The following is a 53,887-nucleotide window of genomic DNA, read 5'->3' as shown; positions in this document are numbered from 1 at the left end:
ATTTTGAACTGCTAACTTTTGTGGGGATGGAAAATATTAACGATGTGGAACAATTTAAGGGTGCGGCAATTAAAGTCGACAGCACACAGCATCAAGAACTGGAAGAAGGAACATATTACTATGACCAAATCATTGGTTTAGTAGTAGAAACACTTGCCGGCGAAGAATTAGGAAAAATCAAAGAAATTATCCCTACTAACGGAGCAAATGATGTATGGGTAGTGCAACGTATAGGCCAAAAAGATCTACTATTACCAGTTATTGATGATGTTGTGAAAGAGGTTGATTTGGTAGCGCAAAAGGTTACGGTTGATTTATTGGAAGGACTGGATGATTAATGCAGATAGATATTTTAAGTCTTTTTCCAGAAATGTTTTCAGGACCACTAACGGAGTCGATTATTGGTAAAGCAATTGAAAAAGACTTGTTGGATGTCGAAGTGACCGATTTTAGAGATTACACAACTAACAAACAGCACCATGTTGATGATGAACCATACGGTGGTGGAGCTGGAATGTTGCTACAGGCTCAACCAATTTTTGATGCCTTAGATGCGATTGAAGCCAAAAAAGGTGGTTTGGGACGAGTTATCCTATTAGATCCAGCGGGAAGACAGTTCACACAGGAAGTAGCAGAAGAACTATCCCAGGAAGATCATTTAACCTTTATTTGCGGACATTATGAAGGTTATGATGAACGCATCCGGACACGAGTAACAGATGAAATCTCCCTAGGTGATTTCGTGTTAACAGGGGGCGAGCTTGGAGCGATGGTTGTCTTAGATGCGACGGTGCGCTTATTGCCAAACGTTTTGGGTAACGCCGCTTCAGCTGCAGGAGATTCTTTTTCTAATGGTTTATTAGAATATCCACAGTATACTCGTCCGGCTGATTTTCGGGGTCTTAAAGTACCAGCAGTATTGACCAGTGGTAATCACCAAAAGATTGCTGAATGGCGACGAAAAGAATCATTGCGGCGGACATTTTTACGGCGTCCAGATTTATTGAAAAATGTCACATTGGATGATCAGGATCGTAAATGGCTGCGCGAATTTGCAACTATGACTAATAAAGATGAAAATTAAATGCTTGATTTGCTTTACAAGTCTGAGCAGTTATTGTAAAGTATTATTTGGCTATTGCCACAAAAACGATATTCCGCTGCGACTGGACAAGAATGTCGGAGAAAGGAAGAAATAGATTTATGTCAGTTAATCCATTAATCGAAAAGATTACCCAATCACAATTACGTGATGATATTCCAGATTTCCGTCCTGGTGATACAGTACGGGTTCACGCTTTAATCGTTGAAGGTAAGCGTGAACGTGTTCAGATCTTCGAAGGCGTTGTTATCAAGCGTCGGGGCGAAGGTGTAAGTGAAACTTATACAGTTCGTAAGATGAGTAGTGGCGTTGGTGTTGAACGTACTTTCCCTGTTCACACACCACGTGTTGAAAAGATTGAAGTCGTACGCCATGGTCGTGTACGCCGTGCTAAGCTCTACTACTTACGTGAACGTAATGGTAAGGCTGCTCGTATTGCTGAAAAGCGTCGTGACAAGTAATAATGTCATATTAAAGTCTGTGTTTTAAAGCACAGGCTTTTTTATTTTTCTAAAATTTAAAAGTATGCTGCAATATACATAACTAATACATATCGTACTCAGCAGTTTTAGAGTAGGAGGTGCGAAATTAAGAATGAATTAGAAACACTTAGGCTCCAAGAGAATATTGCTGGTTTCACATCAGTTGCTCTGATGTGGATGCTGAAACATCTGGGGGATGAGGATGGGGCAGTTCGTGATGAGTTAGTCACAGCTTTATTTGCCCGTGGCTTTGAAGAGCATATTCTGACAGACAAACAAAAAAAGCAAATCATTCAGTATCTGATTGATAATAATTGTCTTTTTCAAGCAATTAATGAAAAATCAGACAAAGTATATTTGCGCAGTTTTACAGCCCTTTTGATCAGTATAATTTTGGAAGACGATGTAAGGACACGTTTTTTAAATAACGAACAAGTAGCTTATTTCTTCAAACTGGCCAATACATATATTTTTGCAGAAAAAGATTTTCGCGGTTATGATTCGACCAATGGTTGGGGACATGCTCTTGCTCATGCAAGTGATCTTTTGGTGAGTGCCATGCGCCATCCAGATTATGAGTTACAGGTTACAGAATTTTTTGGCAATCTGGAGGAGCTAATTCTTCATATTAAACAGCCATTATTTGATAATGAAGCGAAGCGCTTAGGGCGCGTGCTCAACCAAGCATTTAAAATGCCCAATCTTACGGGGAACGATTTTATTTATTACTGTGACCGCATTGATCGTGTTTGTTGGCAGAAACATCAACAAGTAAGGGATCCTCAACCAGACTATTGCCTTGATTTTTGGATAGAAACATTGAATGCAGTATTCTTCATTAGTGATGTGCATGATTTGAAAGAATATTGTGACATGAAAGTACAGAATTACTATACAAACTTGGGTTACCAGGGTTAATTGAAAGTTGGACAGCAAAATAATTTTTGCTATTTTAGCTGTTGGTCTACCAAGGTCTGGGGAATTTATGGTACTATAAAACCAAATGGTTAAGAATAAGATACTGTAATATCTTAGCAACTTAGGAGGAAGATTATGGTAGCGGATAATATCAAATACAAACGTGTCCTGCTTAAACTAAGTGGGGAAGCATTGGCAGGAGAAAATGAAAAGGGAATTAACCCCCTAGAAATCAAAAAAGTTGCTGAAGAAATTAAAGAAGTTCATGATTTAGGTGTTCAGATTGCAATCGTTGTTGGCGGTGGCAACATGTGGCGGGGTGTCACTGGTGCTAAGATCGGTATGGAAAGAGCCCAAGCTGACTACATTGGGATGTTAGGGACAGTTATGAACGCTTTAGCCCTCCAAGATAGTCTTGAAGCAATTGGAGCTCCAACACGGGTACAGACAGCGATTGAAATGCGCCAAATCGCTGAACCATATATTAGAAGAAAGGCAATGCGCCACTTAGAAAAGGGTCGGATTGTCATTTTTGCGGCTGGAACTGGGTCACCATATTTCTCAACTGATACCACAGCAGCATTACGGGCTTCAGAAATTAATGCTGATGTAATTTTGATGGCTAAAAATGGTGTGGATGGAATTTATTCAGCTGATCCAAAGAAAGATGCTTCAGCGGTTAAATTTGATAAATTAACCCATATGGATATTATTAATAAGGGTCTGTCAGTGATGGACACAACTGCTTCATCATTATCAATGGATAATGATATTCCGTTGGTTGTCTTTAATATGAATCAACATGGCAACATTAAAGAAGTAGTTGAAGGTAAGAATATCGGAACAACAGTGGAAGGAAAATAATTATGCAAGTAAATGATCCAATGATTAAAGAAAACCAAGAACGCATGGCCAAGACCGAAGACGCTTTACGGCGTGAATTAGGTAAAATCCGTGCTGGACGGGCTAATACCAGTCTGTTAAATCAAGTAATGGTTAACTATTATGGAGCTCCAACTCCATTAAATCAGATGGCACAGATCACGGTTCCTGAAGCACGGGTGCTATTGGTTAACCCATACGACAAGTCATCATTGAAAGATGTGGAACATGCTTTGTTAGCTGCTAACTTAGGTATTTCCCCAGCGAATGATGGTGATGTTATTCGTCTAGTTATTCCACAATTAACAGAAGAACGGCGGAAAGAAATTGCTAAGGAAGTTAAAGCCAAGGCCGAAGAAGCTAAGGTTGCAATTCGGAATATCCGGCGTGATATCATGGATGCTTTGAAGAAGAGTGAAAAAGACGGTGAATTAACTGAGGATGATTTGCACGATTTAGAAGATGTAGCACAAAAGGTTACTGATCAATCAATTAAGAATATCGATGCCATCCGTGCCGAAAAGGAAAAAGAAATTCTGGAAGGCTAATTTAGTAAGCAAAGAGGACATAAAAAGGCAATCCCAGGTAGCTTGACTGCTGTTTTGCCTTTTTTTATTTTATGAAATTGCAAGGATAGATATAATGGTAGACAATAATCAAGAAATTATTATGGACCGGGTGCCAGCTCATGTGGCTATTATTATGGATGGCAACGGTAGATGGGCCAAAAAAAGATTTCTGCCACGAATTGCTGGTCATAAAGAAGGGATGGAAACTGTACGTAAGATTACGCGGGCAGCAAACGACTTAGGTGTAAAAGTTTTAACTCTTTATGCATTTTCAACTGAAAACTGGAAAAGACCATCAAAGGAAGTCAACTATTTGATGAGTTTGCCCGTGACCTTCTTTAATAAATTTGTACCTGAATTAATCGCTCAAAATGTGCGTGTGAATGTTATGGGGTATATTGATCAATTACCTGTAAAAACACAACAAGCTGTTAAGGATGCGATTGCTAAAACATCAAATAATACAGGAATGGTACTTAATTTTGCTCTTAATTATGGGGGAAGGGCAGAAATTGTTTCAGCTGTTCAAAATATTGCCCAAAAAGTTGCTGCCAAGACTATGGATGTTGCTGATATTGACGAACAAGTGGTCAGTCAGGCATTGATGACCGGAAGTTTGGGCCAATATGCTGATCCTGATCTTTTGATTCGTACGAGTGGTGAAGAACGAATTTCTAACTTTTTGCTCTGGCAATTAGCATACAGTGAGATGGTATTCACTGATGTTTTATGGCCAGACTATTCTGCTGAAGATCTTAAATACGCTATAATTAAATACCAGCAACGTGATCGCCGCTTTGGTGGTGTGCAAGAAAAGGAGAGCGAATAAATGAAACAAAGAGTTATTACTGCAGTAATTGCATTAATTATTTTTATTCCATTACTGTATGTAGGCGGGATGCCATTTGCAATTTTAGCAACTCTTTTAGGGTTGATTGGAATTTCAGAAATTTTAGTTATGAAAAAGAAGTTATTGGTTTCGCCAGAAGCGATTTTGGCTTTCTTAATGACCTTTACACTGATAGAGCCTGTACCAATGTTGGGACATATTGATCGTACCGCTGTATTATCGATCTGTTCTTTATGCATGCTATTGTTAACCGTTACCTCTAAGAATCGTTTCAGTTTTGATGATGCGGGGGTATTGATTTTAGGTTCCTTATATGTCGGAATGGGTTTCCATTATATGATTATGGCGCGTGATGTAGGTCTTTTGACAATTTTGTACGCCTTTTTGATTGTTTGGTTAACCGATTCAGGTGCTTATTTAATTGGAAGAAAAATTGGTAAACATAAATTAGCCCCACATGTTAGCCCCAATAAAACGTGGGAAGGTTCAATTGGTGGAACAGTACTAGCAGTGCTTGTGTTAGCTGTTTACTTGTATTTCTTCCCACAACGGTACTCATATTCAATAATGTTGTTGTTGACATTGATTTTCTCAGTTGGTGGACAGTTAGGCGATCTAGTAGAATCTGCTTTGAAACGCCATTATGGAGTTAAAGATTCAGGAAAGATTCTTCCTGGCCACGGGGGGATTTTAGATCGTTTTGACTCGATCATGTTTATTTTACCGATTATGTTTTTGCTAAATGTAATTTAGTATGTAAATGAAAGGGGCCAGAGTTTGGTTAAAACAGTTATTGCATTTATCATTATTTTTGGCGTTCTGGTCTTTGTCCATGAATTTGGGCATTATTTCTTTGCGCGGCGAGCTGGTATTTTGGTACGTGAATTCTCCATCGGAGTGGGACCGAAGTTATTTGCTTTTCGCCGTGGTTCAACGACATTTACCATTCGGATTTTGCCCCTAGGGGGATATGTGCGTTTAGCGGGACTGGAAGATGATCAGGATTACCTTCAAAAAGGAATGCCGATTGTAGTGGCACTGGACGATAATAACCACGTTGTGCGAATTGATGCTTCAAAGAAGCACCACTTGATGACTGGGATGCCACTTGAAGTGACTGCTTGGGATTTAGAAAAAGAATTATGGCTTGAAGGGTACGCTGATAGTGAAGAAAATGATTTGCGCCGGTTATCAGTTGATCATGACGCTACGATTATTGAAGCTGATGGAACCGAGTTACAGATTGCACCATTAGATGTGCAGTTTCAATCCGCAAGCGTCATGAAGCGGATAATCACCAATGCAGCCGGTGCGTTTAATAACTTCTTACTTGCGATTATTGCTTTCTTTTTAATCGCGGTCCTTCAAGGAGGCGTAGCTAGTAGCACCAATCAAGTCGCTAAGGTGATGCCTCATTCGGTTGCTGCCGATGCAGGGATTAAGGCCAATGATCAAATTATAAGAATTAATGGTGATAGGACAGCAACTTGGGACCAAGTGGCCACAGCTATTGGCAACCATCCTGGTAAAAAAATTACAATCACTGTTCAGCGCAAGCATGATACACATGAAATCGCCATGACCCCGCAAGTTAAAATAGAAAACGGACGCAAAACAGGGGTCATTGGAATCACTGCTAAACTGGAATATGATCGGTCACCGGGAGCAATTATAGGTTATGGTTTTAAGGAAACTGCTACGATGGTTGCAACAATCTTTAGTGCATTGGGGCGGATGTTCACCCATGGAGTAAGTCTAAACGACTTTGGGGGACCAGTCGCAATGTATTCCTATACTTCGGAAGCAGCCCAATATGGGGTGTTGAGTGTAGTTGGTTTGTTGGCTGTTTTGTCAGTTAATTTAGGAGTAGTCAATCTTTTGCCCATTCCAGCACTAGATGGTGGTAAGATATTGTTGAATATTATTGAAGGTGTCCGGGGAAAACCACTTGATCCGGAAAAAGAAGGCCTAATCACTATGATTGGTTTTGGGTTCTTGTTGCTATTGATGATTTTAGTTACATGGAATGATTTCCAACGGTTTTTCCTGCATTAAAAAATAATTGATAATTTGAAAGGGGATTTGTTCAGATAATGAAGCAATCCAAAGTACTGATACCAACGTTGAAAGAGGTGCCAAGTGACGCAGAAACTATCAGCCATCAGTTGATGTTGCGTGCCGGCTATATTAAACAAGTTTCTGCAGGTGTATATGCATATCTGCCATTAGGGTATAAAGTTTTACAGAATATTGAAAAGATTATCCGTGAAGAAATGGAAAAGATTGATGCCATTGAAATGCTAATGCCAGATGTGATTCCAGCGGAACTTTGGCAAGAATCAGGACGATATGATACATACGGGCCTGAATTATATAAGTTTAAAGACCGCCATGACCGGGACTTTATTTTGGGACCAACTCACGAAGAAACATTCACAACGTTAATTCGGGATACAATTAAATCTTATAAGAAGTTGCCATTAGTTCTCTATCAAATTCAGATGAAATATCGGGATGAAAAGCGGCCTCGGAACGGTCTTTTGCGAGGACGTGAATTTCTGATGCAAGATGCTTATTCATTTAGTACAGATGATGAGAGTTTAGATCAAATCTTCATGCAAATGGATAAAGCTTATCAAACAATATTTGACCGGTGTGGTCTAGATTATCGGGGAATCATTGGTGATGCCGGCGCTATGGGTGGTAGCCATTCCAAAGAATTCCAAGCAATTGCTGATATTGGTGAAGATATTATTGTTTATTCTGACCAGAGTGATTATGCTGCTAATATTGAAATGGCTAAGAACTTGCGGACATTACAGCAATCACACGAGCAACCAAGTGAGCTAAAGAAGGTGCCAACACCAGGAGCTAAGACTATTGATGAAGTGGCTCAGTTCTTAGACCTAGATACGGGAAACATGATCAAGACGTTATTGTTTGTAGCTGATGACGAACCGGTACTGGTTTTGATGCGGGGTAATGATCAGGTAAATGAAGTCAAATTAAAGAATACCCTGCACGCAAATAATTTACGGCCTGCAACTGATGAAGAAGCAGTTACTTATTTAGGAGCTGACTTTGGTTCCTTAGGCCCAGTAGGTGTGTCAGGAGTTAAGACCTTGGCGGACTTGGACATTGAAAAAATGGTTAATATTGCCGTTGGTGCTAACGAAAATGGATTCCATTACTTGAATGCCAACCTTGACCGTGACTTCACAGTTGATGAATTTGCTGATTTGCGGACAGTTCAAGAGGGAGAATTATCTCCTGATGGTGAAGGTAAACTGCAATTCACTCGTGGAATTGAAATTGGACACATTTTTGAACTGGGGACCAGGTACTCTGACTCAATGAAGGCATTGGTATTGGATGAAAACGGCCGTCAGTTGCCAGTTAAGATGGGATCATATGGGATTGGGGTTTCACGGCTCCTATCTGCAATTGTTGAGCAATACAGTGATGAAAACGGGATCACATGGCCACGATCAATTGCACCATATGATATTCATGTGATTCCAGTCAACGTTAAGAAAGCTGAACAGAGAGAATTAGCGGAACAAATCACTGCTGACTTGGAAGCACAAGGTTACCGAGTATTGGAAGATGACCGTAAGGAACGGGCAGGAGTTAAGTTTGCTGATGCTGACTTGATTGGTTTGCCTGTGCGTATCACTGTTGGTAAGAAAGCCAGTGAAGGAATCGTTGAGATTAAGTTGCGTAAGACGGGTGAAACATTAGAAGTCAAGACTGATGAATTACTCAACTCATTAGCAATTTTATTAAAAGATAAGCAATAATCTGGTACAAGGGTCCTCTATCATGTATAACGATACGTGGTAGAGGATTTTTAAACGCTCAAAATGATAGTGAAAGGAGATAGACTGTGGCAGAAGATAAAAAGACACTGTTTCATAATTTGTTAGATCAGATTGCATGGTCACAGGATGAACGGGGAGTATTTGCGGATGCGACGATTGATGAAGTGGATGTGCATACGCAGTCGCAACGTTGGGATTTTCATATCACTCTTGATGATATTCTTCCATACGCGACTTTTTTACGCTTTGAACAAAGTATTAGCAAGGCATTCGCACATATTGCACCGGTGCGCTTGTTCATTCAAACTCGTAGTGCGCAGGTAACTACACCTGATTTAGGAGATTATTGGCCATGGGTCATTGCCAATACGGGACTCAATTCCCCATTATTGGCTGAAATTGGTCGAAGTCAAGCTCCATACCTAGAAGAAAAGCGGGTATTTATAACTGTTGAAAATGATGTGATCAAGAATTTTCTTGTGAATCAAGCTTTAGGTCCAATTGAAGAAGCATATCAGCGAGTGGGCTTTCCGCGCTTTTCTATTAAGACCTTAGTTGACCAGACTAAATCGCAAGAGAAGATCCAACAGTTACGCTCAGAAAAAGCAAAAAACGACCAAGAGTTGGCGCGCCGAGCGATGGAAGCTATTAAGAAACAAAATCAGCAACATCCAAAAGCAGCTAAGCCACAAAATAGTGTTTCCGGACCTACCCAGTTAGGGACACAGATAAAAGATACGGAACCGATTCGGCAAATGATTACGATCCAGGAAGAAGAGCGGATGGTAGTTGTTCAGGGATACATCTTTGACAAAGAAATTCGAAAGTTTCGTTCAGGGCGACAACTTCTCTTGATAAAAGTCACTGATTATAGCTCGTCAATGATCGTCAAAATGTTTTCACGGGGTGAAGATGACGAGGCACTGTTTGCTACGATTGAAACCGGACAATGGGTCAAAGTTCGGGGAAGTGTGCAAGAAGATGATTATAGCCATGATTTGACTATTACCGCTAAAGGAATTCAACAAGTTGAACATGCTAGTCGTCAGGATACAAGTCAGACCGGTAAGAGAGTCGAGCTTCACCTCCACTCCAATATGAGTATGATGGATGCCACTACTAGCATTGGGGCTTATGTCAAACAAGCACTCAAATGGGGGCATAAAGCAATTGCAATTACCGATCATGGTACTCTGCAGGCATTTCCTGAAGCACATAATGCTGCTAATGGTAAAGATATTAAGATCCTGTATGGGGTTGAAGCCAACCTAGTAGATGACGGGATTCCAATTGCATATAATGAGGTGCATCGGAACTTAAAAGAAACAACGTATGTAATCTTTGATACAGAAACGACGGGTTTATCTGCACGCTATGACAAAGTGATTGAATTGGCTGCTGTAAAGATGCAGGGTGGAACTGTAATTGACCGTTTCGATGAATTTATTGATCCAGGCCATCCGCTATCACAGACGACGATCAATTTGACAAGTATTACCGATGAGATGGTAAGAGGGTCAAAAACGGAAGAAGAAGTCTTTCGGATGTTTAAAGACTTCTGTCGTGACGCAGTGATTGTTGGACATAATGCAACTTTTGACGTGGATTTCATGAACGTCGGATATCAGCGGCATGGGATGGATCCTATTACAGAACCGTGGATCGATACTTTACCACTGGCCCGTTTCCTTTATCCAGAAATGCGGGGCTTTAGATTAAATACTTTAGCCAAGAAATTGAATGTAACTTTGGAACATCATCACCGCGCGATTTATGATGCTGAAGCTACCGGGTACATTTACTATGCGATGCTTAAAGATGCTGAAACTAGGTTTGAAATTCAGTATCATGATCAGTTTAATGAACATATTGGTGAAAATGATGCCTATAAGCATGAACATCCTAGCCATGCCATAATTTTGGCGCAAACACAAGCTGGTTTGAAAAACCTCTTTAAATTGGCTTCTGAGTCAATGGTTAATTATTTTTATCGTGTGCCACGCATTCCCCGTTCCTTGTTGCAGAAATACCGGGAAGGGCTTTTGGTCGGGAGTGCATGCGCTGAAGGCGAAGTATTTACTGCGATGATGCAAAAGGGTTATCAGGATGCAAAGGAAAAAGCTGCTTTCTATGACTATTTGGAAGTTCAGCCTAAAGCCTTGTATCAGCCATTAATTGAACAAGAATTAGTGAGAGATGAGCATAACCTTGAGGAAATCATTGCTAATATGGTAGAACTGGGGCACGAACTAGGAAAACCAGTAGTTGCTACGGGTGATGTTCATTTCATGAACAAAGAAGACAGTATTTATCGGGAAGTATTGATTAACTCACAGGGAGGAGCCAATCCTTTAAATCGGCTACGACAATTGCCTGACGCTCATTTCCGAACAACTGATGAAATGCTGGCAGACTTTGCCTTCTTAGGTCGGGAAACGGCTCAAGAAATAGTGATCGATAATCCTAACAAGGTAGCCGATATGGTAGATGAGATCTCTCCAGTTAAGGATAAATTGTACACGCCTAAAATGGAGGGAGCGGAAGACAATATTCGCAATCTGACAATGAATACAGCCCATGAATGGTACGGTGATCCCTTGCCGGAGATCGTAGATCAACGGCTGCAAAAAGAATTGAAGTCGATCATTGGGAATGGGTTCTCAGTGATTTATCTGATTTCGCAAATGTTAGTGTTTAAATCCAATAAGGATGGATACCTGGTTGGTTCACGGGGATCTGTCGGTTCAAGTCTAGTGGCTACAATGACAGGGATTACAGAAGTTAACCCTTTGCCACCACATTACCGGTGCCCAGAGTGTAAGTGGTCCCATTTCTATGTCAAAGGAGAATATGGTTCTGGATATGACTTGCCAGATAAAGATTGTCCCAAGTGTGGTGCCCACTTGATTAAGGATGGGCAGGATATTCCTTTCGAAACCTTCTTAGGATTCAAAGGAAATAAGGTTCCTGATATCGATTTGAATTTCTCTGGGGATTACCAGCCGATTGCCCACAATTATACTAAAGTTTTGTTCGGAGAAAACAATGTTTTTCGGGCAGGAACAATCGGTACTATTGCAGATAAAACCGCATATGGCTATGTTAAAGCATATGAGCGTGATAAAGGATTGCATTTACGTAATGCGGAGATTGATCGGTTGGCCAAGGGAACAACTGGGGTCAAACGGACTACGGGGCAACACCCGGCCGGAATTCTGGTTGTACCTGATTATATGGATATTTATGATTTTACTCCTATCCAATACCCAGCCGATGATCAGACAGCAGCTTGGAAGACAACACACTTTGATTTCCATTCTATTCACGATAATATCCTGAAATTAGATATTTTAGGCCACGATGATCCGACGATGATCAGAATGTTGCAAGATCTTTCGGGAATTGATCCTAAAACTATTCCAATGGATGATCCGGGAGTGATGAAGCTCTTTTCTGGGACAGATGTTCTGGGGGTAACACCTGAACAGATTCAGTCAAAGACAGGAACACTCGGTGTGCCAGAATTCGGAACACGATTTGTGCGTGAAATGTTAGATCAAACGCACCCAGATACTTTTGCTTCCTTATTAAAGATCTCTGGTTTGTCACACGGGACAGATGTGTGGTTAGGTAACGCTCAAGATCTGATTAAAAACGGAACAGTGACGATTGAAAATGTTATTGGTTGTCGTGATGATATCATGATGGATTTGATTCATTATGGAATGCCAAATGATTTGTCCTTTAAGATCATGGAACACGTTCGGAAGGGACGGGGGATTCCAGATGATTGGCAAGAAGAAATGAAGAAGAATGTCCCTGATTGGTATATTGATGCTTGTTTGAAAATCAAGTACATGTTCCCTAAGGCTCATGCGACAGCGTATATTATGATGGCCTTGCGGATTGCATATTTCAAAGTTTATTTCCCAATTGTTTATTATGCAGCCTACTTCTCAGTACGGGCCGACGATTTTGATCTGGTGGCTATGTCTCGCGGGAAAGAAGCAGTTAAAGAAGCAATGAAGGAAATTAATGATAAAGGGAACGATGCATCTGCTAAAGAGAAAAACCTACTAACAGTATTGGAACTAGCTAATGAAATGCTTGAACGTGGGTTTAGTTTTAAGATGGTTGATTTGGATAAGTCAGATGCTGCAGATTGGTTGATTGACGGTAAAAATTTAATTGCCCCATTTTCAGCTATTCCGGGCTTAGGTTTAAACGTAGCTAAGCAAATTGTTGCTGCTCGGGAAGAAAAACCATTCTTATCCAAAGAAGATCTTGCACAGCGGGGCAAAGTTTCGCAAACTTTGATTGACTTTATGGATGCTAATAATGTTTTAGCAGATTTACCTGACGCTAATCAGTTAAGCTTGTTCTAAATAAGAATTTATAAGACGGTTTGTGTTTTTTAGACACAGACCGTTTTTTTTGAAAATTTAATTAGGAAGAATGTTTGAATATTTCTTAGCACTCGCTTGACAACACTGCTAAATGAAGGTATATTTGATAATGTAATTTAGCACTTGATCTATTTAAGTGCTAAAAAGAGGTGATGATGATGTTAACGAAACGGCAGTTGTTAATTTTGGAAGCAATAATTCGAGATTACACAAGTGCAGGTCAGCCTATTGGCTCAAAGACGTTGCAGAATCAATTACCAGTTCATGTAAGTTCAGCGACTATTCGTAATGAGATGGCGACTTTAGAAAAATTAGGATACTTAATCAAAGAACATTCTAGTTCTGGTCGTTATCCATCTTTAAAAGGGTATCGCTTCTATGTTGATCACCTGGTTAAGCCAGAAAAGATTAACAAAGAGGATATTCAAGGGATTAGAGCATCGTTTGGAAGTGAATTTCAAAAGGTGGACGAGATTGTTGCTACTTCGGCTCGTGTTTTATCTGAGATTACTAATTATACTGCTATCTCATTGAAGCCTGACTCAAAGGAAGTCCGTTTGGAGGGCTTTCGGATGGTTCCTTTTGGTGAGCAACAGGTAATGGTGATTTTGGTCACGAGTGATGGTTCGGTGGAAAGTCAGATTTTCTCCTTACCTGAAGGTATCACTGGGGAGGTTTTGGAACCAGTGATAAGAATTATTAATGACCAGGTAGTTGGCTATCCACTTAGTCAAATTGCTGACCGCTTACAAGAGAGTATCGTTTTGCTGACCAAGTATCTGCGGCAACCAGAAGGCTTTCTTGATGTATTTGGTCGGGCTTTGGATAAGTCGCTCCAAAGTCAATTTTATGTTGGTGGCAAGATGAACTTATTGAACTTTATTGATAGTGATAATGTTGATCAGGTCAAAGCATTATATTCACTAGTTGATCATTCGCAAGATATCAGTGCTTTGTTAGGTGATGTTGGACCGAATGATATTACTGTCAAGTTTGGCAACGAGCTACAGAACCAACCAGGGAATTATAGTTTAATTTCTGCTCATTACAATATTGAAAATCATGGGCAAGGGATCATTGCGTTATTGGGACCAACTAATATGCCATACTCGAAGTTGATTGGTTTATTAGGAGTGTTCAGACAGGAATTGACCCAACGCTTGATCGATTATTATCGTAATCTTGATAGTTAGAAAAGGGGTGTTGGTTTGACTGAGAAAGATAAGCAAGCTGAATCAGTGGAAACAACAGTTGATGATAAAAAAGAAACTGCTACTGCTGCACAGAAAGAGCAAGATGATACTGCAAAACTGTTAGCAGAATTGAAGCAAAAGAATGAAGAACTAGAAAATAAGTATCTGCGTGCAGCTGCGGAGATTCAAAATATGACCCGGCGTTTCAAAAAAGAGCAAGAACAGTTGCTTAGATACGAGGGTCAATCACTAGCACGGGATATTCTTCCTGTGGTTGATAACTTGCAACGTGCACTTTTAACTGAAGCAGATGACGATGCTTCGCGCCAACTTAAGCATGGGATTGAGTTGGTAGCAAAAGATTTAGAGAAGGCATTGAAAGATAATAAAATCACTCAAATTGATGCCTTGAATCAACCTTTTGATCCACAAATTCACCAGGCAGTTAAAACTGTTCCGGCTGAAAATGAAGATCAAAAAGATCATGTCATTGAAGTGTATCAAGAAGGTTACTTACTGAGAGACCGCGTATTGAGACCAGCAATGGTTGTTGTGGCACAATAAATTACGAGAGAGGTAGAAAGCATATGTCAAAGATTATTGGTATTGACTTAGGGACAACTAACTCTGCAGTGGCTGTCCTTGAAGGTAAGGATCCAAAAATTATTACTAACCCAGAAGGAAATCGGACTACTCCTTCCGTTGTTTCTTTCAAGAATGGTGAACACCAAGTAGGGGAAGTGGCTAAGCGGCAAGCTATCACTAACCCTGATACAGTTTCATCCATTAAGAGTCACATGGGTGAAGCAGGCTACAAAGTGAATGTGGCTGGTAAAGATTATACTCCGCAAGAAATTTCTGCAATGATTTTACAATACATTAAGGATTATGCAGAATCATATTTGGGTGAAAAAGTTACTGAAGCTGTTATTACTGTTCCAGCTTACTTTAATGATGCTCAACGGCAAGCAACTAAGGATGCTGGGAAGATTGCCGGCTTAGATGTTAAGCGGATCATTAACGAACCAACTGCAGCTTCTTTGGCTTATGGTTTGGATAAGCAAGATAAAGATGAAAAGATTTTAGTTTATGACCTTGGTGGGGGTACTTTTGACGTTTCTATTCTTGAATTAGGGGACGGTGTGTTCCAAGTATTGTCTACTAACGGGGATACTCACCTTGGTGGGAATGACTTTGACCAAGCAATTATTGATTGGTTAGTTGCTGAATTTAAGCGTGATAATGGTATTGATCTTTCTCAAGATAAGATGGCAATGCAACGGTTGAAGGATGCAGCTGAAAAGGCAAAGAAGGATCTTTCTGGGATTCAATCAGCACAAATCTCACTACCATTTATCACTGCTGGTGCTAATGGACCATTGCACTTAGAGACTACTTTAACTCGGGCTAAGTTCAATGAATTAACTGCTGACTTAGTTGAACGGACTAAGGCACCAGTTATGAACGCATTAAGTGATGCGGGCTTATCTGCTTCTGATATTGATGAAGTGATTTTGAATGGTGGTTCAACTCGGATTCCTGCTGTTCAAGAAATGGTTAAGAACTTAATGGGTAAGGAACCTAACCACTCAATCAACCCTGATGAAGCCGTAGCTTTAGGGGCTGCTATTCAAGGTGGTGTGATTACTGGTGATGTTAAAGACGTTGTCTTGTTGGATGTTACACCATTGTCATTAGGGATCGAAACAATGGGTGGTGTCTTCACTAAGTTGATTGACCGGAATACCACTATCCCAACTTCTAAGAGCCAAGTGTTCTCTACTGCAGCTGACAACCAACCTGCTGTAGATATTCACGTTCTCCAAGGTGAACGGCCAATGGCTGCTGATAACAAGACTTTGGGTCGGTTCCAATTAACGGATATTCCACCTGCACCACGTGGTGTGCCACAAATTCAAGTAACATTTGATATTGATAAGAATGGTATTGTTAATGTATCAGCTAAGGATATGGGCACTAATAAGGAACAAAAGATCACTATCAAGAGTTCCTCAGGTCTTTCAGATGAAGAAATTGAACGGATGGTAAAAGAAGCTAAGGAAAACGAAGCTTCTGACAAGAAGCGCAAGGAAGAAGTTGATTTGCGCAACGAAGTAGATCAATTGCTCTTCACCACTGAAAAGACGCTCAAGGAATTGGATGGCAAAGTTTCAGCTGATGAAGTTAAGAAGGCCGAAGATGCACGTGATGCGTTGAAGAAGGCTCAAGAAGCTAATGATCTTGAAGCAATGAAGACGAAGAAAGACGAATTGAACAACGTCATTCAAGAACTCTCCGTCAAGTTATACCAACAAGCTCAACAAGCACAAAATGATGCACAAGCTAACGGTAATAACACAACAAATAATGATGACAATACTGTTGATGGTGATTTCAAAGAAGTTAACCCAGACGACAAAAAGTAATTAGTTAAATAATTATTGATAGAAAGTCAAGGCCAGTCGGTGGGCTTTGACTTTTTATTTTTAAATATGCTAGTCTTTTGATAGTATTTTGTCCGTAAGGTTGGAGGGTAATTATGGCAGAACAGATTGATCCATATAAAGTTTTGGGCGTTTCTAAAGATGCGTCTGATGCAGATATTAAGAAAGCATATCGGCACTTATCTAAAAAGTACCACCCTGATCTTAACCATGAGGCAGGGGCAGAAGAAAAGTTTAAGCAGGTTAATGATGCTTATGATATTCTCAAGGATCCGCAAAAGAAAGCTCAGTATGACCAGTTCGGTTCTACTGGTGGTCAAGGCTTCGGCGGTGCCGGTGGCTACGGCAATGCTGGTGGTTTTGACGGCTTTGGTGGTTTTGGCGATATGGGTGACATCTTTAGCTCATTCTTTGGTGGTGGCCGGACGCAATCACGAACAGCACCACGACAGGGACGTGATCTCCAATATACTTTGAATTTAAAGTTTGAAGAAGCTATCTTTGGTAAAAAAGAAACTATCAAGTATAGCCGCCAAGCGGAGTGTAAAACTTGCCATGGTTCAGGCGCTAAGGCAGGTACTTCACCTGTCACATGTTCTAAGTGTGGTGGTCGTGGCTTTATTCAAGTACAACGGCAAACACCATTGGGACGGGTGATGACACAACAGGAATGTGATGTTTGTCATGGTACTGGTAAAGAGATCAAAGAAAAATGTGAAGTTTGTCATGGGGTTGGACACGTTTCCGAACAACATGAAGTTGAAGTTACTATTCCTGCTGGGATTGAGAACGGTAACCAGATGCGGTTACAAGGTCAAGGTGAAGCAGGAATTAATGGTGGTCCTTATGGTGATCTTTATATTATCTTCGTGGTTGAACCAAGCAAGATTTTCGAACGGGACGGTGCCGATATTTACTATGAACAGCCAATCAGTTTCGTGCAGGCTGCTCTGGGGGACGAGATTCGAGTTAAAACCGTCCATGGTGATGTCGATATGAAGATCCCTGCGGGGACACAGACAGGAACTGTATTCAGACTGCGTGGAAAAGGAGCTCCACGTTTGCGTGGTAAAGGGAACGGTGATGAAAAAGTTACTGTAACGATTGAGACACCAAAGAAACTAAATAAGAAGCAAAAGTTAGCATTAAAGGCTTTTGCTGAAGCTTCTGGTTTTAAGCCAGCAAATGAAAAGGGTTCTTTTTTTGACCGACTAAAGAATTTATAAATGATATTTAATGACGGGACTGATCTAACGGTTTTAGATTAGACCGTCATTTTTTGCTAATCAACAATATATAGTGTTTTTTCGTATTGACAATGCTATATATAGTGTTATTATAGGTAAGTCATATTTTGGAGAGAGAGGTTGATTACTTGTGAAAAGTGAGCGTAATATTCAAGAAAATTATTTCGTGTGGCTTTGGAATCAGTTAAAGGGATGGCCAGTCCAAAACTACATGCTATGGTTTTTTGCTTTTGGATTTCAGTTGGCATTATTGGTTAGCCAACCGTTTACCACAGTAACTGTAATTACATTTATTGGGACGATGTTAGGGACAGCTTGTGTGCTAGCCATTAATGCTACTAAGGCAATTAATGGCTGGTTAGGATTAATTTCTGCAGCATGTTTCATCTATGCCAGCTGGGCAGCCAAAAACTATCTTGCAATTTTTGAACAAGTTGCCTACATTATCACCTTAGACTTACCAGTTATCATTGCGATTAATTCATGGAATGATGATACTAAGAATAATTTACGGAAGTTCGGCGGAAAAGAATGGTTGGTTGCAATTATCGGTACAGTAATCGTATATGTTGTTTCAGGTTTCTTAATTGGGCACTATACTAATGATCCTCGTCCATGGATTGATGCGATTAGCTTCGCAATTTCCTTGACTGCCGGTATCATGTGTTTCTTGCGTTACAGTAACCAATATTTTTGGTGGTTAGCTTCGGGGATTTTTCAATTGATTCTATGGGGTGTGACATTTGCCCAAGGAGATGCTACATTAGCGATGGCAATCAATTCTTTAATCTATGTTGCCAACGATATTTTAGCCTTCACTGTGTCCCCATGGTTCAACCGGGGCCGGAAAAAAGCTGGTTTGAAGGAAATATAGTAATTTATTAAGTAGATAATAGAGAAGCTTTAAGCGGGGATAACCTTTCCTTGCTTAAAGCTTTTTTGTGTTATGAAACTTCTTACCTGAATTTTTGAAAAAGAGTATCCTGAAAGAAGAAAGAATATCAGAAGGAGGGTAAAAATGAAAAGATTATGGTTATCGATAAGAGATATTGGAGCGATTTTGTTATTAACTATTTTGAGCATAGTAGTCGGTGGAGTTTGGTTACAATCCTGGGAGGTTAACCGCTGGGTATTACCAATGCACTATTTTTTAGCTCCACTCATTGAATTTATGATTTTTTGGCCTGGTTTTGTCTTTTTGAAAAAAAGGCTGTATCATGATGAGTTTCAGACAATTAAAATTCCTCCCGCTTTCCGAAAAGATTACTTTGGCTATGCGGGGCTACTACTCGGATTATCTTACGGAGGTTTTTTGTTACTAGGAGTACGATTTGTTTTTCCAAAAATAGATAGATATCTGTTAGCTCAAAACGGGGCATCGTTGTTAGGCGCGGTAATCATTGCACCGTTGATTGAAGAAGTGGTTTTTCGGGGGGATTTTCACACAGCTTACTAAGCACTATAACTTGAAAGTAGGGTTGTGGGGCTCAGCGCTTATATTTGGAGCAGTGCACCTAATGAATGGTAGTTTGGACTGGATAAGTGCAATTCAACTCGTCATTGCTGGAACAGTAATGGGGATGCTTCTAAATACTATATATATCAAAGAAAAACCATCTGGGCTAGCTTTACTGTTCATGCTTTGTACAATACGATGGGGAGCTTGATTCCCATAGGTAGCCATATAAGCCCAGATTGGTTTATGCAGTTGATCCTAAAAAATAATGATCGGTTGCTTACGGGTGGGGAATACGGTATTGATTGTAGTTTAATCAATATCAGTGACCTATTTAATTGTCATGATAATTATTGTATATAGGTATAAAAAGAAAGAATCTTTGATGGATTGACCAACCACGCAAATATAAAAAAGCCTTAGAGAAAATGCTAAACATCTTTCTCTAAGGCTCAAAATAAAACAAGTGATTCGGGAGAGATTCGAACTCTCGACCTACGGTTTAGAAGACCGTTGCTCTATCCAGCTGAGCTACCGAACCAACAACAGATATTATTATATTGGCTTGGTTAAACAATGTCAATTATTTTCTGGTATTAGGACAATATTAATTGGTATATTCACGATAAAATTCATTGACAAGGATTGTTTTAATTGCTAATATATTATCGTTGTATTTGTGCATACCACAACTGCAACCGCACGTTTTAAGTTTGAAGTGTCTTCTGGTTATCAGGAGACCACTAAATTACGGCGAGTCTAAGTCAATTATAAGGAGGTGCACATGATGTACGCAATTATTAAAACTGGCGGTAAGCAACTTAAAGTTGAAGAAGGCCAAACTATCTACGTTGAAAAGCTTAATGCTAACGCAGGTGACAAGGTTACTTTTGACCAAGTAGTATTCGTTGGCGGTGAAAAGACTGTCATCGGTACTCCTGTTGTTGAAGGTGCTAGTGTTGAAGCTACTGTTGAAAAGCAAGGTCGTGCTAAGAAGGTTGTAACTTACAAGTACAAGCCAAAGAAGCACTCACACACTAAGCAAGGTCACCGTCAACCATACACTAAGTTGGTTGTTAACAAGATCAATGCTTAATGAAATGGCAAGGTGATTGCAATGATTCGGGTTAAGTTTTATTACCATGAAAAGCAATTATCTGGCTTCCAATTGCGGGGTCACGCTGAGTCAGGTCCATATGGACAAGACATTGTATGTGCAGCCGTTTCAATGCTAACAATCAATACGATTAATAGTATTGAGGAGTTGGCTGGGATCGACCCCGGTGATTTTCAGCAGTATTATGCCAATCAGAAAGATGGTGGCGATATCAAGTTTAAACTGACTGCCGCTCAGGCTCAGGATGAACGTGTTGCCTTACTTTTAGCATCTTTCAAACTAGGCATTAAAACCACTGCAGAACAATATAAAGATTTTATTACGATAAAAAATTAACATGCGGAGGTGAATTGATATGTTAAAAATGGATTTACAATTCTTCTCAAAGCACAAGGGTGGCGGTTCTTCCACTAACGGTCGTGACTCCAATCCTAAGTATTTGGGTTCAAAAGTTGCTGATGGTCAAGAAGTAACTGGTGGTTCAATCTTATACCGTCAACGCGGTACTAAGATCTACCCAGGTGAAAACGTTGGTATGGGTAAGGATAACACTCTTTACGCAAAGGTTGCTGGCGTTGTTCGTTTCGAACGTATGGGTCGTTCTAAGCGCAAAGCTTCTGTTTACCCAGTTGCTGAATAATAATTAGTAAGCTATGTTCATATGAGCATAGCTTTTTATTTTCCATACTGAAATATCGATTGAGGAGGGAAAGCTATGTTATATAACGCAAAACGTGTTGTTGCATTACGTCAAGAGATGCAACGGTTAAAGGTTGATGCTTTTTTGGTGACAGACAGGGCCAACATTAAATATATTAGCGGTTTTACCGGCGACGATGGGATATTACTAGTAACAGAAAACCAGCAATATATTATTACGGATAGTCGTTTTGAACAACAAGTTAAAACAGATAATCCCGAGTGGAGTTTTTGTAACACACGCGATTATTTAGGCTCAGCTTTAAAAATTGCTGCCCAAAAACACCTAGTTGCTATGGCTTTTGAAAGCAACATTGATTATGCTAGCTATGATTTTTTGGATGAGAATGCTGTCTGTGATATTGTTCCATTTACAGGTGTGATTGAACGTTTGCGTTCCTTTAAGGATGATGACGAAGTAGCGCTCCTCAAGCAAAGTTGTATCCTAGCAGGAAAAGGATATCAATATATCCTCGATACAATTCATCCTGGGCAAACCGAAGCACAAGTCGCAGCCGAATTAGACTATTTCATGAAGATGAATGGTGCAAGTCAGTGGTCTTTTGAAACGATTGTTGCGAGTGGTGAAAGAACTACGTGGCCTCACGGGACGTTTACCAATAAAAAATTAAGTGATGGTGATTTAATAACGCTTGATTTTGGATATTATTATCAAGATTATACTTCTGATGTCACTAGAACATTTAGTATAGGTAAGCAAGTTAATGCACAGGTCAAGGATATTTATGAAACGGTTCTTGAAGCTAATCAACGAACAATTGCAGCAATCAAGCCAGGGATAACTGGGCGTGAATTGGATGCCATTGGTCGAGAATACATAGCACAAAAAGGATATGGAGAGTATTTTAATCATGGGATGGGCCATGGAATTGGATTGTCAATTCATGAGTTGCCGAACGTTGGGCGATCATATGCAGACCAGATGATGCCAGGACAAGTAGTGACGATTGAACCAGGGATTTATGTTCCAGGTGTCGGTGGTGTACGGATCGAGGATGATATTTTGATTACGCCTACGGGTCATGAAAATCTAACCCCTTTTTCTAAGGCATATACGGAAGTATAACCGTTTGGGAAAGTATTTGTCCTGGACTTTAACTTGACGAGGGCGGTTCTACATGTGAGAATATATTTAAGTACAATGGGTGTAGCTTGTAGCGAAATCAAGCTAAGCGTTGTTTTAGGAGGAAGAAGTATATGATTTCTGTAAATGATTTTAAAAACGGCTTAACGATCGAAGTAGATGGTCAATTGTGGCGGGTAATTGAATTCTTACACGTTAAGCCAGGTAAAGGTTCAGCATTTGTGCGTTCTAAGTTGAAGAACTTGCGTAATGGTGCTGTTCAAGAAAAAACTTTCCGTGCTGGTGAAAAAGTACAACAAGCTCAAATTGATACCAAGAGCATGCAATACCTCTATAATGATGGGGATAGCTATGTCTTCATGGATACCAATACTTATGAACAAATTGCTATTCCAGCAGTTAATATGCAAGATGAATTGAAGTACTTGAAGGAAAACATGGAAGTTTCTGTAATCATGTTTGGTTCAGAAACATTAGGGATTGAATTACCAAACGTAGTTGAATTAACAGTTACTGAAACTGAACCAACTATTAAGGGGAACACAGCTTCTGGTGGATCCAAGCCAGCAACTATGGAAACTGGTTTGGTAACACAAGTGCCATTCTTCATCAACGAAGGGGACGTGCTTAAGATCAATACCAGCGATGGGACATACATCTCACGTGCTTAATGTGTGATAACACGATAGGAGGTTGGAACGATGGCAGAAGATAATAGTATTCTGTTAGCAAACAAAGAGCCTAACTTGGGGCAAATTAGAATTGCACCAGAGGTTATTGAAATTATCATTGGGATTGCTGCAAGCCAGGTAGAAGGCGTGTATTCAATGCAGGGGTCATTTGCTAATAATGTTTCCGAGTTTTTTGGACGGAAGTCACACAGTAAGGGTGTTCATCTAGAAAATAGTGCTGATGGAATCATCGTTGACCTCTATGCCTTCTTAGATTATGGGGTTTCTGTTCCTAAAGTAGCGGTTGCAATTCAAGATAAAGTTGTCCAACAAGTGTTGTTCATGACTGGATTGAAGCTACAAACAGTTAACGTGCATATCGAGGGTGTTATCTCCCAAAAAGAAGAACAGGTTGTTGATCCTGACAATATCTTTGCAGAGGACAATGGTGACGAACAGTGACTTTAACTAGACATGATATTAGAAAAGCGGCATTTCAGACGCTTTTTGCGGTAAGAAGCAATGCTGATGCTGATCCTAAGCAAGTAATGTTACAGGTGTTGGATGCAGAAGAACAAACTGATTCAGCCCTACCAGAATACTTAGTAACTCTTGTTGAAGGGGTAATTAAGCACGAAGATGAACTTAACGATGCTATCAGTAATTACCTGAAAAAAGGGTGGACAGTAAAACGTCTGAACAAAACAGACTTGCTGATTCTGCAAATTGCAGTATTTGAAATTAAGTATGTAACTGACATTCCAGCCAAGGTTTCAGTTAACGAAGCATTACAATTGGCCAAGGAATTTAGTGATGATAAGTCGCGTGGATTTATCAATGGTGTATTGGCAAACTTAATTTAATTGATTAAACAGTCATCTTAGTTTAGCAGCGTAAGCGGCTGGCTAGGATGATTTTTTAATATCCAAGTTTCACTTAGAAACGTTGTTTTTTTCACTAAGCGCCTATGCTAACATTAGAAAGGTAAGAACGAATGGAGGAGATAACATGACGGTATTATTGGATGGGAAAAAACTGGCGACTACGGTGCGTTCAAAATTAAAAGAACGGACTGCGGCATTACGTGCAAAGGGAATCATTCCACGGTTAGTAGTAATCATGGTAGGTGATAACTCAGCAAGTGCTGTGTATGTCAGAAATAAGAAAAGAGTGGCTACTGAAGTGGGCATTGAGGCCGTAGATTTACATCTTCCTGTAACAACTAGTCAAGATGAATTATTGGCTTTGATTGATCAATATAACCAAGATCCAAAAGTTCATGGAATCTTAGTGCAGTTGCCCCTTCCCCAACAAATAGATGAAAAAGTAGTTACACAGGCTATCTCCCCCCTAAAAGATGTTGATGGTTTTCACCCAATGAATGTGGGGCAATTATTTATGGGAACACCGCAAGCTCTTCCTTGTACTCCACGCGGTATCATGGAACTATTGGCAGCATATGATATTGAAGTTGCCGGCAAAAATGTCGTGATTATTGGGCGTTCTAATATCGTTGGGCGACCAATGGCAGCCCTGATGGTCAACCATGATGCAACAGTAACAATCACTCATAGTAAGACCCAGAATTTAGCGGCAATAACGCGACAAGCAGATATTCTGGTCGTAGCAATTGGACGGGGTGAGTTTGTTACTAAGGATTTCGTTAAACCTGGCGCTGTAGTGGTTGATGTCGGAATGAATCATAATGCAGAAGGTAGGCTGGTTGGAGACGTTAAGCGCGATGACATGTTAGACCATGCGTCATATTTAACTCCTGTTCCTGGTGGTGTTGGACCAATGACGATTGCGATGCTAATGCAACAAACGGTAGAGTTTGCAGAGAGAAGTTAAAATTATGAGTGATAGATACTTAACGGTTTCGTTATTAAATAAGTATATTAAGCGTAAATTTACGGCCGACCCATACTTAGGAAAAATATATCTAAGTGGTGAAATTTCAAATTTTAGGTTAAGATCCCGGCACCAGTATTTTAGCCTTAAAGATGAAAACGCTAAAATCGACGTTGTCATGTTTGCGAGTGATTTTAATAAGATCAAATTTGTTCCTGAAGAAGGAATGAAGGTGCTGGTTAGTGGCTACGTAGATGTTTATGAAGCATCAGGTAGGTACCAGTTTTATATTAAGACCATGGAACCAGATGGGGTTGGGGCCCTGTACCAAGCTTATGAGCAACTTAAGCGCAAGTTAGAGCAAGAAGGTTTGTTCTCTGCTCCTAAAAAAGTTATTCCACAATTTCCCCAGCGGATAGCTGTTATTACAAGTCCGAGCGGAGCAGTAATTAAAGATATTATTACGACAACTCGTAGAAGGTATCCTATTGCACAGATTGTTCTTTTTCCGGCTGAAGTACAGGGAGAAAGAGCGGCTGACAGCCTAGTGGCACGCTTGAAAGAAGTCAACCTGCGTGGTGATTTCGATACGATTATCATCGGGCGTGGTGGGGGCTCAATTGAAGATCTCTGGCCATTTAATGAAGAAAAAGTTGCGCGAGCTATTTTTGCTAGCGCTATCCCCGTCATATCCTCAGTTGGACATCAGACCGATACAACAATTGCGGACTTAGTAGCTGACCGGCGAGCTGCCACGCCAACAGCAGCGGCCGAGTTGGCAACGCCTGTTTTGGAAGAGGTGCTTATTCAGATTGCTCGTAATCAGCAAACTTTATTTAATATAATTCATATGGTATTACAACAGCACCTACGTAATTGGCAGAAAATTCAGCAATCGTATATTTTTAAGCAACCAGGGCGGTTATACGATAGTTATTTGCAAAAGGTTGATTATTTAGATAATAGTCTAAAGCAAAATTTCAAACACTGTTTGGCTCAAAGAAAAACAGAGCTGATTAGCTTGCAGGGGAGAATACAGGTGGCTAGTCCTCAACAACAATTAGAATTAGCAACTAACAAGTACAACATTCTTGTAACCAATCTAGGGGCGGAGATGAATGGATATCTCAAGCAACGCCAGGATCAGTTGCAACAGGCGGTTACTTCATTGGATATGTTGAGCCCACTTAAAGTTTTAGGCCGGGGTTATACTTATGTTAAGAAAGATGACCAAGTGATTAAAACGGTTAGCCAGCTTAACGTTGGGGAAGAACTCAGCCTTCATTTTCAAGATGGGGCGGCAGATGTAGAGGTAAGAAAAATTAAGGGAGCTGAAAAATAGTGGCAGAGGAATTAACATTTGAACAAAAAATGCAACAATTAGAAGCAATTGTTTCTCAATTAGAACGAGGAGATGTCCCATTAGAAGCGGCTTTAACCCAGTTTGAAAAGGGAGTTAAGTTAAGTGCAGAGCTAAAGCAAACCCTCGACCAGGCAGAACGAACTGTAGCAAAGGTGATTGATGCCCAGGGTAATGAAGTTGAATTCAGTCGGGATAGTGGCGAAGAAAATGACTAATGCTAGTGGGAAAATGAGCAACCGAATTGACCAATTAGAGCAAGCAATGGACCAATATTTAGCAACATTACAGGCGCCATCTAAATTAAAAGAAGCTATGCGCTATTCTCTTGATGCTGGAGGTAAACGCATCAGACCGTTGTTAACCTTGGCTTTCAAAGAATACTTCACAGGTGAAGTGGTAACGACTGATATTGATGTTGCTGCATGCATCGAAATGATTCATACGTATTCGCTAATTCATGATGATTTGCCGGAAATGGATAACGATGATTTACGCCGTGGAAAACCAACCAATCATAAAGTGTTTGGACAAGCAATGGCAGTCTTAGCAGGCGACGGGTTATTGACAACTGCTTTTGAGCGTTTGACAACTATTTCCTTGGCTCCAGCAGTAATTGTTGAGTTAACGCATAAATTAGCGTTGGCAGCCGGTGCGCAGGGGATGGTAGGTGGCCAAGTTGGCGATATTTTAGGGGAGCAAAAGCAACTAACCTTGGCTGAATTGCAAATGGTCCACGAAGGAAAGACGGGAGCATTGTTACAGTATGCTTGTGAAGCGGGTGCGATTTTAGCTGCTCAACCCCCAACAGTAAAAGAAATAGTGGCGCATTTTGGGTTAAACTTTGGGCTAGCCTTTCAAATTTATGATGATATCCAGGATGTAGTTTCAACAACAGCTAAGATGGGCAAGAAAGTTCATAAGGATCAAGCGCACAATAAAAATACTTATCCAGGATTATTAGGACTTGCGGGAGCACAAGAACACTTAACAAAGATGGTAGCCATTTGTCGGTCTGACTTGTTGCAGTTAGAGCAGATTACGGGACAAGAACCAAGCACATTAAATGAATTTTTAGAGTATTTCAAGAGGTAAAGTATGAAAAAAGAACGAGTTGATGTTTTATTAGTTCAACAAGGCTTATTTGACACGCGGGAACAGGCTAAGCGTGCAGTTATGGCCGGCGAAATCTTAGGCGAGAACGAAGAACGTTTGGATAAACCGGGCCAAAAGATAGACCCGGCGATTAAGTTGCATTTTAAAGGGAAAAAGATGCCCTATGTTAGTCGCGGTGGCTTAAAGTTAGCCAAAGCTCTGAAAGTGTTTGAGGTAGAAATCAAAGATAAGCATGTTTTGGATATTGGTTCATCTACCGGTGGGTTTACCGATGTTGCCTTACAAAATGGCGCAACCCTAAGCTATGCTCTTGATGTAGGAACAAATCAATTAGCTTGGAAACTGCGGCAGGATCCGCGGGTAGTTGTTATGGAAAATACTAATTTCCGCTATTCTAAACCAGAAGATTTCACACATGGGCAGCCTGATTTTGCAACAATTGATGTTAGTTTCATTTCATTACGTTTGATTCTGCCTAATTTACATTCTATTCTCAAAGAGAACGGGGATGTTGTTGCATTAATAAAACCTCAGTTCGAAGCTGGACGAGAAAAAGTAGGGAAACACGGAATTGTTCGCGACCCACAAACACATTTGGAAGTTCTGCAAGAGATTGTTTCTTTTGCAGTTGCCAATGGATATGATGTTCAAGGACTAGACTTTTCACCTATTACTGGCGGTGAAGGGAATATTGAGTTTTTAGCGCACCTAGTTGCACGGACCACTGCTGAAGGGACAATTGCACCAGAAATTGACCTGGCAACAGTGGTCAAGCAAGCGCAAGCAACATTGAAACCATAAAGATTAAGCGAGGCGGTGAGAGTTATGAATAAGCATGATCGGCAAAAATTGATCAAGAAATTAATTACTAATAATGAAATTTACCGTCAAGAAGAACTCGTGCAACTTTTGTTAGAGCACAAAGTCAAGGTAACGCAAGCAACTGTGTCACGGGATATCAATGAGTTGCAGTTAATGAAACTGCCAGTGGCAGGAGGGAAGTACCGCTACATTTTACCGCATGAGCATACAAGTAACGCAGAGCAGAAGTTGCAAGAAGTTTTGCGTGATGTTTTTGTCCTAGCAGATTACAACGATAAGCTGTGTGTCATAAAAGTTTTACCAGGCAATGGGCCAATTGTATCCGGTTTAGTCGAGAAGATGGAGTATCCAGGCTTTTTCGCAACATTGGATGATGATGATACAATCATGATTTTTATGCGTACTGCAAGTGAAGCACGCAAAATTTATCATGAGATTATTCGCTTGGTTTCATGATGTTGTAGCAGGAGGAGAGTTATGTTACAAGAGCTAACGATTCGTGATTTTGCAATTATTGAAAAGATGGACGTTGCTTTTCAATCTCAGATGACAGTGTTAACCGGGGAAACTGGGGCCGGAAAATCAATCGTCATTGATGCTCTAGGTCTTTTAGCTGGTGGCCGTGGTGCGAGCGAATATATTCGAAAAGGAGCTACAAAAGCGGTTATTCAAGGGCTGTTTACGCTCCCAGAAAAGTCGGCAACTTTAGATTTACTGGCAGATTTAGGGATCGAATATTCGCCAGATGGGCTTATTTTAGAACGTGATTTGTATCGGAGTGGACGCAATATTTGTCGTATTAACGGGATCATGGTAAATCTCACGACATTACGGCGTGTAGGGGAAACGTTGATTGACATCCATGGACAAAATGAACATCAGGAACTAATGCATCCTGAGCGGCACTTGGGTCTACTTGATGAATATGAACCGCAAATTGCTGTTTTAGCTGAGAAATATCGGAATAAATATCGTATTTTTTTAAAGCAAAAAGATTTGTTGGAACGGATGGAGCGTAACGAAAAAGCTTGGGTACAGCGCTTAGATATGCTCCAATTTCAAATTGATGAGATCGAGGCTGCAAATCTTCAGACTGATGAAGAGGAACGTCTCCAAGAAGAGAAGGTTAAGTTAGACAATTTTCAGACAATCCATACCGCCCTTGAAGCAAGCTACCAAACACTAACAAATGATGAAGAAGATGTGGTTGGTAAATTAGGCGTTGCGATGGATGCTCTGGAAGAAGCCCAGGAATATTCACCTGAACTAGCTACAATTTATAATAAGATTTCTGATGCCTTCTATAACTTGCAGGATATTGCCCATGATATTTCAGGTGAACTGAGTGATATGGAGTGGGATCCTAATCGTTTAGATGAGGTAGAACAACGTTTGGAAACTATCAGTATGCTCAAACGCAAATATGGTGATGACATTCCGCAAATTTTAACCTATTATCATAAAATTAAGACCGAATTGGATGAGATGCAACAAGCAGGAGCTGAATCGGCTGACCTGAAAGAAGCATATGCTCAGGCTCATAAAGAAGCTTTGGACATGGCTAAGAAACTCCATGTACAACGAGAACATGTTGCCCATGAACTAGAAACAGAAGTTCATCGTCAACTACAAGCACTTTACATGGATAAAGCTGTCTTCGCAGTTAAATTTATGTCCTCAACAGATCTTACACCTAATGGAATTGACCAGGTTGAATTTTATATTCAGACAAATCCAGGTGAAAATATGGGGCCGCTTGCCAAAATTGCTTCAGGAGGGGAACTGTCGCGTATAATGTTGGCCTTAAAAACAATTTTCGCGCAACATCAAGGAGTAACGTCAATTATTTTTGATGAAGTGGATACTGGTGTTTCTGGAAGAGTTGCACAAGCAATAGCCGAAAAGATTAGTCAAGTGGCGCATTATTCACAGGTTCTCTGCATCACACATCTTCCTCAGGTGGCTGCAATATCTGATCATCAATACCATATTGAGAAGAAAGTTATTAATGGGCGGACTGAAACAAGTATTCATAAGCTAACGCCAGCTGAAAGAGTTGATGAGTTAGCACGGATGTTGTCTGGAGCGGAGGTTACTGAACTAACGCAAAGTCATGCGGTAGAGTTGTTGCGCATGGCAGAAGAAATTCGTCAGCAAACACGGAATTAAATAAATAGCTTCCACAACAAGGTGTTGAGCTAAACTAGGACGATGGTTGGTGCAAAGTATGGCGACCTTTGTTTGTACTTAGCCACTACAGACTTGTGGTTATTTTCCCTGTTATCTGTGTGTTATTTAGTGAGTAAACAAATAAGGCTGTGAGAAAACAGAGTTTTCTCACAGCCTCTTAAATTTAGTCAATATAGCATATTACGGTAAAGTCCGATGACCTTGCCTAATATAGTTACATCAGACAGGATAATCGGTTCGAATGAATCGTTTTCCGGTTGAAGGCGAATATGCCCGTCTTCAAGAAAGAATCGCTTACAAGTTGCTTCATTAAGATCAGTCATGGCAATAACGATATCGCCGTTGTCAGCTGTGCTTTGGCGCCGGACGATGACTTGATCGCCGTTTAGGATGCCACAATTAATCATGCTTTCCCCTTTGATAGTGAGCATAAAAAGATCATTATTGTCTTCAATATCTGGTGGCAACGGGAAAAAGCCGTCGACATTTTGTTCTGCTAGGATGGGTTCACCAGCTGTGACGGTACCAATTTGAGGGATGAAGTTATCAGGTGTGGCTGTTGTAGTCACACCAAGTTTTTCTCTACCTTGAGCAGTCACTTCGATTGCTCGTGGTTTGGTTGGATCACGTTTGATTAATCCTTTTTTTTCTAATTTCGATAAGTGACCGTGAACGGTTGAAGTGGAGGAAAGATTAACCACCTTACCAATTTCACGAACGGTAGGTGGATATCCTCGTTCTTCAACACAGTCATAAATATATTGGAGCACGGCCAACTGACGCTTCTCTGATGCTTTGGTCATTTATGACACCTCAATCAGTAGTATTTTTTTCAGTTTAGCATAAAAAAATTAATTTTTCAAACTAACGTTCGCTTGTAGTTTGAAATCATAGTAATTTTTAGGTATGATTAAAAACGATAAAGGAGGAGCACTATGGCAGAAAATAATGGTATTCCACAAGAATTAATAGATCGAATTAATGAACTTGCACGTAAGAAAAAAGCTAATGGGTTAACAGAAGCTGAATCAGCTGAGCAAAAGGAATTGCGGCAACGCTATTTGCGGTTATTCCGTCAAGGTTTTCGTGATCGAATCGAAATGTTACGTGTTTATGATGATGAAGGCAATGAAGTTACCCCAACTAAGCTTCGTGATATTCAGCGAAAAAAAGGGTTGCGGGAAGATTAGGTATTTGATGAGCGCGATTAAATATTATCGGCGCTTTATTTTTTTGCTAATTTTTTGTAAAATTGTAGGGAAGAAAGTGGAAAGGAGCTAGGACATGTCAACAGGAGTCTGGATCGTATTAGTTATTATTGCATTGATTGCCGGAACTGTAATTGGTTTCTTTGTTGCTCGGCGGGCACAGGAAAACTATTTGAAGAACAATCCACCAATCAACGAACAAATGTTACGAACAATGATGATTCAAATGGGGCAAAAGCCATCTGAAAAGAAGTTGCGCCAAATGGTTAACTCTATGAAGAGCAACTATGGTAAGAATGATAAGTAACAAAAAGGCTGGGAGAAACATTGTTTTCTCGCCAGCCTTTCTTTAACTTTTGGCAAATGATTAATCTCTATGTGCTAACTATATAGCTACACAAAGTTGGAAATTTAGCACTATTTTTTAGGGTGTGGGTCAGTATAATGAAAGTTTGGATCAATAGAATGATCTAACTGGACAAATTGTTGTTCCATTTGCTGAATGATCTCTTGTTGGTAAGCAGCATCCAGCTTACGTTTACGATCAAGATAAATTGGTTCACCAAAGGCAACAGTTACCCGTTTACGACTAAATAATCGCTTGAAAGTCAGTGGTCCTTGATAGACAGCAGGAACAATAGGTTTGCCACTAAGTTTAGCGATTAGCGTAACGCCACCCTTTAACTCTTGCGAATGCCGGGTTCCTGACGGAAACATAATCAAAGACAGATCAGATTTGCGCAGACTTTTAACAGGAATTTTGATCGCTGAAGGACCAGGATCCTGACGATTTACTGGGAAAGCATTAGCCCGAGTGAGAATCCAACGGAGAATAGGATTGGCAAATAGTTCTTTTTTTGCCATAAAGCTAAATTTCTTGGGAGCTGCAGCTAACGCAAAGTAAATTGGATCAAACCATGTTCTATGTGGTCCAACTAAGATATAGTTTCCTTCGGGAAGTTTTTCACGATTCAGGTAGTGGGCGTTACCGTTGATCAGAGCAAGCAGGAAACGACAAAGGCCCCTAACGAAAGAATAAAACATTGTATCTTCATCATCCTTTCTTAATGGTTTAAGTATGCAAGATTTAGTCATTAAAAGCAATAGGGGCTTTAACGAGCATATTGATTGGTAAATATGTTGGCATGCTAAAATAAATAGTTGAATAAATTGGTATAAACAGTAATAACTACACAGGGGAATAATGAATGAACAAAGATTTATTGAAGGCGAGTGAACGTATTGACCGTTTACACGCACAAGACATTGATATTATTCAAAGCGCAGAAGTATTCGCTTTTTCACTAGATGCAGTTTTGTTGGCGCACTTTGCCAATCCGATTAGAAATGCACGCGCAGTAACAGTTGATCTCTGCGCTGGAAATGGAGCTGTAAGTTTATTTCTTAGTACAAAAGTTCAAGGACCTATATATGCCGTAGAAATTCAAGAACGGTTGGCAGATATGGCACAGCGAAGTGTGGTCCTTAATCGTTTGGATGATCGGATGCAGGTTTTGAACATTGACCTGAATGATTGCCTGACATATATCCAGCCAGGAAGTGTTGCCAACGTGACATGTAATCCCCCTTATTTTGCCGATTTGCCTGCTAGTCAGAAAAATCCTAATGAGTATTTGGCCATTGCTCGTCACGAACTTAAAGTTACATTAGAACAAACGATTAAGATGGCAGGACGCCTGTTAAAGAGTAATGGTCGGGCATTCTTTGTCCATCGGCCTGAACGATTGGGTGAAATTTTTCATTATATGGAAGAAAATAAGCTTCAACCCAAACGAGTTCAATTAGTACATCCCAAAAAGGATCGGGAAGCTAACATTGTGTTAATCGAAGCACTTAAAGATGGTAAGAAAGGTGGGATCCATTTCTTGCCACCCCTAATCACATATAATGAAATGAATGAATACACATCTGAAGTAAAGAGGATTTTGTATGGGGAAGAAAAATGAGGCGTACTTTTATGTGTTGCTTTGTGCAGATGGAACACTGTATGGCGGTTATACTACCGACTTAGAACATCGGCTATTGATGCATAATCAAGGAAAGGGAGCTAAATATACGCGGAGTCGCCGCCCAGTCCAAATGATATATCATGAAAATTTTGCAGATAAATCATCAGCACTGAAGGCAGAGTATCAGTTTAAACACCAGTCGCGCCAGAAAAAGTTAGCTTACTTACGGCAGCATAAAGTCAAGATATAGGAGTTATTATTTATGGATGATTTTGACAAATTGATTACATTTACTCAAAATATCATAAAAATGAAGCACAAATTGTTGCCAGGAGATATTTTATTAAGTATACTTGAATGAGTGCTGTGATGCACGAAAATCACACTCCACAGGATGGAAAAAGAGTGCTTGATTAGTTCAAGTCTTTTGGCCGTTGAATGTGGAGGAGGATAAAAACTATTTTTTTGGAGGTAAATTGTAATGGCAGTTATTACCATGAAACAATTACTTGAAGCTGGTGTCCACTTCGGTCACCAAACACGTCGTTGGAACCCTAAGATGAAGCCTTTCATCTTCACAGAACGTAACGGTATCTATATTATCGACTTACAAAAGACTGTGAAGTTGATCGACCAAGCATATGATTATGTTAAGGATGTAGCAGCAAACGGTGGTATCGTATTGTTTGTTGGTACTAAGAAGCAAGCACAAGATGCAATCGAAGAAGAAGCAAAGCGTGCTGGTCAATTCTTCGTAAATCACCGTTGGCTTGGTGGTACTTTGACTAACTGGAAGACTATCCAAAAGCGGATTAAGCGTTTGAAGGAAATCAAGGCTATGGCTGAAGATGGTACTTTTGACGTATTGCCAAAGAAGGAAGTTGCTAAGTTAATCAAGGAACGCGATCGTCTTGAAAAGTTCTTAGGTGGTATTGAAGATATGCCACGGATTCCAGATGCATTGTTCATCGTAGATCCACGTAAGGAACGGATTGCTGTTAAGGAAGCACAAAAGCTTAACATTCCTATCATTGCTATGGTTGACACTAACGCTGATCCAGATGAAATCGACGTTAAGATCCCATCAAACGACGATGCAATTCGTGCCGTTCGTTTGATCACAGCTAAGATGGCTGATGCAGTGATCGAAGGTCACCAAGGTGAAGATCAAGAAGATGCACCTGTAACTGAAGAATCATTTGCAAATGATGATGAAAAGGTTGACTCAATCGAAGATATCGTTGAAGCAGTTGAAGGCAACAACGATAACAAAGATGCTGAATAGTTAATCACTTAGGCTGGCTCAGGTTAGGCGTGAAAGCCTAGGTTTGGGTCAGTTTTTTTTATAGATATAGATAACCTTAGCTAAAGGAGTTTGAATAAAATGGCAAAAATTGCTGCAAAACAAGTTAAAGAATTACGTGATAAGACTGGCGTAGGGATGATGGATGCTAAAAAAGCCCTTGTTGCTAGCGATGGCGACATGGACAAGGCAATCGACTTCTTACGTGAAAAAGGTATTGCTAAGGCTGCTAAGAAGAGCGGTAACATCGCTGCTGAAGGTTTAGCTGATGTTGTGGTAAATGGTAACACAGCTGCAATCGTTGAAGTTAACGCTGAAACTGACTTCGTTGCTCAAAACGATCAATTTAAGGCATTGGTAAAGCAAATTGCAACTGCTGTTGCAGAAAACAAGCCAGCTAACGTAGAAGAAGCATTGAAGCTTCCTGGCAACAAGGGTACTTTGAATGATGACATCATTGAAGCAACTCAGGTTATCGGTGAAAAGATCACTTTACGTCGTTTCGCTATTTTAGAAAAGACTGCAGACCAAGTATTCGGTGCATACCTGCACATGGGTGGCAAGATTGCTGCTTTAACTTTACTTGAAGGTGCTGATGAAGCAACAGCTAAGGATGTTGCAATGCACATCGCTGCTATTAATCCTAAGTACCTTAACCGGGATGCTGTTCCTGCAGAAGAAGTTGCACACGAAAAGACTGTGCTGACTGAAGAAGCTAAGAACGAAGGCAAGTCAGAAAAGATCATCGAAAAGATGGTTGCTGGTCGCTTAAACAAGTTCTTTGCTGAAATCGTTCTTGAAGATCAAGCATTTGTTAAGGATTCAGACCAAACTGTAGCTAAGTACGTAGCTTCTAAGAATGGTAAAGTCGTTGACTTTGTTCGTTACGAAGTGGGCGAAGGTATCGAAAAGAAGGAAGAAGATTTCGCAGCTGAAGTCGCAGCCCAAATGAATATGTAATTCACTAGAAAACTAGTGTTTTATTGCTCATCCATATGTGTGTGGATGGGCTTTTTTAGTAATATTTTTGACGAAAAAGCTAGAATATTAACTTGATCTAGTAATGTCCACGAATTACTTTATAGAAAGAGTCAGACATACTTTGTAAACAAAACATGACTGATACGAAAGTTGGACCAATAATCTGGAAGATTATTTAATCGTAGATTGTGTCCTGTATAAATTTTTGCTGATTTCATCAAATTTTTTATATGTATTGGTATAATAAAAATAAAGCTGAATTACAGCGTGGAAAATCTTACTTGAATTAAGTGTTTAAGTAATGATTTTTGATACTATTAATGTCTAGAAATGCTGTACTTACAGGGATATTTTACTGTATTCCCCACAGCTCGAAATATGAATTAATATGAAATATAAAAACCCGTAAAACACCGTCATTGTGCGGTTTCACGGGTTAATGATTTATCGTGAAATGTCACGAACGACCAAAAAAGTATGAATTTTAGTATGAACTTTTTTAGAAGTTCACAAAGGCTGTGTACCGATCCGCCGTGCCTTGACGTTGCTCGTCCGTGATGGACGTGTAGATGTTAAGCGTGGTCTGGACATCAGTGTGGCCGAGTTGAGCTTGCAGCTCTTTAATCGGCATGCCACCCTGAGCTGCTAGGGTGGCGTAGGTGTGGCGGAAGCCGTGCAAAGTGATACGATGCAAGCCCGCCTCACTAGCTGCGATTTTTATTTTTTGCAAAAGATAGGTGCCTTCGAGAGGCTTATTTTTTTTATTCGAAAAAACCATGCTCTCACTCTGCGCTGATTTCAGAGAGTAGTAGGCCCTAAGAGCCCGCCAGTCTTTCAAGGCATCCATCGTCTTTTGATCGATGTAAGCCCGCCTGATGCTCGCTTTTGTTTTGGGCTCGTGGATGATAGGTGTACAATCCGCACCGATAGCTACCGTTTTAGTGACATCCACATAACCATCATCGAAGTGGATGTCTGCCCAGGTAAGTGCCAGCGCCTCGCCCTTGCGCAAACCTGAAAAAGCTAGTAACCTAAAAAGTGTATAGGTTTGCACATCAAAAAGCTTTTTGGCGTGCTCTAAGAAAAGCTGCAGTTCCTCACGTGTGTAAAAGTTTTTGGAGCTGTCGGCTTTTTTTACTCTCGGCATGATCACAGCCTCAGTCGGCACACGGTCGATGATCTGAAGGTTGCGAGCATAACGGAGTATCCGCTGCAAGAGGTGGACACGCTTGTTAAAGGTGACTACCTCTTTGCTCCATTTATTTGCCACACGCTGGCAGTCCAAAGTAGTGATGTTGACTACCTTTTTATGACCAAAAACTGGCAGGATGTTTTTTCGCAGCATTGTCTCAGAAACTCTGAAAGTTGAGTCGCGGACAGTCAGCTGGTAGGACTCAAGCCACATGTCCGCAAGCTCTGAAAAAGTGATGTCACTAGCCTGGCTATATCCACCAGTGTGGATTTGCTTTTCAAGCTCGTCTGCTGCGATTTTAGCGTCACGCTTAGTAGCGAAGCCCGACTTTGACTTGAAGCGTTTTTTGCCAGTCATTGGATCAGTGATACATACCTGATATCGCCAAAGCATACCTTTTCTAGTCTTGTATTTTTTAAAAGTTGCCATATATAGTGCCTCCTCTGTGGAAGCAAGAAAGACGTGGCAACAGCCACAGCTTCTAAAGACATCAGGGCGCTGGTCATGAGTTATCCGAAAAAATCGGATGGTTGACTATTGCATTTTATGCAACAGTCGTTAAAATAAAAGTAGATCAAACCCCTCCGCACTACATTAGTAGCAGGTACGTCCTGAAAGCGGGGGCTTTTTTATATAGAAAATATGTTCGATATAGTGTCTTAGTGAAGCCCGCGGATTGCGGGCTTTTTATGTTACTTGAGCTTATCTGCAATGTTGTAATTTTTAGACCCGATGACATTGAATTCAGGATCTTCAAAAGTTACTTTCACAGGATTCTTGGTATTATCAAGCGTAAAAATCATGACAGCTTTAACAGTTTTTCCTGGTAAAAGTTTGTTGTATAAGGCTTTGCTATATTGTTGCAGCTCATCATTTGGAAGCCCAGTCGAAGTGTTTAAATCAACATCAGATGTATCATTTTTCTGATAAGCTTGTACAACTAAATATATATTAGATGGATCTTGCTCTTTAGTTGAGTTGTTAGTGATGTCACAGTAAAGAACTAAAGCTTTTTTGCCATCCTCTAAGGCATCGCGCACTTCCCACTTGGTAAAGCGATAAGTTTCGATGCCAGCGTCATAGACACCGTCTTTATACGTCCACGGACGCTCGGAAGCGTTAGGATCAGGTTTAACTGATGACGAGCTAGACGAAACTTTTTTCTTAGTTTTAGTTGCCTTGTGCTCAGTCTTAGTTTCTTTCTTCCCACTATCAGTGCTTTTGGTTGATCCGCAAGCTGCAAGCCCTAAGCATAAAACCGTGGTAAGCACTAAAATACCAATCTTTTTTGACATATGTATAAACTCCCTAAAATTTACTTTAACCGACAGACGACATTCCTCTCTCTCCCTTACTCGGCAACACCCCCTTTAAAGTCATACCGAGCATATTCCTCCGCCACCTGATCACTCAGCTTACATGGGATAGCAAAGCACGACATAAAAAGGTAGGGCTCGGATACATCCACATCATGACTCTCTGCCCACTCTCTAAGGATTTGGAAAGCGACAAGGTTTGCATCGTGCTCAGCTTTACTGTGAGCTACTGATGTCAGCATAAATTTGCCATCATCGCCATTCAGAATGTGCCCAATTTCGTGAGCGATCGAGAAGGGAATTTCAGCTGAGTTTCTCCACTTTAAGTTGATAAGTATTTTTCTTTCAGCTGCAAAAGCTGTGGATGGGATATCCGGGTTGAGATCAGTAGTCGTGACTACTCCGACACCATGCTCGAAAGCATAGTTAAGTAGCCATGTGATGATTTCATCCAATAAAAATCACTCCCTACTGCCTCTCATAAGGCGGATGATAAGCTCACGATCCTCGTCGGACAGTGGTATGCCCTGATAAGTGAGCAAAGATTTTTTGTCAGCCACATCCACGGGCTGTTGTTCTGGATCGTCCCGACCAAGTAAGTAGTCAGTCGATACGTGGAAGTAGTCGGCAACTTTGGCCACGTCCTTAGCTTTAGGCTCACTCTTTTGCCATCTATAAAAAAGATTGCTACTAAAGCCGAGCTCATCAGCCACTTGTTGCAGAGACTTACCATTTTTTACACTAAGATTTTTTATTCGATCAAACAGTGTCATAGCAACATTCCTCCGATTGTACGGAAAAATATTATACGAAATGTAAGTTTAAGTGTTGACTTTTTATACGAAACGTAATAATATAATTCACGTAAGATAAATTCATAGATAAAAGCATAGAAAAAAACATAGATAAATAGCTATGAACAACCATAGACAATAAAAGGGTTGAAGGTCTTAAAAGGTTGTTTTATAGCGTTTTTACTACGCTTTCATTTTATACGAATGTATAAAATAAGTCAACGTTTTTTCTACGAAAACATCTATGTAAATATCTTTCGTTTGCGGTGGGGGGGTAGGAATAAAAAAGAGGAGGTGTCGATGATGCCAACCACAGAAAGTGGAAGAAACAAAATATTAAAGTGGCTAGATGAAAATGACACGTCAGTCGCCACTCTAGCTGCTATGTATGGCTTAAATGTACAGGACGCTCGTGATTATCTATCTGGACGCAAAGATGCACCAGCAGGAGCACGATTCATCCTAAAAGTAATGAGGGATCTAAAGATTAAATAGGAAGGCGAAAAAATGATCGAATTCGAACGAGAAAATTACAGTAAGTACTCTATGTGGATCGACGATGACTTTGGCGGAACCTTGGTCTATGACTCAGAACAAGAAGCCTGGGTACTTTGGCCAGAACGTATAAATGACGGAGTGACTTACTTTGATGATTTGGATTTGACTCAAGAAAAAATTATCGAAGAGTACAAAGCGTGGAAGAAAGAGTGGTCACTATGACTGCCAGTAAAGCATTTTTGAAGCTACGCAAGCAAGAGCAACTAACTCAACAAGAAATGGCCGCTAGATTGGGTGTTTCATATTCACACTACACAAAATTAGAAAGGAACTTTGTTAATCCTGGGTTTGACTTACTTAGTCGAGTAAAACAAACCTTTAACAATGTCGATATGAATGAGTTTTTTGAAAAATAAAAAACCTGCTTGGTCTGGAGCCCGAACAGGTTGCGAAATTTTTAAAGCCTAGCGATCATCTCCAGCTAACCATCAATACTTGGCTGGTATCGTCGCCCAGCACTGCAATTGAAGCAAAAGATTAATCGGGTTTACCGTCGGCTAGTACTAGTTCAAGTGTGGGCTTGAACTTTCCTTGTCCGGATTATCGTACCGGTGACGAGATCAGCCCGCCAACGTAAAAGGCTGGGTGATTAATCGATTACGCAGGCACAGTTTCGTTCAAAAACTTTGTCATTACGACATCAACTCCTTTGCTTATAAAGAAGACAATTCTTGAACACATTAATAGTAGCAAAGTTTCATTTTTAAAGAAAGTAGGCGGACGTATATGAACCCAGAAGAGTATCAGTCATATCTTGACTGGCAAGATGAGCAGGACTACTACGGAGAGCATACCTGGGAGTATTCAGAGCCAGGCGAGGAAGAAGATTGGAGTGATGAAGATGTGTAGAACGATTGAAGAATTTAAAGAGATGACCGACGACATCAACACCCCGATGGACGAGGTGGCGCGGATCATCGTGGAGACAGACGAAGAGAACCCCGAGACCTTGGCAGTGATTACACAAGACGATTGCGAAACTGCGCAAGGGCTTAGGGTGCGGATGAAGCCAGTTTATGGTGATCCGGCGATCACGATTAAGGGCAAGCGTTATGAAGTGATCAATATCCGCACAAAAAAAGGTGAGCTGATTGCCTCAATTTCAGCAGAGAACATCATCCACGAGAACGGATACCGCGTGGATATGATCCCGGGAGGTGACGGCAAGTGACATCTTTGGCAATCATTCTGCTATGCATCTTATGTGGCATAGCAGTGGAGATTAAAAAGTATATCCAGGAGGAGAAAAAATGACAGAGTTCGAAAACGTCAGAGAAGCGCTAGAGTGGCTTTACTCGATAGGAAAGTCAGAGGGGAACGTCACAGTGGACGGACGGCCCGCTACAATACCAGAAATCCAAGATATGTATAACAATACGATCGTTAATATTTGCGACTTACTAGGTATGTCAGATATTTATTTGGAAGACCAGGAGGGATGACGATGACAGGACGAAGATTAAGTGAATACGCACTCGCCATGCTAGTCGGAATGTTTTTAAAGACTGGAAGTTGGTGGGGTGGCATGTTTACGCTGATTATCATGGCTGTGGATGTAGCCTGGATCATGGTCACACACCCAGAGCTGACTGACTAAGGCGGTAGCCACCATGATGATTGATGACATGACTTGGGTGGAAAGCCTAAGTCCTGAAGCCTTAAAGAGACTGGCAGAGCGGATCAATGAAGCGACATCCACACCTCAGACGAAGACAGAAAAAGAAGAACGGCTGCTTAAGGTAGGAGAAACAGCTGAGCTTTTGGGGATGTCAGAGTCAAAATTCTACCGTAGGCGAATAGAATTTTATGAGATTTTTGAACCCTTGGCATGCGGCAAATATAAAAATAAATTCAAAAAATCAGACATAGAGGAACTAAAGAAAAAACATCCAGAAATTTTATAGGAGCAAGAAAGACGTGACAGACATAAGAGCTAAGGCGCTTATGATTTGACAGATTTAAGAAAGGAGTGGGATCCGGATTATGAAAGATAAGAAAAAAATGATTAATCTGATCGGAACAATGATTGCAGAAATATCCTGGTTAGACGATAAAAAGTTTGATGTCAAAAAAATCATACACAATAATCTTGATACTTGCGAAGAGCTTTTTACAGCCGGAGAAGTAGGAGAAATACTTGCTCAAGCAACATATGTGGACCTTGGGTATCAATTTCAAGTAGGAAACGGAGAAAAAGCCATCCAGGAGTTAACTGGAGCAATTGAAAAAGTTTTTAAAAATAATTTTGAAAACGGAGAGAAAAATGAATAAGAGTACAAAAAAAGAGCCCGTTGCAGCGGACTCAGAAAAAAAGTTTTTACGTGATAAGTATACCGCAAAGGTAGCACATTGGGAATACATTGTGTCAGCGTGCAAGTTGACGTTGAAGCAATTCGGTCCACCACAGAAAGGGGACGATTTGCAAGCCTTTAAAGACGTCAACGAGTTCTATCAAAAAGCTATGGACCGATTGGAAAAAGCCAGACAGAAACTGAGGGAGGTGGAAGAGAGTGAGTAATCTCTTTGAATTGAACGACACATATCGCCAGCTGGTGGACTCTGACCTTGAAGGTCAAGCCCTGATCGACACTCTAGAAGCGATCCAGGACGAAAGAGAGGTCAAGCTGGACTATATCGCCACTATGATCGACGAGCTAAAAAGTGATATCGAGTGGGCTAAAGAGCGGAGAGTGGAGCTTTTAGATAAGCAAAGAGCCACTGAACGCAAAGCAAAGTCACTGATGGACTACCTGACCGAAGCACTTGATGACGCGGGTATAAAGAAAGTCCAGACCAAAAATCACATTTTAAAGCCACGGAATTACAGGGCCAGCGTAGTTGTAAAAAGTTTAGACGACTTGCCGGCTGAGTATATCAGAGAGAAAAATACAGTCAGCGCTGATAAAACAGCACTCTATAAAGCTCTCAAGGCTGGCGTGGACGTGCCGGGGGCAGAGCTGAAGCCAAACCGTGGCACACAGATTATGTAATAAATTGGAGGAACTATCATGACAAAAGAAAAATTAATTTTAAAGAAGCAACGTCGTAAGAATGTATATATGCGCCCAGTCTACGTACCATCCGACATCCACGGAAAGATTAAAGATATTGCAAGCGAAACGGGTATCTCTATGAGTGTATTAGTTGAAACTTGCCTAGATTATGCGTTGCGTAATGTCGAAATCCTGGAGGAGCGCAAAGAGGATTAAAAGAGGTGGATTAAATGCCAGCAATTAATATGGATAAATTAAGCCGATACAGTGACTGGCGAATTTTAGTCTATGGTCAACAAGGCTTTGGTAAAACATCGGCAGCTAAGAACTTAAAGGGGAAAACCTATTTACTAGGCTTTTCTAACTCTTTCAAGGTCTTAGCAGGTCACTTTGACGCCGGTTGGAAGATCGACGCCAGAAAGCCAGCCGAAGACTTAGAGATGTGGGCCAATCAATTTAAACCGGCAGAGTATGACAACCTTATCATTGATGATCTCACGAACTTCGCCAACATCTGGTTGCAAGAGCGTGGGCGCGAGAGCAAAAACGGGATCACAAACGAGATCCAGCACTTCGCACAGTGGAAAAACTACTTTTTAAGATTCATCGAGTGGATCTTTGACATGCCGCTCAATGTGTATATCACTGCCTGGGAAACCACCCAGCAAATCATCATGCCAACTGGTCAGCAATTTAACCAGTTTGCGCCAGACTTGCGGGATTCAGTCCGTAACGTCGTGATGGGTTTATGTGATGTAGTTGGGCGTTTGATCGTAAAGCCTGATGATAAAAGTCGCTGGGTGATCCTGGAAGGCGACAGCGGAGCTTTTGCAAAAAATCGTTTAGACGGGCGTAAGTCATGCCCGATTGATGAACTCTTTAACTTTGAAAAGAGTGACAGCAATGCCGTTTAAACCATACGACTACCAACTACGGGCCATAAACGAAGCCAGACAGCGCCTAGCTGAGGGTCATAAGTCGGTGCTGATCCAATCGCCAGCTGGCTCGGGCAAGTCAGTGATTATCGCTGAAATCGCCCGAATGACAACTGAAAAAGGCGGGCGGGTGCTCTTTTTAGTTCACAGACGGGAGCTGATCGCCCAGATCTACGAAACATTTATCGCGGATGAAGTTGACATGAAAAAAGTGCTGATATCAACGCCAATCCGCGTAAAAAACAAAATAAAAAAGCGAGGGGTTGCTCGTCCAGCTCTGATTATCACGGACGAAACGCACCACTCGCTGGCTGAAAGCTATCGTACGATATACAGCTTTTTCCATGACGTGCCACGGCTCGGGTTTACAGCCACGCCATGGCGAATGTCGGGCAAAGGCTTTAAGGATATCTATGAAGTCATGGTCGAAGGGCCTCAGGTGGCGTGGTTGATCCAGCATAATCGGCTGTCGAATGCCACGGTCTATGCACCAAACACGGCTGATCTGACAGATTTAAAAAAATCATCCACGGGCGATTTTACAGCCGCCTCAATGGACAAGATGGCGCAAAGGATCATCTTTTCAGACGTGGTCGACACCTGGAAAGAAAAAGCAAGCGGGCTAAAGACAATTGTCTACTGCCACGCGATAGACTTCTCTAAGCAGGTCGCCGACTGGTTTAATCAAGCAGGCATACCAGCGTGTCACGCCGATAGTAAAACGCCACAGCGAGAGCGGGACAGGATTATGGCTGACTTTAAGTCGGGTAAGATCCAGGTGCTCTGTAACGTGGATTTGGTCAGTGAGGGCTTTAACGTTCCTGACTGCTCGTGTGTGGTCATGCTCCGGCCGACTGAGTCGCTGGTACTGTATATCCAGCAGTCAATGAGGTGCATGCGATACAAACCAGGAAAGCAAGCCGTCATCATCGACCAGGTGGGCAACGTTGACCGGTTTGGAGTACCACAGCAGGACCGGCAGTGGACGCTGGAAGATCGCGAAAAGAAAAAACAGCGGTCGGGCGGTAGCTCAGGACCAGCGATCAAAACTTGTCCGCAATGCTTTGCAGTCGTACCCGCTCGTGTCACACTTTGCCCGATGTGTGGGCACATCTGGGAAGTGGAGAGTGACGAAGTAGAAATTAAAAAAGAAGCGAAACTAGAAAAAATCGATACCAGTTTTGTCTTTAAGACTGACTATCTGACAAATAAAAAACCAAGTGAATTAAAATCCGTGGCTGAGCTGAAAGCCTATGCCGAAGCAAAAGGGTACAAGCGTGGATGGACTTGGTATCAAATGAAAGAGAGAGGATGGCTATGAGCGAAATCTGGAAAGATATAAAAGACTACGAAGGATTGTATCAAGTAAGTACACTTGGAAGGATTAGAAGTAAGAGAAGAAGAGGAACTAAAGGCGGCATTATACGAAGTACACTTGATAAAAAGAATACGAATTATTACAAAATCAGGTTGTGCAAGAACGGCCACTTTCAAGCCTTTTTCATCCATCGACTTGTCGCACAAACTTTCATACCAAATCCAAAGCAATATCCACAAGTTAACCATAAAGATGAAAATCGGCATAACAATTATGTTGAAAATTTAGAATGGTGCACTAATCAATACAACGCTAATTATGGGAATTGTAAATGGAAAGGCAGTATTTCTCGAAGAAAAGGGCTGAAATGGGTCTGCCAGTACTCAATGGATGGAAAAAAGATAGGTAAATACAAAACCTTAACTGATGCTGCTAGAGCAGTAAATGGTTTCCCCTCAAACATTAGCAAAGCTATTCATGGCGAAATCAATACAGCTTATGGGTTCAAATGGAAAAGCGAAAATTAAATAAAACGAATGGAGATTATAAAGATGCAATTTACTACAAATTATAAAAACAACGAACGTAACGATTTATTCCCAGCAGGCCAATACGAAATGATCATCACAAGAGTCAAGCACGATGCCACTAAAAAAGGTACTGAGTATATCAGTATCTCAATGGTGGTCCGTAACGACTTAGATCAAGCTTTACCAGATACCAACGGTAAGGCACACAACCGCTACTACACACACTTCATGTGGCCAAACCGTGAAACGGGTGACTTTGAACTAGGCGATATGCAGTATGTTTTTGAAGCTGCAGGCATTCCTGAAGGGACTGAGATCAATAGCTTTGAAGAACTAACTAAACAGCTGGTTAACAAGCCAGTCCGCTTAAAAATTAACGTATACACACCAAAGGACGGTGGCGAAACTCGCAACAGCACTTGGCCAAATAACTTTGATAAAACCAAATTCCCACAAGTACAGCACGTCTTTAAGAAAAAACAACAGTCACAACCAGACGTGGGTGCAGGGATTACTGACAGTGACTTACCATTTTAATTTTTATAGTGACAGCGAGGAGGTGAGAGCGTGCAGACCAACATCGAGGGGATTCCAGAAGAACTAAAAAAAGTCCGGCAGTGGGGGCTTTACCGTCTGGAGTGGCAAGAAAAAAAGAAAAAATTCAATAAAATTCCAGTCGACCCCTGGACTGGGGGTCCGGGATCATCGACCAACCAGGATACTTGGTCGGACTTCAATACCGCGGTCGCAGCTGCTGAAAAGATGAAACTGGATAAAGGTGGTCTGGCGTTTTACTTCGCCAATGGCTATGCCGGCGTGGATTTAGACCATATCGGCGACGACATTGACACCTATATCAACGGCAGTAACCTTGATCCCGATAGTAACGAAGTGGCGCACGCCTTAAAGCTCACTGGTGGCAGTTATGCCGAAATATCCACGAGTAGAGAGGGGATCCACATCATTGTTAAGGGTAAGATCCCAGGCGATCGCCGTCGCCGTGGTCACTTCGAAATGTACGACTCGGGTCGCTTTTTCGCTCTCACTGGTTGGACTATCGGTGGCAGTCGGGAAGTAAAAGAGGTCGATCTGACACCGGCATACACGCACTACATTGGGAAAGATAAAGTTTTTCCAATGCCAAAGCGGTATGAGCACTATGAAAACAATCTGACTACCGATGAAATCATCGAAAAAGCCAGCAACAGCACGACCGGCGCTCGCTTTAAGGTACTGATGTACGGTGGTTGGGAGCAGTTTTATCCATCGCAGTCGGAGGCTGACATGGCCTTTGCCAATGACTTGGCTTTCTGGACGGGTAAGGACTTTCAAAAAATGGATGAAATTTTTCGTCAGTCCTCTCTCTACCGCGATAAATACGATGAAAAGCACGGAAAAACCAGCTATGGGGCGGGATTGCTATATAAAGCAATCAACGAAACGCAAAACGTCTACAATCCGAAGCGAGACGATCGCCAACCACTCAAATACGGTGGTTTAGACTTTCTTAATAAAAACAAACCGAAACCACCACGAACGTGGGATGACATGGGGAACGCCCAGCGATTCCTTGACATTTACGGTAACTACTTCAGGTATTCATATATTGATAAAAGTTGGTATTACTACAACGGCACCTACTGGGAAGTTGATAAAAGTGGCCGAATTTTAGAAGCAGCAGACAAGGTAGTGGACGCCATGGATGATGAAAAAGTCCATGTATCTGAAGAAGCAGATCCAGAGGAAGCCCTGAAAAAATGGGCGAAATTTAAGAGCAAGTCACGGAGCAATCGTAGCAAAAAAAATATGGTCGAAGAAGTTCAGCACCATATCGCGGTTGGCCACGATGAGTGGGACCGTGACGGTATGCTACTCAACACCCCAGCGGGCTATGTGGACCTATCGTCCGGAATTTTATACCCGTCCGATCGTGAAAAGATGTTCTCTAAGATCACTGGCACTGAGTTCAGTGATACCACGGGCTGTGAGCAGTGGCTGAAATTTTTAGACACGACTTTTCAGGGGGATAAAGCCCTGATCCATGAAGTGCAAAAAATGGTTGGCTACTCAGCCACGGCGTCCACAGTGGAGCAAGTGATGTTTATCTTGCTCGGAAATGGGCGCAATGGTAAGTCAGTCTTTATGAATACCATCGCCAAAGCCTTAGGAAACTACGCGATGACAATGCAGGTTTCATCGATCATGACCAAGCGCTCACAGAGTGGGCCCACATCTGACATCGCCCGCCTGGAAAATGCACGGCTGGTCATCTCTAGTGAAGCCAATGAAGGCGATCGGCTGGACGAGTCGCTTTTAAAGCAGATGACCGGGGGCGACAAGATGGTTGCGCGGTTTATGTATGGTGCAGACTTCGAATTCGTGCCAAAGTTCAAGCTATGGATGGCTACCAATCATCTGCCATTTATCCGTGGGACCGATGACGGTATTTGGCGCCGGTTAATCGGCGTGCCGTTTACGCACCAGGTGCCACTTGAAGAGGTCGACAAAAATCTCGAAGCCAAGCTAGACCGAGAGCAACCAGGGATCCTGAGCTGGATCGTCGATGGGGCTATCGCCTGGCAGTCCGAGGGATTGACACCCACGGCAGCAATGCGAGAGATGATTAAGACCTACCGCAAAGAGATGGACATCATCGAGCGGTTTGTCGCTGATTGTTGCGAAGTTGAGGAAGGCGCGACCGTCAGACCAGGCGAATTTTACCAGGCTTACAGACGGTGGGCGTTGGAAAACGGCGAGCACCAGTACTCAAGCGTGAAGTTTGGCAAAGAAGTGCAGAAGCGATTTGAAAAGAAAACTGTCAAGGGCAAACGTTTTTACAAGGGTGTCAGACTAAGAAAAGTTGAAGACCCCCGAACGAACTTTCTTAAGTAAAAAGTAGAGAGGGTGCAGGGTTGGGGTGCAGGGTTGGTGGGTTGTGGATAACTGCTGTAAGCCTTACGGCAGTAAGGGTTTGAGGGTTGGGTATTATTGGGGTGCATAGTTTGTTTTTAAAACACCAATAAAAAAAATAAGAAATAAATATATATAGAAAAAGGATTTTACTTCGCCAACTATGCACCCTATGGCAAAAAGCCTTAATATCAAGGGGTTTGGGGCGTTTTAACTATGCACCCTAACTGTGCACCCCGATACACCCAGGAGGATTACAGATTGAAAGCAGAGCACACAATCCAGTCAGAGATCATGCTGGCAGTTTCGCAGCATGGGTGTACTATCATCCGGACGAATGTCGGCAAAGTTCGCACAACCGACGGGCGGTGGTTTATTGCTGGCCCGCCTAAAGGTTGGCCTGATCTGACTGGGTTTAGACACAAAGATGGAAAAATAATTTTATTAGAGATTAAGACAAAAAAAGGCAGACTTAGACCAGAGCAAAAACGCTTTGCCGAGTTTATCAAGGATAAACCCGTACTATACGGGGTATGTCGTAGCGTGGAAGACGCACTGAAAGTGATTGAGGAGGATTAACATTGGCAAACCGCAAACACAAAAAGAAACGAACTATCAAGAAAAAACTACGTCGAATGAAAGAGAAACGATTGAAAAATGAGCGAGCTATTGCTAAAAAGACGGAGGGGTAGCATGAAAAAATCTGTTGGAATTGTGGTCACTAAGAAAAATGCAGACGATTTAATCCTGGGATTGAATGAGGAGTTACTAGACATCTTTGGCGAAAAAGGCGCAGATTCAATCGACCATATCAGCGCTTTTTATGGCAAAAAAGAGTATGTACTAGTGGTGGTGGCCACTGGGGAGGCACAAAAATGATCGAAACTTACTACTTACTAAAAACAACCAACGACGCTTTCTACGTATCGGCCGAACGACAAGCGGGAACAAACTGGGGCGGGTTTGAGTTTTTAGGCGAGCCAGACTATGCTACACGGATCCCGAGTCAAGAGATGGCCCAGACCGTGGCTGAAAAATACGGCTTTATCGTCTATGAAGTAACAGTAACCACGGAGATGGAACGCATTTAACGGAGGTACCAACAATGTTACCGAAAGAAATTATGGAAAGATTATACAAAGCGGAACACGAAGTGACCGAAGCATATTACTACTACAGGCTTAGTAGCGAATTAAAAGCGCCGGTTAAAAACGCTATGGAAGCCAAAGACGCTTTTAGTTTCGCACTAAAATATATTAACGAAATAATAAAATATCTGGATGAGATGGAGCAAGTTAGTGGTGAAACGGAGGTTTAACATGGACGGACAATATTATGTGCTGACAACAGCAAACCGCAAGATGTTTATCGAAGATGAAATCAATGGTAAAGAATTAGTTTTTACTGATCGGCTGAGTGACGCAGGACACTTTGATGATCTGAGCACGGTCCAACGGTTGGCTAATCGCTACGGGCTGATTGCTTATAATGTTAACCTTATGCAGCGCTTTGATTGTGGGGTGTGGAAGTCATGAAAAATCAGCGGATTATTGAACCGGAGGAAGTATGACTAAGAAAGCATACTATCTTCGAAACTGGACTCAGGGCCCACCGCCTAAGAAAATCATTGACCACACACATCAGCCTCATGGATATGCGTTAGCTTTGTGGAAAGTTAATTGGGAAAACATTACAAAAGATGAGCATGGGTATTACCTAATTGATGGCAAAGGTAACAGACATGAGATCAGTTCCCGGTGGTATCAAGAGTTAAGAGCAATGAACCATCATGATTACAATATGTATCACCAATGGTTTCGCCATGAGATACACTTCTCAGACTTTGACGGTATATGGATGACGTTTAAAGCTTATGAAGATAAGAATATCGATGATGAAAGATACTTAATCGTGCAGGCATATCGCCATGTTCTGACTGCAAAGCAGAGACAAATATATGACGACCTAGCCAATGGATTGAAACAGAAAGAAATTGCTCAGCGTGAAGGGGTTAGCGAGTATGCAATCACTAAGCGCAAACAAAGCATGATTAAAAAATTAAGGAAAGCAATATTAGAGGAGGCATAAAAATGAAACTGATTAAACCAGCACACTACCAGCGCAACGGGTTTGACCTATTCGACATGTTTGAAGTAATCATGCCCAGATCCTGGGTCCGTGGCTTTTACATCCTGAATATCATTAAATATCTGTTCAGATTTCCACATAAAAATGGCAAAGAAGATATTTTAAAAGCTGGGACCTACATGGACCGTTTAATCAAGTATGAAGGTGCAGACGATGAAACTGATGCCACTAGTACAAAAAATTGAAGATAAGTTTGGGCGCCACGATTGGTGGTTAAATCCAGACTTTCAGGGTAGCAAAGAGCAAAAACAGCTTAAAAAGTGGCGGAGAGATCATCAGGACAATCAGAAAAATGAGAAGGTTTATTATGAACTGATTAACACCAAAACGGGCGAAAGTGATAAATTTCGTGATCTTTTAGAAGTGCGAAAGTTTGTTCTTGGTCCTGGCAGTCCGCTATATCATCCTGAGTGGTATCGATTTAACCTAGCTAGAGTGACTAAGTACCTGGCTCAGCGTGGATACCGTTTGGAGAGGAGGGTTAAAAAGTGAGCAAACTGCCAAAAGATATGCTGGACGCCACGACCCGACTTTTCAAGCGGTACGGGACCAACTATATGGACAAAGCTCCGGCTGATGATCCTGATGTGAAAATCGTTTTAGAGTGGCGGGGTCAGCTGAAAAAACGACCACCAAGAAATGAAAATAGCCCGATGACACATAAGAAGTTTTTTGATATGCACACCGACAAGCGTCGCAAGTACCTGAGGTCTTTAAAGAAAGTCCATCCTGACTGGACTGTGGACGATATTTGCTCGTGGGTCGGGATATCATCATCAGAATACTACGACGAGCTAGGGACAACGAAGTACAGCAAATTTCAGATCTTTACTGTGGATGGGAAATTTATTAATAACTATCCTAGCTTAGATGAGATTGGTCAGCTGTACGGAGTAGGTAGAAAAACAAAGCGACTGCCAGCAGTGACAGCAGAGCTATATAGACTAGGATTTATATTAAGGAAAAGGTGATACGATTGATTACGCTATTCCCCCGATTAGATGAGAAAGAGACAGCCCGTGCTGTCCGCACATACTTAAAAGAGGACTACGCCAAAGTGTGCCTTGCTTTAGGCACATCACCGAGTAGTCTTAGGTCGCCACAGATTTCAGGCGAACCACGGGGGACATCGGCTGGCAATCCCACAGAGGACAGTTTAGTCAGGCTGATTGACTTAGACGTTAAGGTTAAGGAAGCCTACCAAAGATTGACCAGGCTTAATCCGCCGGGCGCCCAGCTACTATACCAGTGCTACCTACTTCACATCAGCCCTGAAACAATCGCTGATGAAAGCTATCGCTCCGTGAGATATATCCATGGAAAACTACAGACTGCTTGTTGCCAGTTTGCGTCATGCCTGGCTGACATCACAGAGAGAGAAGTAGATCTCAGAGTGTGGAAGTAATAAGGAAGTCTACCGAAATGGTAGGCTTTTTTGTGTCTGAATATAGCTTGACGGGCTATGATATACTCTTATTGAAAGGAGTGAAGTGCTATGGAAAGTATCGAATTACAAAAACCTTTAGCTGTAGCAAACTTTGTAATTGAAATTGCTAAGGAAAAAGGCAATCCAGTAACGAATTTAAAACTACAAAAGATATTATTTTTTTTACAAGGATACTTTTTGTCTAACTATGGAGCCCCTTTGATCGATGGAAGTTTTTCTAAATGGAGATATGGCCCTGTGGAAGAAAAGGTATATCAAAGTTTTAAAAATTATGGCGCAACTCCAATAAACAGCGAATTCAAAGAAGCAAGTATTGATAGAGGAATCATATATGTCAATCCTGTGAGAATGAATATTACTGAATTAAGTGACAATTTAATGAGCGAATTAAAGGAGTTAGTAGAAAAACTAATTAATATAGAGCCGTGGGAATTAGTAGATATAACTCATAGACACTCAAGTTGGAAAAACTATGAAGACGAAATTCATTCATTTGAAGCTGAGGATTATACAAATGAAGAAATTGAGTCATGCTTCATTGATAATGAAAAATTCCTAATCGGAGAAGAAAATGAAAAATGAAGAACTAGTAAGTGTGTTTATGAATTGTTTTATCGATTATGCACGTGACAGAACACATGAAAATAATCAAGTTAAAAATTTAAGAGAGAATCTAATTACATTGAGTAAACAAGAAGAGGCTTGTAGAGAGTATTCAGGTATAAGTGAGTTTATTTATAAACTGAGTAACGAAGATTTTCAATTGTTAAAAGTATTTTTTGACTTAGATGAGAAAAATGAAGGTTACTATAATGGTGCCATTGAACAGTTGACAAAGTTAACGGGTAAAGAAAAAACTACTGTTCATTACGAAAATCTAAAACATTTTGAGCGTCATGTGAAACTTAGTTGTCATCAGAGAGATTATATAAGTAACAATATCACGAGAGTATCTAAGGATATTGAAAATATTACATCGAAAGTAGACGAGGCCAGAGGTAAAGTTAGTGGTATCTACTCTGAATTCGTTGGAATACTAGGCGTTTTTACGGCATTATCGTTTGCGTTGATGGGTTCAGTACAAGTATTTGGTAATATCTTAAAGAACGTTAACAATCCAACCATGGGTAATATCGGTTATGTTCTAGTAGTTGGTGGATTATATTTGATACTCATTTACTTAATAACAATGACATTGTTTATTGCCATGAAGAAAGTATTTAATAATGATTCGAAGTATAAATTCGATGAGAGATTCACAAAAATCATTATTTTAGCATCTGCATCATTAACATTAGTGGGTGTGCTATTTGTTTGCGCACATGTATGGTTAAAAGTCTAGTTGGTTAACTAGGCTTTTTTTGTATAAATAGGTTGACTATACACTATATAACGTGTATCATAATAGATGTAAGGAAGAAAGCCTTACTAAATTAGGAAAGGAGTTAGCTATGATAAAAGAGGGCATAATAATAGCTCTAGCAATCAGCTACTTACTTGATAGACAGGTTGCACGCCGTAAATCAAGAGCAGAATCTAAAAAGCTAGAGCTAGAAAACATAAAACTGGAACAAAAGTTAAAGCGTAAACAATAGCTCCAGTAAAACCAGGGCGATCTAATCGCCTTGGTTTCATGTACCTCAATCATAGCATAAAAGAGATATGAGTTCATTATTATTCATGGTCTTAGCAGTTGCTGTGGTGGTTAGCGTATATTTAGATTTAAGAGTTAAAGCGCGATATAAGAAAGTTAAAAAACGCAATCAAGAGTTAAAGGATGTACTAAAAGATGACGACCAAATTAAGTGATGCAAAAAAGAAAGCTAACAAAAAATGGGACGACAAAAACAAGGAAAAGAAACGTCTGTACCAATATCGTTCCTATGCTAAAAAATACGTCAGAGAGCTTGCCAGCAAAAATGATCTGTTAGAATTAAAAGCGATGATTGAGGAACGATTAAGTCAATTATAAATCCGTGCAGA

Annotated in this window: 75 protein-coding genes, 1 tRNA gene and 1 other annotated feature (1 of these 77 cut by a window edge); of the genes, 69 read left to right on the top strand and 7 right to left on the bottom strand. The window is 41.0% G+C overall.

Annotated features, from left to right (window positions below; genetic code table 11):
• The 18 genes from rimM to G541_RS10770 all read left to right on the top strand — a co-directional run.
• A protein-coding gene (rimM, locus tag G541_RS0100400; RefSeq protein ID WP_027826111.1) for a ribosome maturation factor RimM crosses the window boundary here: on the top strand, window positions 1-338 show its 3' portion. It extends 181 nt beyond the left edge of the window; 338 of the gene's 519 nt are visible here — the last part of the coding sequence; the start codon falls outside the window, past its left edge; its stop codon occupies window positions 336-338.
• Window positions 338-1,084 (top strand): tRNA (guanosine(37)-N1)-methyltransferase TrmD, encoded by a 747-nt coding sequence (gene trmD, locus G541_RS0100395; protein ID WP_009554680.1) that lies wholly within the window; start codon window positions 338-340, stop codon window positions 1,082-1,084. Before rimM ends, trmD begins: the two co-directional genes overlap by 1 nt.
• Window positions 1,085-1,203: 119 nt before the next feature.
• A complete protein-coding gene (rplS, locus tag G541_RS0100390; protein ID WP_009554678.1) occupies window positions 1,204-1,563 on the top strand; it encodes a 50S ribosomal protein L19 in 360 nt (119 codons plus the stop codon).
• Between the two features lie 192 nt (window positions 1,564-1,755).
• Window positions 1,756-2,502 (top strand): DUF2785 domain-containing protein, encoded by a 747-nt coding sequence (locus G541_RS09900; RefSeq protein WP_051174511.1) that lies wholly within the window; start codon window positions 1,756-1,758, stop codon window positions 2,500-2,502.
• Window positions 2,503-2,637: 135 nt separating this feature from the next.
• Window positions 2,638-3,366: a UMP kinase gene (gene pyrH, locus G541_RS0100380; RefSeq protein WP_009554674.1), complete on the top strand. Its 729-nt coding sequence runs from the start codon at window positions 2,638-2,640 to the stop codon at window positions 3,364-3,366.
• 2 nt (window positions 3,367-3,368) lie between these two features.
• Complete coding sequence (gene frr / locus G541_RS0100375) at window positions 3,369-3,932, top strand: ribosome recycling factor (protein ID WP_027826110.1); 564 nt, start codon at window positions 3,369-3,371, stop codon at window positions 3,930-3,932.
• Window positions 3,933-4,026: 94 nt separating this feature from the next.
• Window positions 4,027-4,782, top strand: a complete 756-nt coding sequence (locus G541_RS0100370) for an isoprenyl transferase (RefSeq protein ID WP_027826109.1) — start codon at window positions 4,027-4,029, stop codon at window positions 4,780-4,782.
• Complete coding sequence (locus G541_RS0100365; protein WP_027826108.1) at window positions 4,783-5,556, top strand: phosphatidate cytidylyltransferase; 774 nt, start codon at window positions 4,783-4,785, stop codon at window positions 5,554-5,556.
• 24 nt (window positions 5,557-5,580) lie between these two features.
• Window positions 5,581-6,858, top strand: a complete 1,278-nt coding sequence (rseP, locus tag G541_RS0100360) for an RIP metalloprotease RseP (RefSeq protein ID WP_027826107.1) — start codon at window positions 5,581-5,583, stop codon at window positions 6,856-6,858.
• A gap of 38 nt (window positions 6,859-6,896) precedes the next feature.
• Window positions 6,897-8,603, top strand: coding sequence for a proline--tRNA ligase (locus tag G541_RS0100355; protein ID WP_009554659.1), 1,707 nt, complete (start codon window positions 6,897-6,899; stop codon window positions 8,601-8,603).
• A gap of 86 nt (window positions 8,604-8,689) precedes the next feature.
• Window positions 8,690-13,009 (top strand): PolC-type DNA polymerase III, encoded by a 4,320-nt coding sequence (locus G541_RS0100350; RefSeq protein ID WP_027826106.1) that lies wholly within the window; start codon window positions 8,690-8,692, stop codon window positions 13,007-13,009.
• Between the two features lie 179 nt (window positions 13,010-13,188).
• Window positions 13,189-14,223 (top strand): heat-inducible transcriptional repressor HrcA, encoded by a 1,035-nt coding sequence (hrcA, locus tag G541_RS0100345; protein ID WP_009554655.1) that lies wholly within the window; start codon window positions 13,189-13,191, stop codon window positions 14,221-14,223.
• 15 nt (window positions 14,224-14,238) lie between these two features.
• Window positions 14,239-14,787, top strand: a complete 549-nt coding sequence (gene grpE, locus G541_RS0100340; protein WP_027826105.1) for a nucleotide exchange factor GrpE — start codon at window positions 14,239-14,241, stop codon at window positions 14,785-14,787.
• Between the two features lie 23 nt (window positions 14,788-14,810).
• A complete protein-coding gene (gene dnaK / locus G541_RS0100335; RefSeq protein WP_027826104.1) occupies window positions 14,811-16,649 on the top strand; it encodes a molecular chaperone DnaK in 1,839 nt (612 codons plus the stop codon).
• 113 nt (window positions 16,650-16,762) lie between these two features.
• Window positions 16,763-17,893: a molecular chaperone DnaJ gene (gene dnaJ, locus G541_RS0100330; protein WP_027826103.1), complete on the top strand. Its 1,131-nt coding sequence runs from the start codon at window positions 16,763-16,765 to the stop codon at window positions 17,891-17,893.
• A 151-nt stretch (window positions 17,894-18,044) separates the two neighbouring features.
• Window positions 18,045-18,788, top strand: a complete 744-nt coding sequence (pnuC, locus tag G541_RS0100325; RefSeq protein ID WP_027826102.1) for a nicotinamide riboside transporter PnuC — start codon at window positions 18,045-18,047, stop codon at window positions 18,786-18,788.
• A gap of 144 nt (window positions 18,789-18,932) precedes the next feature.
• Window positions 18,933-19,370, top strand: coding sequence for a hypothetical protein (locus G541_RS0100320; RefSeq protein ID WP_027826101.1), 438 nt, complete (start codon window positions 18,933-18,935; stop codon window positions 19,368-19,370).
• Window positions 19,327-19,581, top strand: coding sequence for a CPBP family glutamic-type intramembrane protease (locus tag G541_RS10770; protein ID WP_081654750.1), 255 nt, complete (start codon window positions 19,327-19,329; stop codon window positions 19,579-19,581). The genes G541_RS0100320 and G541_RS10770 overlap by 44 nt, the downstream gene beginning before the upstream one ends.
• A gap of 256 nt (window positions 19,582-19,837) precedes the next feature.
• On the opposite strand, the gene G541_RS0100310 is transcribed toward G541_RS10770, so the two are convergent.
• Window positions 19,838-19,911: transfer RNA gene (locus tag G541_RS0100310), tRNA-Arg, on the bottom strand.
• Between the two features lie 145 nt (window positions 19,912-20,056).
• Window positions 20,057-20,141, top strand: a sequence feature (ribosomal protein L21 leader region).
• A gap of 16 nt (window positions 20,142-20,157) precedes the next feature.
• Here G541_RS0100310 and rplU point away from each other — a divergent pair.
• From rplU to recN, 14 genes are all read left to right on the top strand, one after another.
• A complete protein-coding gene (gene rplU / locus G541_RS0100305; protein ID WP_009554647.1) occupies window positions 20,158-20,466 on the top strand; it encodes a 50S ribosomal protein L21 in 309 nt (102 codons plus the stop codon).
• A gap of 21 nt (window positions 20,467-20,487) precedes the next feature.
• Entirely contained in the window at window positions 20,488-20,823 is a 336-nt protein-coding gene (locus tag G541_RS0100300) for a ribosomal-processing cysteine protease Prp (protein WP_009554646.1), read from the top strand.
• A gap of 19 nt (window positions 20,824-20,842) precedes the next feature.
• Window positions 20,843-21,127: a 50S ribosomal protein L27 gene (gene rpmA / locus G541_RS0100295; protein WP_009554645.1), complete on the top strand. Its 285-nt coding sequence runs from the start codon at window positions 20,843-20,845 to the stop codon at window positions 21,125-21,127.
• 75 nt (window positions 21,128-21,202) lie between these two features.
• Window positions 21,203-22,273: a M24 family metallopeptidase gene (locus G541_RS0100290; RefSeq protein WP_027826099.1), complete on the top strand. Its 1,071-nt coding sequence runs from the start codon at window positions 21,203-21,205 to the stop codon at window positions 22,271-22,273.
• A 131-nt stretch (window positions 22,274-22,404) separates the two neighbouring features.
• Window positions 22,405-22,962, top strand: coding sequence for an elongation factor P (gene efp / locus G541_RS0100285; protein WP_027826098.1), 558 nt, complete (start codon window positions 22,405-22,407; stop codon window positions 22,960-22,962).
• Between the two features lie 30 nt (window positions 22,963-22,992).
• A complete protein-coding gene (locus G541_RS0100280) occupies window positions 22,993-23,424 on the top strand; it encodes an Asp23/Gls24 family envelope stress response protein (protein WP_009554640.1) in 432 nt (143 codons plus the stop codon).
• Window positions 23,421-23,825 (top strand): transcription antitermination factor NusB, encoded by a 405-nt coding sequence (nusB, locus tag G541_RS0100275; protein WP_027826097.1) that lies wholly within the window; start codon window positions 23,421-23,423, stop codon window positions 23,823-23,825. The genes G541_RS0100280 and nusB overlap by 4 nt, the downstream gene beginning before the upstream one ends.
• A gap of 145 nt (window positions 23,826-23,970) precedes the next feature.
• Window positions 23,971-24,813, top strand: coding sequence for a bifunctional methylenetetrahydrofolate dehydrogenase/methenyltetrahydrofolate cyclohydrolase FolD (gene folD / locus G541_RS0100270; protein ID WP_027826096.1), 843 nt, complete (start codon window positions 23,971-23,973; stop codon window positions 24,811-24,813).
• A 4-nt stretch (window positions 24,814-24,817) separates the two neighbouring features.
• Window positions 24,818-26,155, top strand: a complete 1,338-nt coding sequence (xseA, locus tag G541_RS0100265) for an exodeoxyribonuclease VII large subunit (RefSeq protein ID WP_027826095.1) — start codon at window positions 24,818-24,820, stop codon at window positions 26,153-26,155.
• The gene (locus tag G541_RS0100260) at window positions 26,155-26,391 is read left to right on the top strand and encodes an exodeoxyribonuclease VII small subunit (protein WP_009554628.1); all 237 of its coding nucleotides are present in this window, start codon (window positions 26,155-26,157) and stop codon (window positions 26,389-26,391) included. The genes xseA and G541_RS0100260 overlap by 1 nt, the downstream gene beginning before the upstream one ends.
• The gene (locus G541_RS0100255; protein ID WP_081654749.1) at window positions 26,384-27,268 is read left to right on the top strand and encodes a polyprenyl synthetase family protein; all 885 of its coding nucleotides are present in this window, start codon (window positions 26,384-26,386) and stop codon (window positions 27,266-27,268) included. Before G541_RS0100260 ends, G541_RS0100255 begins: the two co-directional genes overlap by 8 nt.
• A gap of 3 nt (window positions 27,269-27,271) precedes the next feature.
• On the top strand, window positions 27,272-28,090 hold the full coding sequence (locus G541_RS0100250; protein ID WP_009554623.1) for a TlyA family RNA methyltransferase: 819 nt from the start codon (window positions 27,272-27,274) through the stop codon (window positions 28,088-28,090).
• 24 nt (window positions 28,091-28,114) lie between these two features.
• Complete coding sequence (locus G541_RS0100245) at window positions 28,115-28,567, top strand: arginine repressor (RefSeq protein ID WP_009554618.1); 453 nt, start codon at window positions 28,115-28,117, stop codon at window positions 28,565-28,567.
• Between the two features lie 21 nt (window positions 28,568-28,588).
• On the top strand, window positions 28,589-30,280 hold the full coding sequence (gene recN, locus G541_RS0100240; protein WP_027826093.1) for a DNA repair protein RecN: 1,692 nt from the start codon (window positions 28,589-28,591) through the stop codon (window positions 30,278-30,280).
• Window positions 30,281-30,468: 188 nt separating this feature from the next.
• Here recN and lexA read toward each other — a convergent pair whose 3' ends face one another.
• Window positions 30,469-31,104 (bottom strand): transcriptional repressor LexA, encoded by a 636-nt coding sequence (gene lexA, locus G541_RS0100235; RefSeq protein WP_009554613.1) that lies wholly within the window; start codon window positions 31,102-31,104, stop codon window positions 30,469-30,471.
• A gap of 132 nt (window positions 31,105-31,236) precedes the next feature.
• On the opposite strand from lexA, the gene G541_RS0100230 reads away from it, so the two are divergent.
• Together G541_RS0100230 and G541_RS0100225 are read left to right on the top strand one after the other, a co-directional pair.
• Window positions 31,237-31,491: a DUF896 domain-containing protein gene (locus G541_RS0100230; RefSeq protein WP_009554611.1), complete on the top strand. Its 255-nt coding sequence runs from the start codon at window positions 31,237-31,239 to the stop codon at window positions 31,489-31,491.
• A 94-nt stretch (window positions 31,492-31,585) separates the two neighbouring features.
• A complete protein-coding gene (locus G541_RS0100225) occupies window positions 31,586-31,816 on the top strand; it encodes a YneF family protein (protein WP_009554609.1) in 231 nt (76 codons plus the stop codon).
• A gap of 110 nt (window positions 31,817-31,926) precedes the next feature.
• Here G541_RS0100225 and G541_RS0100220 read toward each other — a convergent pair whose 3' ends face one another.
• Window positions 31,927-32,553, bottom strand: a complete 627-nt coding sequence (locus G541_RS0100220) for a lysophospholipid acyltransferase family protein (protein WP_009554608.1) — start codon at window positions 32,551-32,553, stop codon at window positions 31,927-31,929.
• A gap of 164 nt (window positions 32,554-32,717) precedes the next feature.
• Here G541_RS0100220 and G541_RS0100215 point away from each other — a divergent pair, with 164 nt between their 5' ends.
• From G541_RS0100215 to tsf, 4 genes are all read left to right on the top strand, one after another.
• Window positions 32,718-33,476 carry a tRNA1(Val) (adenine(37)-N6)-methyltransferase gene (locus G541_RS0100215; protein WP_027826092.1) on the top strand — a complete coding sequence of 253 codons (759 nt, stop codon included), beginning with the start codon at window positions 32,718-32,720 and terminating at the stop codon, window positions 33,474-33,476.
• Window positions 33,460-33,729, top strand: coding sequence for a GIY-YIG nuclease family protein (locus G541_RS0100210; RefSeq protein WP_009554606.1), 270 nt, complete (start codon window positions 33,460-33,462; stop codon window positions 33,727-33,729). Before G541_RS0100215 ends, G541_RS0100210 begins: the two co-directional genes overlap by 17 nt.
• A 231-nt stretch (window positions 33,730-33,960) precedes the next feature.
• Window positions 33,961-34,764 (top strand): 30S ribosomal protein S2, encoded by an 804-nt coding sequence (rpsB, locus tag G541_RS0100200; RefSeq protein ID WP_009554605.1) that lies wholly within the window; start codon window positions 33,961-33,963, stop codon window positions 34,762-34,764.
• A gap of 99 nt (window positions 34,765-34,863) precedes the next feature.
• Complete coding sequence (gene tsf / locus G541_RS0100195) at window positions 34,864-35,742, top strand: translation elongation factor Ts (protein WP_027826091.1); 879 nt, start codon at window positions 34,864-34,866, stop codon at window positions 35,740-35,742.
• Between the two features lie 520 nt (window positions 35,743-36,262).
• Here the strand turns inward: tsf and G541_RS0100190 are convergent.
• From G541_RS0100190 to G541_RS0100175, 4 genes are all read right to left on the bottom strand, one after another.
• Window positions 36,263-37,384 carry a site-specific integrase gene (locus G541_RS0100190; RefSeq protein WP_027826090.1) on the bottom strand — a complete coding sequence of 374 codons (1,122 nt, stop codon included), beginning with the start codon at window positions 37,382-37,384 and terminating at the stop codon, window positions 36,263-36,265.
• Window positions 37,385-37,647: 263 nt separating this feature from the next.
• Window positions 37,648-38,250, bottom strand: coding sequence for a DUF5067 domain-containing protein (locus G541_RS0100185; protein ID WP_027826089.1), 603 nt, complete (start codon window positions 38,248-38,250; stop codon window positions 37,648-37,650).
• Between the two features lie 56 nt (window positions 38,251-38,306).
• Window positions 38,307-38,726: an ImmA/IrrE family metallo-endopeptidase gene (locus G541_RS09050; protein ID WP_051174509.1), complete on the bottom strand. Its 420-nt coding sequence runs from the start codon at window positions 38,724-38,726 to the stop codon at window positions 38,307-38,309.
• Between the two features lie 6 nt (window positions 38,727-38,732).
• On the bottom strand, window positions 38,733-39,044 hold the full coding sequence (locus G541_RS0100175; RefSeq protein ID WP_027826088.1) for a helix-turn-helix domain-containing protein: 312 nt from the start codon (window positions 39,042-39,044) through the stop codon (window positions 38,733-38,735).
• A gap of 321 nt (window positions 39,045-39,365) precedes the next feature.
• Here G541_RS0100175 and G541_RS0100170 point away from each other — a divergent pair, with 321 nt between their 5' ends.
• The 31 genes from G541_RS0100170 (at window position 39,366) to G541_RS0100005 (ending at window position 53,876) form a co-directional block, all read left to right on the top strand.
• Window positions 39,366-39,560 (top strand): XRE family transcriptional regulator, encoded by a 195-nt coding sequence (locus tag G541_RS0100170; protein WP_338086438.1) that lies wholly within the window; start codon window positions 39,366-39,368, stop codon window positions 39,558-39,560.
• A gap of 12 nt (window positions 39,561-39,572) precedes the next feature.
• Window positions 39,573-39,785 carry a hypothetical protein gene (locus tag G541_RS0100165; protein ID WP_027826086.1) on the top strand — a complete coding sequence of 71 codons (213 nt, stop codon included), beginning with the start codon at window positions 39,573-39,575 and terminating at the stop codon, window positions 39,783-39,785.
• Window positions 39,782-39,979 (top strand): helix-turn-helix domain-containing protein, encoded by a 198-nt coding sequence (locus G541_RS0100160; protein WP_035162558.1) that lies wholly within the window; start codon window positions 39,782-39,784, stop codon window positions 39,977-39,979. Before G541_RS0100165 ends, G541_RS0100160 begins: the two co-directional genes overlap by 4 nt.
• 370 nt (window positions 39,980-40,349) lie before the next feature.
• On the top strand, window positions 40,350-40,472 hold the full coding sequence (locus G541_RS10575) for a hypothetical protein (protein ID WP_258409045.1): 123 nt from the start codon (window positions 40,350-40,352) through the stop codon (window positions 40,470-40,472).
• The gene (locus G541_RS09045; protein WP_056941550.1) at window positions 40,459-40,794 is read left to right on the top strand and encodes a hypothetical protein; all 336 of its coding nucleotides are present in this window, start codon (window positions 40,459-40,461) and stop codon (window positions 40,792-40,794) included. The genes G541_RS10575 and G541_RS09045 overlap by 14 nt, the downstream gene beginning before the upstream one ends.
• A 79-nt stretch (window positions 40,795-40,873) precedes the next feature.
• On the top strand, window positions 40,874-41,065 hold the full coding sequence (locus G541_RS0100140; RefSeq protein ID WP_027826084.1) for a hypothetical protein: 192 nt from the start codon (window positions 40,874-40,876) through the stop codon (window positions 41,063-41,065).
• Between the two features lie 2 nt (window positions 41,066-41,067).
• Window positions 41,068-41,220, top strand: coding sequence for a hypothetical protein (locus G541_RS10325; RefSeq protein WP_155824424.1), 153 nt, complete (start codon window positions 41,068-41,070; stop codon window positions 41,218-41,220).
• 13 nt (window positions 41,221-41,233) lie between these two features.
• On the top strand, window positions 41,234-41,527 hold the full coding sequence (locus G541_RS0100130; protein WP_027826083.1) for a hypothetical protein: 294 nt from the start codon (window positions 41,234-41,236) through the stop codon (window positions 41,525-41,527).
• A 79-nt stretch (window positions 41,528-41,606) separates the two neighbouring features.
• The gene (locus G541_RS0100125) at window positions 41,607-41,894 is read left to right on the top strand and encodes a hypothetical protein (protein ID WP_027826082.1); all 288 of its coding nucleotides are present in this window, start codon (window positions 41,607-41,609) and stop codon (window positions 41,892-41,894) included.
• Window positions 41,887-42,141: a hypothetical protein gene (locus G541_RS0100120; protein WP_027826081.1), complete on the top strand. Its 255-nt coding sequence runs from the start codon at window positions 41,887-41,889 to the stop codon at window positions 42,139-42,141. The genes G541_RS0100125 and G541_RS0100120 overlap by 8 nt, the downstream gene beginning before the upstream one ends.
• The gene (locus G541_RS0100115; RefSeq protein WP_027826080.1) at window positions 42,134-42,613 is read left to right on the top strand and encodes a siphovirus Gp157 family protein; all 480 of its coding nucleotides are present in this window, start codon (window positions 42,134-42,136) and stop codon (window positions 42,611-42,613) included. The genes G541_RS0100120 and G541_RS0100115 overlap by 8 nt, the downstream gene beginning before the upstream one ends.
• Before the next feature lie 18 nt (window positions 42,614-42,631).
• The gene (locus G541_RS0100110) at window positions 42,632-42,832 is read left to right on the top strand and encodes a hypothetical protein (RefSeq protein ID WP_027826079.1); all 201 of its coding nucleotides are present in this window, start codon (window positions 42,632-42,634) and stop codon (window positions 42,830-42,832) included.
• 14 nt (window positions 42,833-42,846) lie between these two features.
• Window positions 42,847-43,530 (top strand): AAA family ATPase, encoded by a 684-nt coding sequence (locus G541_RS0100105; RefSeq protein ID WP_027826078.1) that lies wholly within the window; start codon window positions 42,847-42,849, stop codon window positions 43,528-43,530.
• Window positions 43,520-44,872, top strand: coding sequence for a DEAD/DEAH box helicase (locus tag G541_RS0100100; RefSeq protein WP_027826077.1), 1,353 nt, complete (start codon window positions 43,520-43,522; stop codon window positions 44,870-44,872). The genes G541_RS0100105 and G541_RS0100100 overlap by 11 nt, the downstream gene beginning before the upstream one ends.
• Window positions 44,869-45,396: an NUMOD4 domain-containing protein gene (locus G541_RS0100095; RefSeq protein ID WP_051174508.1), complete on the top strand. Its 528-nt coding sequence runs from the start codon at window positions 44,869-44,871 to the stop codon at window positions 45,394-45,396. The genes G541_RS0100100 and G541_RS0100095 overlap by 4 nt, the downstream gene beginning before the upstream one ends.
• 24 nt (window positions 45,397-45,420) lie before the next feature.
• A complete protein-coding gene (locus G541_RS0100090; RefSeq protein ID WP_027826075.1) occupies window positions 45,421-45,936 on the top strand; it encodes a DUF669 domain-containing protein in 516 nt (171 codons plus the stop codon).
• A 30-nt stretch (window positions 45,937-45,966) separates the two neighbouring features.
• Window positions 45,967-48,291: a phage/plasmid primase, P4 family gene (locus G541_RS0100085; RefSeq protein ID WP_027826074.1), complete on the top strand. Its 2,325-nt coding sequence runs from the start codon at window positions 45,967-45,969 to the stop codon at window positions 48,289-48,291.
• Window positions 48,292-48,570: 279 nt separating this feature from the next.
• Entirely contained in the window at window positions 48,571-48,888 is a 318-nt protein-coding gene (locus G541_RS0100080; RefSeq protein WP_027826073.1) for a VRR-NUC domain-containing protein, read from the top strand.
• Window positions 48,889-49,002: 114 nt separating this feature from the next.
• A complete protein-coding gene (locus G541_RS0100070; protein ID WP_027826072.1) occupies window positions 49,003-49,188 on the top strand; it encodes a hypothetical protein in 186 nt (61 codons plus the stop codon).
• Complete coding sequence (locus G541_RS0100065) at window positions 49,185-49,400, top strand: hypothetical protein (RefSeq protein WP_027826071.1); 216 nt, start codon at window positions 49,185-49,187, stop codon at window positions 49,398-49,400. Before G541_RS0100070 ends, G541_RS0100065 begins: the two co-directional genes overlap by 4 nt.
• 14 nt (window positions 49,401-49,414) lie before the next feature.
• Window positions 49,415-49,627, top strand: a complete 213-nt coding sequence (locus G541_RS0100060; RefSeq protein WP_027826070.1) for a hypothetical protein — start codon at window positions 49,415-49,417, stop codon at window positions 49,625-49,627.
• Window position 49,628: 1 nt separating this feature from the next.
• Entirely contained in the window at window positions 49,629-49,844 is a 216-nt protein-coding gene (locus tag G541_RS0100055) for a hypothetical protein (protein ID WP_027826069.1), read from the top strand.
• Between the two features lie 31 nt (window positions 49,845-49,875).
• Entirely contained in the window at window positions 49,876-50,397 is a 522-nt protein-coding gene (locus tag G541_RS0100050) for a helix-turn-helix domain-containing protein (RefSeq protein ID WP_027826068.1), read from the top strand.
• Window positions 50,398-50,399: 2 nt separating this feature from the next.
• Window positions 50,400-50,642: a DUF3310 domain-containing protein gene (locus G541_RS09040; RefSeq protein WP_035162549.1), complete on the top strand. Its 243-nt coding sequence runs from the start codon at window positions 50,400-50,402 to the stop codon at window positions 50,640-50,642.
• On the top strand, window positions 50,611-50,949 hold the full coding sequence (locus G541_RS0100040) for a hypothetical protein (RefSeq protein WP_027826067.1): 339 nt from the start codon (window positions 50,611-50,613) through the stop codon (window positions 50,947-50,949). Before G541_RS09040 ends, G541_RS0100040 begins: the two co-directional genes overlap by 32 nt.
• The gene (locus G541_RS0100035) at window positions 50,946-51,428 is read left to right on the top strand and encodes a hypothetical protein (RefSeq protein WP_027826066.1); all 483 of its coding nucleotides are present in this window, start codon (window positions 50,946-50,948) and stop codon (window positions 51,426-51,428) included. The genes G541_RS0100040 and G541_RS0100035 overlap by 4 nt, the downstream gene beginning before the upstream one ends.
• Window positions 51,429-51,433: 5 nt before the next feature.
• Complete coding sequence (locus G541_RS0100030; protein WP_027826065.1) at window positions 51,434-51,862, top strand: ArpU family phage packaging/lysis transcriptional regulator; 429 nt, start codon at window positions 51,434-51,436, stop codon at window positions 51,860-51,862.
• Between the two features lie 90 nt (window positions 51,863-51,952).
• Entirely contained in the window at window positions 51,953-52,486 is a 534-nt protein-coding gene (locus G541_RS0100025) for a Panacea domain-containing protein (RefSeq protein ID WP_027826064.1), read from the top strand.
• On the top strand, window positions 52,476-53,246 hold the full coding sequence (locus tag G541_RS0100020; RefSeq protein WP_027826063.1) for a hypothetical protein: 771 nt from the start codon (window positions 52,476-52,478) through the stop codon (window positions 53,244-53,246). The genes G541_RS0100025 and G541_RS0100020 overlap by 11 nt, the downstream gene beginning before the upstream one ends.
• Window positions 53,247-53,355: 109 nt before the next feature.
• A complete protein-coding gene (locus G541_RS10320; protein ID WP_155824422.1) occupies window positions 53,356-53,499 on the top strand; it encodes a hypothetical protein in 144 nt (47 codons plus the stop codon).
• A gap of 194 nt (window positions 53,500-53,693) precedes the next feature.
• Window positions 53,694-53,876: a hypothetical protein gene (locus G541_RS0100005; protein WP_027826062.1), complete on the top strand. Its 183-nt coding sequence runs from the start codon at window positions 53,694-53,696 to the stop codon at window positions 53,874-53,876.
• Window positions 53,877-53,887 lie beyond the last annotated feature (11 nt).

This window comes from Ligilactobacillus saerimneri DSM 16049 (assembly GCF_000423265.1).
In the GTDB taxonomy this organism is placed as follows: domain Bacteria; phylum Bacillota; class Bacilli; order Lactobacillales; family Lactobacillaceae; genus Ligilactobacillus; species Ligilactobacillus saerimneri.
The sequence above is the reverse complement of the archived record's forward strand: the minus strand, read 5'-3'. Positions and strand labels throughout refer to the sequence as shown.

What these genes read in the sequence shown, in the direction of transcription:
- G541_RS0100190 (WP_027826090.1), bottom strand. Translation starts at nt 37,384, where the DNA reads ATGGCAACTTTTAAAAAATACAAGACTAGAAAAGGTATGCTTTGGCGA.
- G541_RS09040 (WP_035162549.1), top strand. Translation starts at nt 50,400, where the DNA reads ATGAAACTGATTAAACCAGCACACTACCAGCGCAACGGGTTTGACCTA.
- G541_RS0100025 (WP_027826064.1), top strand. Translation starts at nt 51,953, where the DNA reads ATGGAAAGTATCGAATTACAAAAACCTTTAGCTGTAGCAAACTTTGTA.
- G541_RS0100290 (WP_027826099.1), top strand. Translation starts at nt 21,203, where the DNA reads ATGTTATATAACGCAAAACGTGTTGTTGCATTACGTCAAGAGATGCAA.
- G541_RS0100100 (WP_027826077.1), top strand. Translation starts at nt 43,520, where the DNA reads ATGCCGTTTAAACCATACGACTACCAACTACGGGCCATAAACGAAGCC.
- dnaK (WP_027826104.1), top strand. Translation starts at nt 14,811, where the DNA reads ATGTCAAAGATTATTGGTATTGACTTAGGGACAACTAACTCTGCAGTG.
- G541_RS0100215 (WP_027826092.1), top strand. Translation starts at nt 32,718, where the DNA reads ATGAACAAAGATTTATTGAAGGCGAGTGAACGTATTGACCGTTTACAC.
- G541_RS0100210 (WP_009554606.1), top strand. Translation starts at nt 33,460, where the DNA reads ATGGGGAAGAAAAATGAGGCGTACTTTTATGTGTTGCTTTGTGCAGAT.
- G541_RS0100280 (WP_009554640.1), top strand. Translation starts at nt 22,993, where the DNA reads ATGGCAGAAGATAATAGTATTCTGTTAGCAAACAAAGAGCCTAACTTG.
- G541_RS0100120 (WP_027826081.1), top strand. Translation starts at nt 41,887, where the DNA reads ATGAATAAGAGTACAAAAAAAGAGCCCGTTGCAGCGGACTCAGAAAAA.
- rplU (WP_009554647.1), top strand. Translation starts at nt 20,158, where the DNA reads ATGTACGCAATTATTAAAACTGGCGGTAAGCAACTTAAAGTTGAAGAA.
- G541_RS0100140 (WP_027826084.1), top strand. Translation starts at nt 40,874, where the DNA reads ATGACAGAGTTCGAAAACGTCAGAGAAGCGCTAGAGTGGCTTTACTCG.
- dnaJ (WP_027826103.1), top strand. Translation starts at nt 16,763, where the DNA reads ATGGCAGAACAGATTGATCCATATAAAGTTTTGGGCGTTTCTAAAGAT.
- G541_RS0100230 (WP_009554611.1), top strand. Translation starts at nt 31,237, where the DNA reads ATGGCAGAAAATAATGGTATTCCACAAGAATTAATAGATCGAATTAAT.
- frr (WP_027826110.1), top strand. Translation starts at nt 3,369, where the DNA reads ATGCAAGTAAATGATCCAATGATTAAAGAAAACCAAGAACGCATGGCC.
- G541_RS0100125 (WP_027826082.1), top strand. Translation starts at nt 41,607, where the DNA reads ATGAAAGATAAGAAAAAAATGATTAATCTGATCGGAACAATGATTGCA.
- folD (WP_027826096.1), top strand. Translation starts at nt 23,971, where the DNA reads ATGACGGTATTATTGGATGGGAAAAAACTGGCGACTACGGTGCGTTCA.
- G541_RS0100060 (WP_027826070.1), top strand. Translation starts at nt 49,415, where the DNA reads ATGTTACCGAAAGAAATTATGGAAAGATTATACAAAGCGGAACACGAA.
- G541_RS0100185 (WP_027826089.1), bottom strand. Translation starts at nt 38,250, where the DNA reads ATGTCAAAAAAGATTGGTATTTTAGTGCTTACCACGGTTTTATGCTTA.
- G541_RS0100355 (WP_009554659.1), top strand. Translation starts at nt 6,897, where the DNA reads ATGAAGCAATCCAAAGTACTGATACCAACGTTGAAAGAGGTGCCAAGT.
- G541_RS0100245 (WP_009554618.1), top strand. Translation starts at nt 28,115, where the DNA reads ATGAATAAGCATGATCGGCAAAAATTGATCAAGAAATTAATTACTAAT.
- G541_RS0100365 (WP_027826108.1), top strand. Translation starts at nt 4,783, where the DNA reads ATGAAACAAAGAGTTATTACTGCAGTAATTGCATTAATTATTTTTATT.
- G541_RS0100110 (WP_027826079.1), top strand. Translation starts at nt 42,632, where the DNA reads ATGACAAAAGAAAAATTAATTTTAAAGAAGCAACGTCGTAAGAATGTA.
- G541_RS0100165 (WP_027826086.1), top strand. Translation starts at nt 39,573, where the DNA reads ATGATCGAATTCGAACGAGAAAATTACAGTAAGTACTCTATGTGGATC.
- G541_RS09045 (WP_056941550.1), top strand. Translation starts at nt 40,459, where the DNA reads ATGAAGATGTGTAGAACGATTGAAGAATTTAAAGAGATGACCGACGAC.
- G541_RS10575 (WP_258409045.1), top strand. Translation starts at nt 40,350, where the DNA reads ATGAACCCAGAAGAGTATCAGTCATATCTTGACTGGCAAGATGAGCAG.
- G541_RS0100160 (WP_035162558.1), top strand. Translation starts at nt 39,782, where the DNA reads ATGACTGCCAGTAAAGCATTTTTGAAGCTACGCAAGCAAGAGCAACTA.
- G541_RS0100105 (WP_027826078.1), top strand. Translation starts at nt 42,847, where the DNA reads ATGCCAGCAATTAATATGGATAAATTAAGCCGATACAGTGACTGGCGA.
- G541_RS0100130 (WP_027826083.1), top strand. Translation starts at nt 41,234, where the DNA reads ATGATGATTGATGACATGACTTGGGTGGAAAGCCTAAGTCCTGAAGCC.
- hrcA (WP_009554655.1), top strand. Translation starts at nt 13,189, where the DNA reads ATGTTAACGAAACGGCAGTTGTTAATTTTGGAAGCAATAATTCGAGAT.
- G541_RS0100225 (WP_009554609.1), top strand. Translation starts at nt 31,586, where the DNA reads ATGTCAACAGGAGTCTGGATCGTATTAGTTATTATTGCATTGATTGCC.
- G541_RS0100220 (WP_009554608.1), bottom strand. Translation starts at nt 32,553, where the DNA reads ATGTTTTATTCTTTCGTTAGGGGCCTTTGTCGTTTCCTGCTTGCTCTG.
- G541_RS0100020 (WP_027826063.1), top strand. Translation starts at nt 52,476, where the DNA reads ATGAAAAATGAAGAACTAGTAAGTGTGTTTATGAATTGTTTTATCGAT.
- xseA (WP_027826095.1), top strand. Translation starts at nt 24,818, where the DNA reads ATGAGTGATAGATACTTAACGGTTTCGTTATTAAATAAGTATATTAAG.
- G541_RS09900 (WP_051174511.1), top strand. Translation starts at nt 1,756, where the DNA reads ATGTGGATGCTGAAACATCTGGGGGATGAGGATGGGGCAGTTCGTGAT.
- lexA (WP_009554613.1), bottom strand. Translation starts at nt 31,104, where the DNA reads ATGACCAAAGCATCAGAGAAGCGTCAGTTGGCCGTGCTCCAATATATT.
- G541_RS0100170 (WP_338086438.1), top strand. Translation starts at nt 39,366, where the DNA reads ATGATGCCAACCACAGAAAGTGGAAGAAACAAAATATTAAAGTGGCTA.
- G541_RS0100090 (WP_027826075.1), top strand. Translation starts at nt 45,421, where the DNA reads ATGCAATTTACTACAAATTATAAAAACAACGAACGTAACGATTTATTC.
- tsf (WP_027826091.1), top strand. Translation starts at nt 34,864, where the DNA reads ATGGCAAAAATTGCTGCAAAACAAGTTAAAGAATTACGTGATAAGACT.
- G541_RS0100050 (WP_027826068.1), top strand. Translation starts at nt 49,876, where the DNA reads ATGACTAAGAAAGCATACTATCTTCGAAACTGGACTCAGGGCCCACCG.
- G541_RS0100250 (WP_009554623.1), top strand. Translation starts at nt 27,272, where the DNA reads ATGAAAAAAGAACGAGTTGATGTTTTATTAGTTCAACAAGGCTTATTT.
- trmD (WP_009554680.1), top strand. Translation starts at nt 338, where the DNA reads ATGCAGATAGATATTTTAAGTCTTTTTCCAGAAATGTTTTCAGGACCA.
- rpmA (WP_009554645.1), top strand. Translation starts at nt 20,843, where the DNA reads ATGTTAAAAATGGATTTACAATTCTTCTCAAAGCACAAGGGTGGCGGT.
- G541_RS0100095 (WP_051174508.1), top strand. Translation starts at nt 44,869, where the DNA reads ATGAGCGAAATCTGGAAAGATATAAAAGACTACGAAGGATTGTATCAA.
- G541_RS0100005 (WP_027826062.1), top strand. Translation starts at nt 53,694, where the DNA reads ATGACGACCAAATTAAGTGATGCAAAAAAGAAAGCTAACAAAAAATGG.
- G541_RS0100370 (WP_027826109.1), top strand. Translation starts at nt 4,027, where the DNA reads ATGGTAGACAATAATCAAGAAATTATTATGGACCGGGTGCCAGCTCAT.
- G541_RS0100040 (WP_027826067.1), top strand. Translation starts at nt 50,611, where the DNA reads ATGAAACTGATGCCACTAGTACAAAAAATTGAAGATAAGTTTGGGCGC.
- G541_RS0100175 (WP_027826088.1), bottom strand. Translation starts at nt 39,044, where the DNA reads ATGACACTGTTTGATCGAATAAAAAATCTTAGTGTAAAAAATGGTAAG.
- G541_RS10325 (WP_155824424.1), top strand. Translation starts at nt 41,068, where the DNA reads ATGACAGGACGAAGATTAAGTGAATACGCACTCGCCATGCTAGTCGGA.
- efp (WP_027826098.1), top strand. Translation starts at nt 22,405, where the DNA reads ATGATTTCTGTAAATGATTTTAAAAACGGCTTAACGATCGAAGTAGAT.
- rplS (WP_009554678.1), top strand. Translation starts at nt 1,204, where the DNA reads ATGTCAGTTAATCCATTAATCGAAAAGATTACCCAATCACAATTACGT.
- G541_RS0100070 (WP_027826072.1), top strand. Translation starts at nt 49,003, where the DNA reads ATGAAAAAATCTGTTGGAATTGTGGTCACTAAGAAAAATGCAGACGAT.
- G541_RS0100065 (WP_027826071.1), top strand. Translation starts at nt 49,185, where the DNA reads ATGATCGAAACTTACTACTTACTAAAAACAACCAACGACGCTTTCTAC.
- pyrH (WP_009554674.1), top strand. Translation starts at nt 2,638, where the DNA reads ATGGTAGCGGATAATATCAAATACAAACGTGTCCTGCTTAAACTAAGT.
- G541_RS0100255 (WP_081654749.1), top strand. Translation starts at nt 26,384, where the DNA reads ATGACTAATGCTAGTGGGAAAATGAGCAACCGAATTGACCAATTAGAG.
- G541_RS10320 (WP_155824422.1), top strand. Translation starts at nt 53,356, where the DNA reads ATGATAAAAGAGGGCATAATAATAGCTCTAGCAATCAGCTACTTACTT.
- G541_RS0100300 (WP_009554646.1), top strand. Translation starts at nt 20,488, where the DNA reads ATGATTCGGGTTAAGTTTTATTACCATGAAAAGCAATTATCTGGCTTC.
- G541_RS0100320 (WP_027826101.1), top strand. Translation starts at nt 18,933, where the DNA reads ATGAAAAGATTATGGTTATCGATAAGAGATATTGGAGCGATTTTGTTA.
- G541_RS0100055 (WP_027826069.1), top strand. Translation starts at nt 49,629, where the DNA reads ATGGACGGACAATATTATGTGCTGACAACAGCAAACCGCAAGATGTTT.
- recN (WP_027826093.1), top strand. Translation starts at nt 28,589, where the DNA reads ATGTTACAAGAGCTAACGATTCGTGATTTTGCAATTATTGAAAAGATG.
- rpsB (WP_009554605.1), top strand. Translation starts at nt 33,961, where the DNA reads ATGGCAGTTATTACCATGAAACAATTACTTGAAGCTGGTGTCCACTTC.